This window comes from Microvirga yunnanensis (assembly GCF_025460875.1).
On record NZ_JAMXFI010000018.1, the window covers coordinates 57,672 to 102,297 of the forward strand.

Here is a 44,626-nt window from a genome sequence, read left to right on the forward strand (position 1 = left end):
TGACAGCTTCACCCCGGAGGAACGTGAGCAACTGCACCGTCAGGGGTTCAAGTTCGTTCAGGACGGATCCGGTACGGATACCGATGAGCCGCCTCAAATCTCGGGGCTCAACGGCGACCGCCTTTATGTCGTCCCACAAAAACCCGTGCTCCTCGACCACGGGCGGAATGCCGTTCTGTCCGATGATAGTCCGTTCATGAGGGCGCTGACCATCGAAGTGGTCAACGGATCCAATGCGCTCGACCGGGTGGGACTCGACACCACCGGCAAGGTCACCCGGGAGTCCACCGTCATCACCGTCAGCGGGACGGAGATCGGTTATGTTGCTGCGGATACGGGCTCCCGCCTGACCATCTCCTTCTATACGGAGGCGACGCCCGCGCTGGTTCAGGAGCTCATCCGCTCCCTGACCTATACGAGCACCGGCCCGACCGCCGCCGCCCGCGAGGTCAAGATCACCCTCGAAGACAGCGTCGGCAACACGACGCAGGCCACCGTGACGGTTGTCCCCGACGAGAAGCCGACCCAGGTGAATTTCACGGGAACCGCCGTGAACGAACTCGCCGCGAACGGCGAGCAGGTCGGGATCCTGTCGGCCCTCGATGCCAATCCGGACGACAGGGTGACCTTCACGCTGATCGACGACGCCGGCGGACGCTTCAAGCTCGACGCCTCGGGGACGAAAGTGGTCGTGGCCAATGGAGTCAAGCTCGATTACGAGCAGGCATCGGCGCACAGCATCACCGTCCGCGCCACCGACAAGGCCGGTCAGTTCACGGACCAGACCTTCAGGATCGCCGTTCGGGACATCTCAACCGAGATCACGGACGGCACCGGCGGGGACGACCGGATCGTCGCCGGGGCGGGCAAGGATCGCCTCGGCGGCGGCCTCGGCAACGACACCCTCAACGGCGGGGTCGGGAACGACATCCTCACCGGGGGCGGGGGCCGGGACGTCTTCGTTTTCGATTCGAAGCTCGGCAAGACCAATCCGGCCAACAAGAAGAGCAATCTGGACAAGATCGTCGACTTCTCGTTCACGGACGACACCATCCATCTGGCGAAGTCAATCTTCAGCACGATCAAGAAGGGCGCCCTCGCGAAGGGGGCATTCCATGTGGGAGCGGCCGCCCACGATGCCAGCGACCGGATCATCTACAACAAGAATACCGGCGCGCTGCTCTACGACAAGGACGGCACGGGGGCGAAGCAGGCCGTCCAGTTCGCTACCCTGGCCGGGCACCCGCTCAAGGTGTCGGCGAGCGACTTCTTCGTGTTCTGACCGACCCGTCCGTGCCCCATTCGAGCGCGGACGGGCCTCCGCGGTTGCGTGATCCCGTTGCAGTCCCGAGCGGTGAAGCCCGGGCTGGGGCGGCGCGGCGACCCGGGCTCGGAAGGGCGCGCACTGCCCCTGGTCAACACCTCCTTAACCATGCCGGTGTATGACTCGTCTCCATGGTGATCCGCAGACGCGCACGACGATTCTTGATTCCGCTGGTGCTCTACAGCATCTCGGCCGGGGTGGCGGCGTACTTCGTCCATCACGCCCATAGCGGCGCGCGCGGCATCGAGGCGCAACAAAAGTATGAGGCGCAGGTCGCCGAACTTTCCGCGGAACTCGATGGTTTAAAGACCCAGCGCTCCGAGTGGGAGCGCCGCATCGCGCTGCTCCGGAGCGATCAGATCGACCGCGATCTGCTCGAGGAGCGGGCGCGCGTCATGCTGGGCCGCGTGCACAAGAACGACCTGGTGATCATCACCGGACCGTAATTAACAATAACTTAAAAGTTCTGCTTAACTGAAATCCAGTTGATCGAAAATTTCTTTAGCGAATCAATGGGTTGTGCGTTTCATTGTGCACCGCAAAACACCTTTTGACCTACTCGCTTTCCGATTCCGACTGCGCTACAACTTTCGTCGAGGAAACCCTTCGGAGGACCCGATGGCTGTTGCTGCCCGCAAGGCGGGCCGTGCCGGTGCAGGCGCGGCTAACAAGACTACCCCCAGCAAAGGCTCCAAGAACGGAGCCACCCCCAACTCCCCACAATTCGACAAGAACCAGGATCTGTCAGCTTATAACGATATGCTGCTGATCCGCCGCTTCGAGGAAAAGTCCGGCCAGATGTACGGCATGGGACTGATCGGCGGCTTCTGCCACCTCTATATCGGCCAGGAGGCCGTCGTCATCGGCATGCAGATGGCCACGCGAGAGGGCGACCAGGTGATCACGGGTTACCGCGATCACGGTCACATGCTGGCCTGCGGCATGGACGCGAAGGGCGTCATGGCCGAGCTGACGGGCCGTCGCGGCGGCCTGTCGAAGGGCAAGGGCGGCTCCATGCACATGTTCTCCAAGGAGAAGCATTTCTACGGCGGCCACGGCATCGTGGGCGCGCAGGTGTCGCTCGGGACGGGCATCGCGTTCGCGAACCATTACCGCGAGAACGGCAATGTCTGCCTGACCTATTTCGGCGACGGCGCGGCCAACCAGGGCCAGGTCTACGAGAGCTTCAACATGGCGGCGCTCTGGAAGCTGCCTGTCGTCTACGTGATCGAGAACAACCGATACGCCATGGGCACGGCCGTGACGCGTGCGTCCGCCCAGACGGACTTCTCCAAGCGCGGCCTGTCCTTCGGCATCCCGGGCGAGCAGGTGGACGGGATGGATGTCCGCGCGGTCTACGCCGCCGGCCAGCGCGCCGTCGAGCATGCGCGCACCGGCAAGGGTCCGTACATCCTCGAGATGCAGACCTACCGCTACCGCGGCCACTCCATGTCCGATCCGGCGAAGTACCGCACGAAGGACGAGGTGACCCGCATGCGCGAGGAATACGACCCGATCGAGCAGGTCCGCCGCCGCCTGCTGGAGAGCTGGAAGCTGTCGGAAGACGAGCTCAAGGCCATCGACAGCAAGGTGCGCGAGATCGTCAACGAGGCGGCCGAGTTCGCCACGCACGATCCGGAGCCGGATCCGTCCGAGCTCTACACGGACATCCTCCTCTAAGCGACGCGTTGGCGTCGCTTCCCCCCGAATCTCGCCGCTGCGACAATCAAAACGAGTCTTTTAATGGCGATCGATATTCTCATGCCTGCCCTCTCGCCCACCATGGAGCAGGGCAAACTGGCCAAATGGCTGAAAAAGGAAGGCGATCAGGTCAAGCCCGGCGACGTGCTGGCCGAGATCGAGACCGACAAGGCCACCATGGAGGTCGAGGCGATCGACGAGGGCGTCCTCGCCAAGATCCTCATCTCCGACGGCACGGACAACGTGGCCGTGAACACCCCCATCGCGATTCTGGCCGGCGAGGGTGAGGACGTTTCCTCCGCGGCGGCGTCGGCCAAGGCGCCGGCCGCTCCGGCGCCGGAGTCCCAGCCGGCACCGACGCCCGACATGGAGCGGGAAGGCATGGCCGACCGCCCGTCGCCGGATTCCATCCAGGGTACGGACGTGACTCCGGTGGGCGAGCCTGCGGCCCCCTACGTGATCCAGACCCGCACGGCGCACGATGCCATGGCGGAGATCCCGGAAGGGACCGAGATGGTCTCCATGACGGTCCGCGAGGCGCTTCGCGACGCCATGGCGGAAGAGATGCGCAAGGACGACACGGTGTTCGTCATGGGCGAAGAGGTGGCCGAGTACCAGGGCGCCTACAAGGTCACCCAGGGCCTTCTGCAGGAATTCGGCGCCAAGCGCGTGATCGACACGCCGATCACCGAGCACGGCTTTGCCGGCGTGGGCGTCGGCGCCGCCTTCACGGGCCTGCGCCCGGTTGTCGAGTTCATGACCTTCAACTTCGCCATGCAGGCGATCGACCAGATCATCAATTCGGCCGCCAAGACCCTCTACATGTCCGGCGGCCAGCTCGGCGCCCCCATCGTGTTCCGCGGGCCCAACGGGGCCGCCGCCCGCGTGGCCGCCCAGCACAGCCAGGACTTCGCCGCCTGGTATTCGCAGGTTCCTGGCCTCAAGGTCGTGGCGCCTTACTCGGCCTCGGACGCGAAGGGCCTCCTCAAGAGCGCCATCCGCGATCCGAACCCGGTCGTGTTCCTGGAGAACGAGATTCTCTACGGCCAGTCTTTCCCGGTGCCGAAGCTCGACGACTTCACGGTCCCGATCGGCAAGGCGCGCATCCACCGTCAGGGCAAGGACGTGACCATCGTGTCCTTCTCCATCGGCATGACCTACGCGCTGAAGGCTGCCGAGGAACTGGCCAAGGAAGGCATCGAGGCCGAGGTCATCGACCTGCGCACGATCCGCCCCATGGACACCGACACGATCGTCGCCTCGGTCATGAAGACCGGCCGCTGCGTCACGGTGGAAGAGGGCTATCCGCAATCGGGCGTCGGCGCCGAGATCGCCATGCGCATCATGGAGAATGCGTTCGACTATCTCGACGCCCCCGTGATCCGCGTGACCGGCAAGGACGTGCCCATGCCCTACGCGGCCAACCTCGAGAAGCTCGCGCTCCCGTCGGTGGCGGAAGTGGTGCAGGCGGCGAAGGCCGTTTGCTACAGGTGATGAAATGACTGAACGGAAATTCGAGGCTCTCAACGTTCCGCCCGACGCCCTGGAAAAAGGGGGCGTCGAGATCCTGAGGGCTTCGGTCGTCGACGGGGCGGTGAGCATCGCGCTGCGCCGCGCCTTCGACGATCCGTTTACCTGGGGCGTGCTCCTGGTGGATCTCGCCCGTCATGCCGCGCGCGTCTACGCCATGGAAACCGAGTTCTCCGAAGAGGAGGCTCTCGCCGAGATCACGGCCGGCATCCAGGCCGAGCTCGACGATCCGAGCGATCCGGGCTCGACGCAGGCGATCAATTAAACCTTTCCAGATCAGGATCCATCAACGCCATGCCCATCAATATCCTGATGCCCGCCCTGTCTCCCACCATGGAAAAGGGCAACCTTGCCAAGTGGCTGAAGAAGGAAGGCGACCCGGTGAAATCCGGCGACGTGATCGCCGAGATCGAGACCGACAAGGCCACCATGGAGGTGGAAGCGGTCGACGAAGGCATCCTCGCCAAGATCGTCGTTCCGGAAGGCACGGCCGATGTTCCGGTCAACCAGCTCATCGCCCTGATCGCCGGCGAGGGCGAGGACCCGAAGAGCGTCACGGCTCCCGCCGCGGGCGGCGCCGCTCCGGCTCCGGCGCCCAAGGCGGAAGCCGCCCCGGCTCCGGCCGCTCCCGCGGCGGCGCCTCAGCCGCAGGCCAATGCCATTCCTGGCGATGCCTCGGCTCACATGTCCTATGCCCGGGTCGATCAGGCGCCGGCCGGCCCCGCGCAGGCGGCCAAGCCCAACGGGGCAGGGCAGCAGACCGGCAACCGGGTCTTCGCCTCTCCGCTCGCCAAGCGCATCGCGAAGGAAGCCGGCGTCGACCTCGGGTCGGTCCGGGGTTCGGGACCGCATGGCCGGATCGTCGAGAAGGACGTCCGCGCCGCGCTCCAGGGCGGAGGCGCCAAGCCCGCCGCCGCTCCGGCGGCGGCTGCGGCTGCGCCGGCACCGGTGGCCAAGCCGGCGGCCCCGCAGCTCGCGCCGAGCATGGGCGCCGACCAGGTCAAGGCGATGTTCGAGGCCGGCTCCTACGAGGAGGTGCCGCTCGACGGCATGCGCAAGACGATCGCCAAGCGCCTCGTCGAGTCGAAGCAGACGGTGCCGCACTTCTACCTGGCGCTCGACTGCGAGCTCGACGCCCTGATGGCGCTGCGCGAGCAGATCAACAACGCGGCCGGGAAGGACAAGGACGGCAAGCCCGCCTACAAGCTCTCGGTCAACGACTTCGTCATCAAGGCGCTCGCCATCGCGCTCCAGCGCGTGCCGGCCGCAAACGCGGTCTGGGCCGAGGACCGCATCCTGAAGATGAAGCACTCCGACGTGGGCGTGGCGGTCGCCATCGAGGGCGGCCTGTTCACCCCGGTCGTGCGCAGGGCCGAGCAGAAGACCCTCACGGCCATCTCGGCCGAGGTGAAGGACATGGCGGGCCGGGCCCGCAACCGCCGCCTCAAGCCGGAGGAATACACCGGCGGCTCGACCGCGGTGTCGAATCTCGGCATGTACGGCATCAAGGACTTCCAGGCCGTCATCAACCCGCCCCACGGCACGATCCTTGCGGTCGGCGCCGGCGAGCAGCGGGTGGTGGTGAAGAACGGCGCACCGGCGGTCGTGCAGGCCATGACCGTGACGCTCTCCTGCGACCACCGGGTGGTCGACGGGGCGCTCGGGGCGGAACTCCTGGCGGCCTTCAAGCAGCTCATCGAGAGCCCGATGGGCATGCTGGTCTGAAAGACGTCATGGCCGGGCTTGTCCCGGCCATTCTCTGTCGGCGATAGGGAGGCTCCATGCCGCTCATCCGCATCTCGCTTCGCAACGGCAAGACGCCCGCCTATCGGAAGGCGCTGGCGGACGGGGTCTATCTCGCCCTGCGCGAAACGTTCAACGTTCCCGAGGACGATCTCTTCGTCACCGTCAGCGAGCACGAGGGCGACAACTTCTTCTACGGGGCGAACTATCTCGACATCCCGCGGAGCGACGATCTCGTCATCATCCAGCTCACCGTCAGCAACACACGGACCATCGACCAGAAGAAGGCCCTCTTCAGACGGATCGTCGAGAAGCTCGAGGCGGATCCCGGCCTTCGTCCCGAGGACGTGTTCATCAACCTGATCGAAGTCGAAAAGGAAAACTGGTCCTTCGGTCACGGCATCGCGCAGTACGCGCAGGGGAACTAGCACTATGGCAAACCAGTACGACATCATCGTCATCGGCGGCGGGCCGGGGGGCTATGTGGCGGCGATCCGCGCGGCCCAGCTCGGGTTCAAGACCGCCGTGGTGGAGCGCGAGCATCTGGGCGGCATCTGCCTCAACTGGGGCTGCATCCCGACCAAGGCGCTCCTGCGTTCGGCCGAGATCTACCACTACATGGAGCACGCCAAGGATTACGGCCTGTCGGCCCAGGGCATCGGCTTCGACGCGGCCGCCATCGTCAACCGCTCGCGCGGAGTCTCGGGACGCCTCAACGGCGGCGTCGGCATGCTGCTGAAGAAGAACAAGGTCGACGTGATCTGGGGCGAGGCGACGATCTCGAAGGTCGGCGAGGTGGTCGTGACCGCCCCGAAGAAGCCCGCCATGCAGCCGCAGAACCCCGTTCCGAAAGGCGTGCTGGAGCCCGGGACCTACCAGGCCAAGAACATCATCGTGGCGACCGGCGCGCGCCCCAGGGCGCTGCCGGGCATCGAGCCGGACGGCAAGCTGATCTGGACCTATTTCGAGGCCATGGTGCCGCCTTCCATGCCGAAGTCGCTCATCGTCATGGGCTCGGGCGCCATCGGGATCGAGTTCGCCTCCTTCTACCGCACCATGGGCGTGGACGTGACCGTGGTCGAGGTCATGCCGCAGATCCTGCCGGTGGAGGACGCGGAAATCGCCGCGCTCGCCCGCAAGCGCTTCGAGAAGCAGGGCATGAAGATCTTCTCGGGCGCCAAGGTCACCAAGGTCGAGAAGGGCGCGAACTCCATCACGGCCACCATCGACGACGGCAAGGGCGGCACGCAGACGATCACCGCCGAGCGGATGATCTCGGCGGTCGGGGTCGTCGGCAACATCGAGAATCTGGGCCTGGAGAAGCTCGGGGTGAAGATCGAACGGGGCGTGGTCGTCACGGACGGCCTCGGACGGACCAATGTGCCCGGCATCTACGCCATCGGCGACGTGGCCGGCCCCCCGATGCTGGCGCACAAGGCGGAGCACGAGGGCGTCATCTGCGTCGAGACCATCAAGGGCCTGCATGCCCACGCCATGGACAAGGCCAAGATCCCGGGCTGCACCTATTGCAACCCGCAGATCGCCTCCGTGGGCCTCACCGAGGCCAAGGCGAAGGAGCAGGGCTACGACATCCGGGTCGGCCGCTTCCCGTTCATCGGCAACGGCAAGGCCATCGCGCTCGGCGAGCCCGACGGCCTGGTGAAGACGATCTTCGACAAGAAGACCGGCCAGCTGCTCGGCGCCCACATGGTCGGCGCCGAGGTGACGGAGCTGATCCAGGGCTTCGTGATCGCGATGAATCTCGAGACAACGGAAGAAGACCTGATCCACGCCGTCTTCCCGCACCCGACCCTCTCTGAGACCATGCACGAGAGCGTCATGGATGCCTACGACCGGGTGATCCACATCTGAGGCGCTCCGGTCCCCAACTTTGCGTGGACCCAAGGCGAGTTCCAGGAATTAACCAGCCAGGACCGGTGAAACGGCCCTGGCTGCGCCGTCTGACGACGGGGACAGCCGCCCAGACCGTCGGCACGGGAGGAGGCGGCGATGACAAGCGTCGCAATGAGGGACGAGGTGCGGACCTCGCAGTCCCGCAGGAAGCCCTGGTACAAGGTTCTCTACATCCAGGTTCTGATCGCCATCTTTCTCGGCATTCTCGTCGGCTGGCTCTTCCCGGACCTGGCCAAGAGCGACTGGATCAAGGCCCTCGGGGACGGCTTCATCAAGCTCATCAAGATGGTCATCGCGCCGATCATCTTCTGCACGGTGGTGTCCGGCATCGCCCACATCCAGGACGCCAAGAAGGTGGGACGGGTCGGCATCAAGGCCCTCGTCTATTTCGAGGTGGTGTCGACCTTCGCGCTCGTCATCGGCCTTCTCGTCGGCAATATCGTGAAGCCGGGCGCAGGGTTCGCCGGGACGCCGGACCCGGCCGCAGTCGCCGGCTACGCCAAGCAGGCCGCCGAGCAGAAGCCGGTCGATTTCCTTCTGCACATCATTCCCGACAGCGTGGTCGGGGCCTTCGCCCAGGGCGACATCCTCCAGGTCCTGCTGTTCGCGATCCTGTTCGGCTTCGCCCTCCTGGTTCTCGGCGAGCGGGGCGAGACGGTCCGCAATATCATCGACGACGTGGCGCATGGCATGTTCGGCGTCATCGCCATCGTCATGAAGGCGGCCCCGATCGGGGCTTTCGGGGCCATGGCCTTCACGATCGGGCGCTACGGCCCCTCGGCGCTGGGAAACCTCTTCGGCCTGATCGTGACCTTCTATGCCACGGCGGCGCTGTTCATCTTCGTCGTGCTGGGCGTGATCGCGCGGATCGTGGGCTTCAGCATCTTCAAGTTCATCGGCTACATCAAGGACGAGCTGCTGATCGTGCTCGGCACCAGCTCGTCCGAGAGCGCCCTGCCGCAGCTCATGGAGAAGCTCGAACGGCTCGGCTGCTCGAAATCCGTCGTGGGCCTCGTGGTCCCGACCGGCTATTCGTTCAACCTCGACGGCACCAACATCTACATGACCCTGGCGACCCTGTTCATCGCGCAGGCGCTGGGCTACGACCTCACCCTCAGCCAGCAGCTCACCATCCTGCTCGTGGCGCTGCTCACCTCGAAGGGCGCCAGCGGCGTCACCGGGGCGGGCTTCATCACGCTGGCCGCGACCCTGGCGGTGGTGAACCCGGCCCTCGTGCCCGGAATGGCGATCATCCTCGGCATCGACAAGTTCATGAGCGAGGTGCGCGCGCTCACCAACATCACCGGCAACGGCGTGGCCGCCGTGGTCGTGGCCTGGTGGGAGGGCGAGCTCGACCGCGACAAGCTCAATGCGGGCCTCAACCGGCAGGTCGACCCGTCCGACGTCGAGACCGCCGTGACCACGGATTGATCGCCGGATGTTAGGAGCGGGTGCCCGCCCGGACCTTCGGCAGAAGCGTGACGCCCGCCCTCTCGGGCCTGGCGAATCTCTTCGCGCCGGCCACGCAGCCGATCACCGCGAGCGTGGCGGCGATCATCGACCACCCGACCGTCTCGTGCAGAAGGGCGGCCGCCCAGAGGAGGCCGAGGAACGGCTGCAGGAGCTGCAGCTGCCCCACGCCGGCGATGCCTCCCAGGGCGAGGCCCCGGTACCAGAACACGAAGCCGATCAGCATGGAGAACAGGGACACATAGGCGAGCCCGAGCCATGCCGGGAGGCCGATTCCACCCAGGGAGTCGGGCCATGTGAGAAGCGTCAGCGGCCCCGTGACGGGCAGCGACAGGGCCAGGGCCCAGGAAATGACCTGCCATCCGCCGAGCCGCCGCGCCAGCGTCGCGCCTTCGGCGTAGCCGAGCCCGCAGAGAAGAACCGCCCCGACCATCAGCAGATCGCCGGCCGGTGAGGCCGAGAATCCCTGGAGCAGCGAGAACCCGGCCACCATCGCGCCGCCGAGCCCCGAGAAGACCCAGAAGGCCGGCTGCGGCCGCTCGCCCCCCCGCAGCACCCCGAAGACCGCTGTCGCCAGGGGCAGGAGGCCGATGAACACGATCGAATGGGCCGACGTGACATGCCGGAGCGCCAAGGCGGTCAGGAGCGGGAAGCCGATGACGACGCCCAGCGACACGATCCCGAGGGCGGCAAGGTCGGACCGGGCCGGGCGCTTCTGGCGCAGGATCATCAGCAGGGCGGCGCCGAGGAGCCCGGCGATGCAGGCCCGCGCCACTGTCAGGAACAGGGGATCCAAATCCGCCACGGCCACGCGCGTGGCCGGCAGCGAGCCGCTGAAGATCAGCACGCCGACGAAGCCGCTGATCCATCCTGTCTTCGTCCGGTCCATGTCCGTGCCTCCGCGGGATGATCTTCTCGGCTCGATCACATGGTTTTTCCAGGTACGGTCCAGTACAGTTCATCCGAACTGTCATGGTCATGGAGGCAGTACAGTGGATGAGCTCGGAACCAATCGCCCGCCCGGAACCCGGGTGGAGCATGTCATGCAGGCGGTCCGCGCGCGGATCGCAAGCCGGTCCCTGAACCCGGGCGCGAAGCTGCCGTCGATCCGCGCCCTTGCCACGACGATGGGCGTGTCCAAGTCCACAATCGTCGAGGCCTATGACCGGCTGGCGGCGGAAGGCGTCATCCGGTCGAGGCCGGGCTCCGGCTTCTTCAGCGCGGCGGCGCCGCCGCCCCTGTCTCTCGCGGAGCTCGGGCCGCGCCTCGACCGGGCCGTCGACCCGTTCTGGGTGTCGCGACAGTCCCTGGAGGCGGGGCCGGCGATGCTCAAGCCCGGCTGCGGCTGGCTTCCGGCCGAATGGATGCCCGATGAAGACATCCGCCGCGCCCTCCGCCAGCTCGCCCGGACCAGGGAAACCGCGAAGCTGACCGATTACGGCACGCCGGGAGGACTGGCGCCTTTGCGTCAGCTCCTGTCGCGCCGCATGGCCGAGCAGGGCTTTCATGCCGGTCCGGACCAGATCCTGCTGACCGAATCCGGCACCCAGGCGATCGATCTCGTATGCCGGCTCCTGCTGCAACCGGGCGATGCGGTCCTGGTGGACGATCCCTGCTATTTCAACTTCCTGGCCGTTCTGCGTGCCCATCACGCGAAGATCGTCGGCGTCCCCTATACCCCGGAGGGGCCCGACCTCGTGGCATACGAGGCGGCGCTCGCCGAGCACCGGCCCCGCCTCTACATCACCACCTCCGGCCTCCATAACCCGACCGGCGCCACATTGAGAGCCGCGACGGCCCACAAGGTGCTCAAGCTCGCCGAAACCCATGGGGCCCTCATCGTCGAGGACGACATCTTCGCCGATTTCGAAAGGGAGCCGGCGCCGCGACTCGCCGCTCTCGACGGCCTCGACCGCGTGGTGCGGATCGGGAGCTTCTCCAAAACGCTTTCAGCCTCCTTCCGGTGCGGTTACATCGCGGCCAGGACGGACTGGATCGACAGGCTGGTCGATCTCAGGATCGCCACCGGCTTTGCCAGCAGTCCCTTGTCGCAGGATCTCGTCTTCAGCGTCCTCGGCAGCGGCACCTACCGCAAATACCTGGACGGGCTGCGGGTCCGCCTTGCGAAGGCGAGGACGGACACTCTGCGGCGTCTGCGCGCCCTCGGCATCGAACCGTGGCTGGAACCCGAGGCCGGCATGCTGCTCTGGTGCCGTCTGCCGGATCGCCTGAACGCCGCCGACGTGGCGCGGCACGCGCTTCGGGGCGGCGTGGTGCTCGCGCCCGGCAATGTCTTCAGCCCGGCGCAGACCGCCGCCGATTTCATGCGTTTCAACGTGGCCCAGTGCGGGGACGAGCGCGTGTTCAGGATTCTCGACGGAGCCATGCGGTCCGGGCTCTGAACGCATCCCGGGCGGACGCCGCGGCGCAGCGATCAGCGTTCAGGTCCAGTGGCGTTGACGCCCGCCAGCGATCCGCAGCAATCTTGCCCTCCAGCTCTGAAGAGGAGGGGGACATGGCGGGTTCGGATAATCGGCACGAGGGCCGGTGCCGGTGCGGTCGGGTCAGGTTTCGTGTCGATGGGCATCCCATCATCGCCATGGCCTGTCATTGCGAGGGTTGCCAACGCATGACCGCGAGCGCCTTCTCGCTGAGCGTCCTTTATCCGAGCGACCGGTTTGCCGTGCTGCAGGGCGAGCCCGTGATCGGCGGACTGCACGGTGCCACGCGGCACTTCTTCTGCCCGCACTGCATGAGCTGGCTCTTCACCCGGCCCGAGGGCATGGACGAGTTCGTCAACGTCCGCACCGCGATGCTCGAAGACCCGGGCCGGTTCCCGCCGTTCATCGAGACCTATACGAGCGAGAAGCTCCCATGGGCCACCACACCGGCCCTGCACAGCTTCGAGAGCCTGCCGCCGATGGAGCGCTATCCCGAGCTGGCGGCCGAGTTCGCGTCGCGTCGCTGACGCCCCTCACGTCCTGACGCCCTCCGCACGTCATGGCCGGCCATCCCGATCCGAGAAACGCCGCCGCCACGGAAGGGAGATCACCGGCGTGATGACGTGGAGCTGATCATGTCCGAAGAGCTCGATCCGGAACGGCACGGAGCGGCGCAGCGGCGGCATCCCCGCGAGCCCGTCGATGGCGGGAAACCCCGGTCACGATGCAACGATAGGGCAGGCCTGCCATCTGAGCATTTGCGAATGTCCGCCGGACGTCTTAAATCAGCGGCAGATCAGGAAGGGCAGGGTTCCCTCGCCCAGGGATTGTAGCTTCATGGCCGTCGTTCTCGACCTCCTCAACAAGGACCAACGCCCCCGCCATCCGGAAAAGGCGCATCGGCCGGACCAGCCCGTTCAGCAGCGCAAGCCCGAATGGATTCGCGTGAAGGCTCCCGGTTCGCCGAAATGGGCCGAGACCAACCGGATCGTGCGCGAGAACAAGCTCGTCACCGTCTGCGAGGAGGCCGGCTGCCCCAATATCGGCGAATGCTGGGAGAAGAAGCACGCCACCTTCATGATCATGGGCGACACCTGCACCCGGGCCTGCGCGTTCTGCAACGTGAAGACCGGCCTGCCGCAGGCCCTCGATCGGAACGAGCCCGAGAGCGTCGCCAAGGCCGTGGAGAAGCTCGGCCTGGAGCATGTGGTCATCACGTCCGTGGACCGTGACGACCTGGCGGACGGCGGCGCGCAGCATTTCGCCGACGTGATCCGGGCCATCCGGGCCCGTTCGCCGAAGACCACCATCGAGATCCTGACGCCCGACTTCCTCCGCAAGCCCGGCGCACTCGAGATCGTGGTGGCGGCCAAGCCCGACGTGTTCAACCACAACCTCGAGACCGTGCCGTCCAAGTACCTGAAGGTCCGGCCCGGGGCCCGCTACTTCCACTCCATCCGCCTGCTGCAGCAGGTGAAGGAGCTCGATCCGACGATCTTCACCAAATCCGGCATCATGGTCGGCCTGGGCGAGGAGCGGAACGAGGTTCTCCAGCTCATGGACGATCTTCGCTCTGCCGATGTGGACTTCATGACCATCGGCCAATACCTCCAGCCCACCAAGAAGCACCATCCGGTGATTCGCTTCGTGACGCCCGACGAATTCAAGGCCTTTGAAACCACGGCCTATGCCAAGGGTTTCCTCCTCGTCTCCTCGACCCCGCTGACGCGCTCGTCGCACCACGCGGGAGAGGATTTTGCCAAGCTGAAGGCGGCTCGTCTGGCGAAGCTCGGCTGAAACCTGACGGACACGGTTCGGACTTGGCATGCAGCGCATCTTGGTGATCGGCAGCCCGGGCGCGGGCAAGAGCACCCTGGCGAGCCGTCTCGCAGGGCGCCTCGATCTGCCGCTGATCCACCTCGACCGGGAGTATTTCGGCCCCGGCTGGACCGTGCCCGACAGGGCCGAATGGCGTGAGCGGGTGAAGACCCTCGCGGCCCGGCCGGCCTGGGTCATGGACGGCAACTACGCCAGCACCTTCGATATTCGTGTTCCCCGGGCGACCGCCATCGTCTGGCTCGACCTGCCGCGCTGGCGATGCGCGTCGAGCGTTCTCTGGCGCGTGGCGAGGAACTACGGTCGCCCCCGGGCCGATCTGGGCGACGCCGGGCCGGAACGGTTCGACTGGTCCTTCATGCGCTGGATCTGGTCCTACCCGCGACGGATGCGGCCGAAAACAGCCCGGATGCTGGAGCGTCTGCGCCCCGATCAGCAGGTTTACGTGCTGCGCTCCCGCTCCGAGATCCCGGCCCTCGAGGCCACGCTTGCAACCGTCAAAGAGGCCGCCTGAGCATGCCGACCTTTCGCACCACGCGCACCGTCCAGCATACGCCGGCTCAGATGTTCGCCCTGGTGGCCGATGTGGAGCGCTATCCGGAATTCGTGCCGCTCTGCGAAGAATTGCGGGTCATGCGCCGGGTCCAGAGCGGGGAGGGCATCGAGTCGCTCGTCGCCACGATGTCGGTGGGCTACAAGGCCATCCGGGAAACCTTCACCACCCGGGTGACCCTCGACGATCCACGTCGGAAGATCACGGTCGAGTACGTGGACGGGCCCTTCAAGTATCTCGAGAACCGCTGGACATTCCGCGAGGCGCCGGGCGGCTGCGAGGTGGATTTCTACATCAACTACGAGTTCAAGAGCTTCGCGCTGGGGCTTCTGATGGGCAGCGTCTTCGACAAGGCCTTCCGCAAGTTCACCGAAGCCTTCGAGGAGCGGGCGGACGAGATCTACGGCGCGCCGCCCGCGTCCCGGGCCGGGGCCAAGACCGCCTGATCAGCGTAGAACCTGCTCGAGCAGGGACAGGGCGTCCTCGACGGCCCGACGACGCACAATCTCCCGGCCGAGGTCGCCGTAGCGGCGCTCGAGGTGCACCGTCCCGGCCCCCTTTCGGGCGAGGCCGAAATGCACCAGACCGACCGGCTTCGCGGCCGTCCCGCCGGTCGGGCCGGCAACCCCCGTGATGCCCAAAGCCACGTCGGCGCGCGAACGGGCGAGGGCGCCCTCCGCCATGGACCGGGCGACCTTTTCGCTGACGGCGCCCTCGGAGACGATCAGTTCGGCCGGGACCCCGATCAGCTCCGTCTTCGCCTCGTTGGAATAGGTCACGAAGCCACGCTCCACCACAGCGGAAGAGCCCGAGATCTCCGTCAGCAACGCCGCCACGAGGCCTCCGGTGCAGGATTCCGCCGTGGCGATCTTCAGGCCCCGCCCGCGATAGGCCTCGAGGAGCGCTGCGGCGCGGTTCACCAATTCAGGGGTCATGGACTTGTCTCCGGCAGGCGGATCGTGGCGGCCGCCTGCGCGGCAATGCCCTCGCGGCGGCCCGTAAAGCCTAGTTTCTCGGTGGTCGTCGCCTTGAGCGAGACCTGGTCGACGCGCAGGCCGGCGATTTCCGCGATCCTCTGCCGCATCTCCTCCCGATGGGGGCCGAGCCGCGGTAGCTCGCAGAGCAGGGTCGCGTCGAGATGATCGACCATCCCGCCCCGACGGCGGACGAGCTCCACCGCATGGGAGAGGAACCGGTCGGAGGAGGCGCCGCGCCATTGCGGATCGCTCGGCGGGAAGTGGGTGCCGATGTCCCCGTCGGCCAGGGCCCCGAGGATAGCGTCCGTCAGGGCATGAAGGATCACGTCGCCGTCCGAATGAGCGACCACCCCGCGGTCGTGAGGAACCTTGACTCCGCCGAGCCAGACATGGTCGCCGTCGCCGAAAGCATGCACGTCGAAGCCGGTTCCAAGGCGGGTCAGGTATGTGGTGTCTCGGCTTGTCATGCGCCGCTCGGCCTCTTGGAAATCCCCAGGATGGGTCAGTTTGACATTGCCCGCTTCGCCCTCGAAAACGTGAACCGTCAGCCCGGCCCATTCCGCCAGGGCGCCATCGTCGGTGAAACCATGAAGGCCCGAGGCCGCCGCGTTGCGGTGTGCGTCGAGGAGGAGCGGAAACTTGAAGGATTGCGGGGTCTGCACCGCCCTGAGCGCCGACCGATCCGGGGTGGAGACCACCTCGGACCGATCCCCGACGATCTTGATCGTATCCGTGACCGGAATCCCCGGGACGGCCGCATCCCAGAGGAGGCCAGCCTCGATGGCTCTGTCGATCAGGTCAGGGCTCGCGAAGGGGCGGGCCGCATCGTGCACGAGGACGATCTCGGGGTCCGAAGCCGCCAGCGCGTCCAATCCGCTGCGAACCGAATCCTGCCGCGTCGCACCGCCATGGACGCATGGCAGGAGTGCCGGTGTGACGGATGGCAAACCCCGGACCGCTGCCTCATAAAGCGCCCGGTCGTCAGGGTGGATCACGACGACGGCCCGGGTGATCCGCGGGTGGGAAGCAAAGGCGAGGAGCGTTCCTGCGAGGACGGATTGCCCGTGCACCAGGCGGTACTGCTTCGGGATTCCTTCCCCGGCTCTCGATCCACGGCCTGCGGCAACGATGAGGGCGGCAACTGACATCCGGGCGAGATCTCCGCGACGAACGTTCTCCTAAGCGCGAGGGGTCGGGAAAGCAAATCCCCGTGAGAGGGGCTTGCACCGGCGGGCGAAATGGCTATTGATTAGGCACAATGAGTTTTGATCAAAAATTAGGCGCAAGCGGCTTTCACATCGGTCCGGTCCGGGTCGAGAGGGCGGCCATTCTCGCACCCTTGTCCGGAGTGACCGATGTCGCATTCAGGCGCATCGCCAGGCGTCTGGGGGCCGGGCTCGTCGTATCCGAGATGGTGGCGTCGGACGAGCTGGTGCAAGGCTCCGAGGAGGCGCAGCTCCGGGCGGAAGGCGCCGGGATCGAGCCTCACGTCGTGCAGCTGGCCGGCTGCGAGCCGCGCTGGATGGCGGAGGCCGCCCGGGTGGCCGAGGCCGCGGGGGCGCGGATCATCGACATCAACATGGGCTGCCCGGCCAAGCGCGTGATCGGTGGCTTCGCGGGATCGGCGCTCATGCGGGATCTCGATCACGCTGCCCGGCTCATCGACGCGACCGTCACGGCCGCGAGCGTTCCCGTGACCGTCAAGATGCGGCTCGGCTGGGATCAGGGCGCGATCAACGCTCCCGACCTCGCCCGCAGGGCCGAGGCCTTGGGCGTCAAAGCCGTGACCGTGCACGGCCGGACGCGCCAGCAGTTCTACAAAGGGCAGGCCGACTGGACGGCCATCGCGGACGTCGTCGATGCGGTGAGCATTCCTGTCATCGCCAACGGCGATGTCGGGTCGCTCGACGATGCCCGGCGCTGCCTGTCGGCCTCGGGTGCGGCGGCCGTGATGGTAGGGCGCTCCGCGGTTGGAAGGCCCTGGCTCGTGGGCCAGATCGGCGGCGCCCTCCAGGGCGTGACCGTACCCGATCCGTCCCCGGAGGACATGACCGAAATCGCCCTCGAACATTATGCGGGGCTGCTGTCGCTCTATGGCGAGAAGGTCGGCGTGCGGCATGCCCGCAAGCACCTGGCCGCCTATGCCGACGCGGCCGCCGCCGCTGGCTTTCCCGTCGCGCCGGGGCTTCGTGCGGCTCTGGTGACCTCCGAGGAGCCCAGGACCGTGCTCGCGCTGCTGAGCTCGCTTTACGGGCAGCGGGGCCGGGAGGCGGCATGACGGTGGCGGCCATCAACGACCTGATCATGAACGCGCTTCCGATTCCGGTTCTGACCGTCGGGCCGGAGCAACGGATCGTCCATGCCAATGCGGCGGCCGAGTCGTTCTTCGAGATGAGCCTGCGCATGATGCTGCGCCAGAAGCTCGGCGACCTGCTGCCCTTCGGCTCGCCCGTGATGGCGCTGGTGGAGGATGTCCGCCAGCGGGGCTCCAGCGTCAGCGAGCACCGGGTCGACATCGGCAGCCCGCGCCTGGGTGCGGAACGCATCGTGGACGTTTCGGCCAGCCCGCTCGGCGATGAGGCCGACAGCGTGATCCTCATGCTCCAGGAGCGGACGATCGCTGACAAGATGAACCGCCAGCTGACCCACCGTGGAGCCGCCCGGTCGATCACCGCGCTCGGGGCCTTGCTGGCGCACGAGATCAAGAATCCGCTCTCCGGCATTCGCGGCGCGGCACAGCTCCTCGAGCAATCCGCCAGCGAGGACGACCGCCTGCTGACGCGCCTCATCTGCGACGAGACCGACCGGATCGTGAAGCTCGTGGAGCGCATGGAGCTGTTCGGCGAAGAGAGGCCGGTGGAGCGGGGGCCGGTGAATATCCATGGGGTGCTCGACCACGTGAAGCGCCTCGCCCAGTCCGGCTTTGCCCGGCACATCCGTTTCGTCGAAAACTACGACCCGTCCCTTCCACCCGTGCTCGGCAACAGGGATCAGCTGATCCAAGTCATCCTGAACCTGGTGAAGAATGCCGCCGAGGCCGTCGGCATCGATGCCCCGGACGGGGAGATCGTGTTGTCGACGGCCTTCCGGACCGGCGTGCGGCTCCAGGTCCCGGGCTCCCAGGAGCGGGTCAGCCTGCCCATCGAGCTCGGCGTCATCGACAATGGTCCCGGCATTCCCCCGGAACTGATGAGCGATCTGTTCGATCCTTTCGTCACGACGAAGGTCCAGGGCAGCGGCCTCGGTCTCGCGCTGGTGGCGAAAATCGTCGGGGATCATGGCGGCATTGTCGAATGCGAACCCGCGCCGAGACGAACCACATTCAGAATCCTCCTGCCCATGCACCGCGCCGACGACGGGCGCGGATCCGATTTGTGAGACATATGCGATGCCGAGCGGACAGATCCTTCTCGCCGATGACGATGCAGCCATTCGGACCGTCCTGAACCAGGCCCTCTCGCGGGCCGGGTACGAGGTTCGCTCCACCAGCAACGCCGCAACCCTCTGGCGGTGGGTGTCCCAGGGGGAGGGCGACCTCGTCATCACGGACGTGATGATGCCCGACGAGAACGCCTTCGACCTTCTGCCCCGCATCAAGAAGATGCGGCCGGACCTGCCGATCATCGTCATGAGCGCTCAGAACACCTTCATGACGGCCATCAAGGCCTCGGAGCGCGGAGCGTACGAGTACCTTCCGAAGCCCTTCGACCTCAAGGAACTCGTGGCGGTCGTCGGCCGGGCGCTGTCCCGGCCCCGGAACGTCCCGACCGGGGCCGGCCCGTCGCCCGAGAACGAGGACATCCCGCTCGTGGGCCGTTCGCACGCGATGCAGGAGATCTACCGGGCGCTCGCCCGTCTCATGCCCACGGACCTGACCGTCATGATCACGGGCGAGTCCGGCACCGGCAAGGAACTCGTCGCGAAGGCGCTGCACGACTACGGCAAGCGCCGGCAGGGCCCGTTCGTGGCCGTGAACATGGCGGCGATTCCCCGCGAGCTGATCGAATCCGAGCTTTTCGGTCACGAGAAGGGCGCCTTCACCGGCGCGACCGCCCGCAGCACCGGGCGATTCGAGCAGGCCGAGGGCGGCACCCTGTTCCTCGACGAGATCGGCGACATGCCCATGGAGGCCCAGACGCGCCTCCTGCGGGTCCTTCAGCAGGGCGAATACACGACGGTCGGCGGCAGGGTTCCGATCAAGACCAACGTCCGGATCGTGGCCGCCACGAACAAGGACCTGCGCGTGCTGATCCAGCAGGGCCTGTTCCGGGAGGATCTCTATTTCCGCCTCAACGTGGTTCCCCTGCGCCTCCCGCCCCTGCGCGAGCGCGTCGAGGACATTCCGGACCTGGCGCGTCACTTCTTCATGCTGGTGGAGAAGGAGGGGCTCGCCCGCAAGCAGCTCGACGCGGAGGCCATGGACCGGCTGAAACGGTACCGCTGGCCGGGCAACGTGCGCGAGCTCGAGAATCTCGTGCGGCGCTTGGCCGCCCTTTATCCGCAGGATACGATCACCGGCGCGATCATCGACGCGGAACTCGACTCGCAGCCGCTGCTGACGCCCCAGCCTGTCGGGAAGGTCTCCCAGGCATCCCAGCAGGGTTCGGAGGGGCTGTCGGAAGCCGTGGAACGGCACCTGAACGAGTATTTCTCCGGCTTCCGAGACACGCTTCCGCCTCCGGGCCTCTATCACCGCATCCTGCGCGAAATCGAAGGTCCCCTGATCGGAGCGGCCCTGGCGGCCACGCGCGGGAACCAGATCCGGGCGGCCGAGCTTCTCGGGGTCAACCGCAATACCCTGCGCAAGAAGGTGAGGGATCTCGAGCTCATGGTGGTCCGGTCCAACCGCGGCTGAGCCTTCCCGGCTGTAATAATTTGACCACAGTGTTGTGTTGGTGCATCACCCAATGACAGGGTGCTGAACCGAAAGCACCCCTTGGGGGCCTCGGATCTTGACCGACCAGAGCACGATGGAACAACACCGTTCGTCCGAGACGGGCCACAACTGGCTGATCTGGGTCGGTTACGTCGCCGTGCCGACGGCGCTCGCTTCGGCGCTGGTCACGTTCCTGATCCTGGCGGGTGCGACGCCGATCCCTCCGACGAACAGCATCGTGCAATGGGTCTTCATCCTCAACGGCGTCCTCATTGCCCTGCTGCTCGGGATCGTTGCCTGGCAGTCCCAGAAGCTCATCCGGGCAAGGATCCAGGGAGCGGCCGCCGCGGGCCTTCATGTTCGGATCGTGGGACTTTTCACCCTCGTGGCCGGAGTGCCGGCCATTCTCATCGCCGGCGCGGCCTCGGTCTCGTTCGAACGTGGCCTCGACTCGCGATTGACGAGCAACATCAAGGATTTGATGACGAACACGGTCGCGATTGCCTATTCGTACCGTGAGATTCAATGCCGGACCCTTGCCCGCGAAACGCAACTCCTGGCCGCGGACCTGAGTCGCGCGATTGCGTTCTACAACACCGATCGCAACTTTTTCCGCGACTTCATGAGCTCGCGCGCCCGCTTTCTCGGCCTGCCTGTCGCAATGGTCGTGGAGCCTAACGGCACGGTTCTGGAGAGAGCCCTCGGCAAGCCGCTTCCGGATCTTCCCGAGCCCACGCCGGCAGATATCGAGGATGCCAACACGCAAGAAGCTCTCTGCCTACTCCCCGGCACGGGCAACATCCTGCGATCTGTCCTCAAGCTCAACGACGGAAGCAATCGAACTCTTTATGTGGCCCGCGAGGTCGACCGCCAGGCGATCGAATTCCCGGCAGTGGCCGAAAACGGCGTGGCCTTTTACGCGGCGCTCGACCAGCGAAAGGCCGGGCTGCAATTCGCCTTCGCGTCCATGTTCACGCTGATCGCCCTGATCGTGCTGCTGTCTGCGGTCTGGTTCGGGCTCAACTTCGCCAACCGCCTCGTCGCTCCCATCCGGCGCCTCATCCATGCGACCGACCAGGTGGCGACCGGCAACTTCTACGTCCAGGTTCCGGTTCGCCGGGGGGAGGGCGATCTCGGACATCTGGGCGAGACCTTCAACAAGATGACCTCCGAACTGCGCCGCCAGCATGATGGCCTGACGGCCGCCAGCGACCTCATGGATCGGCGGCGGCGATTCACCGAGGCGGTTCTGGCCGGCGTGTCGGCTGGCGTCATCGGCGTCAACGCCCGGGGCCAGATCACCATCGTCAATCCCTCGACCGAGGCCCTGCTCGGCACGTCCCACAAGGAATTGCTCGGCCAGCCGATCACAACCGTTCTGCCGGAGGTCGCCTCCCTGGTCGAGGAGATGAACCAGGGGCGCCAGCGCCTGATGCAGCAGCAGATTCACATCTCCCGGAAGGGCAGGGAGCGCACCATCGATGTTCGCGTGACCAGCGAACAGGCGCGCGGAGGCCTGCGGGATCTCGTCATCACCCTCGACGACATCACGGATCTCGTGGTCGCGCAGCGCACCTCGGCCTGGGCCGACGTGGCGCGGCGCATCGCCCATGAGATCAAAAATCCCCTGACGCCGATCCAGCTCTCGGCAGAGCGCATCCGCCGCAAGTACGGCAAGGTGATCACGACCGACCGGGAAGTGTTCGACCAGTGCACGGATACCATCGTGCGGCAGGTCGACGACATCAAGCGGATGGTCGACGAGTTCTCATCCTTCGCCCGCATGCCCAAGCCCACCATCGGCGACGAGGACCTGACGGAGACGATCCGGCAGGTGATCTTCATGATGAAGATCGCCCATCCGGAGATCGCGTTCATCGATCAGGTTCCGGCCGGCTCCCTGATCGCGCCCTTCGATCGAAGGCTCGTGTCGCAGGCGGTGACGAACATCGTCAAGAATGCAACGGAAGCGATCGCCGCGGTGCCGGAAGACGAGCGGGGCCAAGGGCAGATTTCGGTGCTGCTCGACGACACCCACCCGGATTATCTGATCCTGGCGATCACGGACAACGGCAAGGGGTTTCCCGTGGAAGGCCGCCAGCGCCTCCTCGAGCCCTATATGACGACGCGCGAGGGCGGAACCGGACTGGGCCTGCCGATCGTTGCCAAGATTCTGGAAGACCATGGAGGTGGCATGGAACTCGCCGACAACCCCGCAGGCAGGGGCGGGCAGGTTCGCATGTGGATCCCCAAGACGAAGCACGTTGCATCGGAAGAGGCATCGGCCGCTTCCAGCCGAAATGACTCTCGCAGGGCAAGCCTATGAGCGCTGATATTCTCGTCGTCGACGACGAAGTCGACATTCGTGAGCTGGTGGCCGGCATTCTCGAGGATGAAGGACACCGGACCCGGACGGCCGGCACGTCCGACGACGCCCTGGCGGCCATCGAAACGCGGCGCCCCCACCTGGTCTTCCTCGACATCTGGCTTCAGGGAAGCCGGCTCGACGGGTTGCAGGTCCTGGAGATCATCAAGTCCCAGCACCCGGATCTGCCCGTTGTGATGATCTCCGGCCACGGCAACATCGAGACGGCGGTTTCGGCCATCAAGGCCGGGGCCTACGACTTCATCGAGAAGCCCTTCAAGGCCGACCGGCTCGTCCTCGTGGCCGAGCGGGCCCTGGAGGCCTCGCGCCTGAAGCGCGAAGTCCGCGACCTGCGCTCGCGTTCGGTTCAGGCGAGCCGAATCGCCGGCCGGTCGATCGTCATCAACCAGCTCCGCCAGGCGGTGGAGCGGGCCGCGCCGACCAATGCGCGCATTCTGATCACCGGAGCGCCCGGCTCGGGCAAGGAGCTGACCGCCAGGACGGTTCACGGCCTGTCCACCCGCGCCAACGGCCCGTTCGTCGTTCTCTCCGCCGCCACGATCACGCCCGATACCATGGAAGCGGAGCTTTTCGGTACGGAAGGCGGCGAGGGCGGAGGACGCCGTGTCGGAGCCCTGGAGGAGGCCCATGGGGGTACCCTCTACATCGACGAGATCGCCGACATGCCGCGCGAGACGCAGAACCGCATCCTGCGTGTCCTGGTCGACCAGAACTTCCAGCGCGTCGGCGGAACGACCCGGGTTCATGTGGACGTGCGCATCGTGTCCTCGTCCAGCCGCGACCTGCCTGGAGCCATCGCGGCAGGCCAGTTCCGCGAGGATCTCTTCCACCGGCTCGGCGTGATCCCGATTCGCGTGCCGTCCCTGGCGGAGCGGCGCGAGGACGTGCCCGAGCTGATCGAGTTCTTCATGGAGCAGATCTCGTCCACGACCGGCCTCCCGAAACGGCGCATCGCCGAGGACGCCATGGCGGTCCTCCAGTCGCACGACTGGCCCGGCAACGTGCGACAGCTCCGCAACAATGTCGAGCGGCTGATGATTCTCACCTCCGGCGATCCCGACGCCGAGATCACGGCCGACATGCTGCCATCCGAGATCGGCGCCCTCGTGCCGAGCACTCCGGGCGGGGCAGGGGGAGAGAAGCTCATGAGCCTGCCCCTCCGGGAGGCGCGCGAGATCTTCGAACGCGAGTATCTCCTGGCGCAGATCGCGCGCTTCAGCGGCAACATCTCGAGAACGGCGGAGTTCATCGGCATGGAGCGCTCGGCGCTGCACCGGAAGCTGAAATCCCTCGGAATCGGAGGATAGGGGTTCTCCGGTACCGGGCGGGACAGGGTTCTGCAGGTCGGAAAAGAACGAAAACCTACAATCCACGGGAAAATATGCTCCGAGGGGGTAGAACTGTTGCGCCCCCCTTGCCGAACGCTGCCGTTCGCCCTGTAATAGATCTGCCGGTCACCGACCGCACGAAAGCGGACAACCATATTCAGGCGGCCCCATAGCCAAGACCGGCGGCGATGGGCTGGCGAGGCAACTTCAATGGCGGGCGATCGCGCGCAGAATCTTCAGGACACATTTCTGAACTATGTTCGGAAGCAGAAAATCCCCCTGACGATCTTTCTCGTGAACGGGGTGAAGCTTCAGGGCGTCGTGACCTGGTTCGATAATTTCTGCGTCCTTCTGCGCAGGGATGGTCATTCGCAGCTGGTTTACAAACACGCCATTTCCACCATCATGCCAGGACAGCCCGTGCAGTTGTTCGACCAGATCGACGAGGCTGGCGAGAAGGCTTGAGGTGACCGAACCACGCAGCCCTGGGGAAGAACGTCTCGCCCAGCTTGCCGAACCTGAAAAAGAGGTTGCAGCCGGCACAAGAGCCCTTGTGATCGGCCCCTATCTGACCCGCAGGCGGCGCGCATCGGTGGAATCGGACGGTGAGGGCGGCAACCCACGCCCTCCCGAAGCGCGCCTCGACGAGATCACCGGCCTCGCCCTCGCCATCGACCTGACCATCGTGCGTTCGCTGATTGCGCCTCTTGCGTCGCCGCGTCCCGCCACGTTCATCGGCAGCGGCAAGGTCGAGGAGCTGGCCGGTCTGATCCGGGCCGAAGAGGTCGGGCTCGTGGTGATGGACTGCGCCCTCAGTCCGGTGCAGCAGAGAAACCTCGAGAAGGCCTGGGGTGCCAAGGTCATCGACCGGACCGGGCTGATTCTCGAAATCTTCGGGCGCCGGGCCCGCACGAAAGAGGGCACACTCCAGGTCGAGCTGGCCCATCTGTCCTACCAGAAGGGCCGTCTCGTCCGCTCCTGGACTCACCTCGAGCGCCAGCGCGGCGGCTTCGGCTTCCTGGGGGGGCCGGGCGAGACCCAGATCGAGGCCGACCGGCGCCTGATCCAGGAGCGCATGACCCGGATCGAGCGTGATCTGGAGAGCGTCGTGAAGACACGCTCCCTGCACCGGACCAGCCGGCGGCGGGTCCCCTATCCGATCATCGCCCTGGTCGGCTACACCAATGCGGGCAAGTCGACCCTGTTCAACCGGATGACCCAGGCCGATGTCCTGGCCGAGAACATGCTGTTCGCGACCCTGGATCCGACCTCGCGAGCCATTGAGCTGCCGCATGGGGAGAAAGCCATTCTGTCGGACACCGTCGGGTTCATCTCCGATCTGCCGACGATGCTCGTGGCTGCCTTTCGGGCGACCCTGGAGGATGTGGTCGAAGCGGATGTCCTGCTTCATGTCCGGGACGTATCCCACGGAGAGACCGAGGCTCAGGCCGGCGACGTCGCCGTCGTCCTGCGGGAGCTCGGGATCGATCCGGATGACACGAAGCGGGTCGTCGAGGTCTGGAACAAGGCGGATCTCCTGTCGCCCGAGGACCGTGAGCGGCTGTCCGCCACATCCCACCGGACGGACGAGGAGCGGCGGCCGATCCTCATCTCGGCCCTGACCGGCGACGGCATCCCCGAACTGCTCGCCACGATCGAGCAGCACCTGGCTCTGGGACGACCGACCTACGAGGTCGACGTGGCTCCGGAAGACGGGCAGGGGCTCGCCTGGCTGCACGAGAACACGGAGATCCTGGAGCGCCGGACGAAGGAGAATGGGCACACCATCCTTCAGGTCCGGCTTGTTTCCGGCAAGGAACCCCGGTTCCTGAACAGGTTTCCCGAGGCGCGCGTCCTATAGGGCCGAGCCGGATTTCCGCTCGGCGAGCTTCGCCGCCACCCAGAGCCGCTCCATCTCGTCGAGCGACGCTTCATCAAGGCTCCTGTCCTGCGCCCCAAGAGCCGTCTCGATCGCCTTGAAGCGCCGTTCGAACTTGGCGTTGGTCCGCCGGAGGGCGCGCTCGGAATCGATCGAATAATGCCGGGCGAGATTGGTCACCGAAAACAGCAGGTCGCCGATCTCGTCTTCGATCCTGTCTCGATCACCGGATGAAGATGCGTCCTTAACCTCTTCCAGTTCCTCGTGAATTTTATCGATGACCTGTGTTGCCTCGGGCCAGTCGAACCCGACCTTGGCGGCCTTCGATGTCAGCTTCTGGGCCCTGGTCAAAGCGGGCAGGGCAGTCGGAATTCCGCCGAGGAATCCGGCCTCGTGCGCTTCGGGCGACTGCCCGAGTGCCTCGCGGTCGGCGCGCCGCTCGGCCTTCTCTTCCGACTTGATCCTGTCCCAGAGGCTTTTCACGTCCTCGGGCGACAGGTCCCTGATGTCTCCGAAAACGTGGGGATGACGCCTGATGAGCTTGCGCGTGATGGCGTCGACCACGTCGGGAAAGGCGAACGCGCCCTGCTCTTCCGCCATGCGGGCGTGGAAGACGACCTGAAGCAGCAAATCGCCGAGTTCCTCCCGGAGATCGGCCAGATCGCCGCGCTCGATGGCGTCGACCACCTCGTAGGCTTCCTCCAGCGTGTAGGGGGCGATCGATGCGAAGTCCTGCTCGAGATCCCAGGGACAGCCGGTCTCGGGCGTGCGCAGGGCCGCCATGATCTCGATCAGCCGCGTGATGTCCGTGGAAGGCTTCATGATGGAATTCCTGGTCGCTTCGGCCGTGTCATAGCCTGAGGACAGAACGACCGGCTAGCTGGAATTGCCTCATCGCCCTGGTTTAGCGGTATAAGGTGAGCAGGACACCTCAAGCACAGCAAGGACGAAACCCCAATGAGAGCGCGGGTCAAACTGGTCGACGGCATGATGTTCGTGGGCGAGTCCGGGAGCGGCCATGCCGTCGTCATGGACGGGGCGCCCGAATATGGCGGACGCAACGTCGGCATCCGCCCCATGGAGATGCTTCTGATCGGGCTCGGCGGCTGCACGGCGTTCGATGTGGTTCAGATCCTCAGGAAGGGCCGCGAGCAGGTCACGGATTGCGACGTCGAGGTCACGGCCGAGCGCGCCGAGACGGATCCCAAGGTCTTCACGGCCATTCATATCGACTACCGGGTCAAGGGGAGGGACCTCGCGCCGGCCAAAGTCGAGCGGGCGATCGAGCTCTCCAAGGAGAAGTACTGCTCCGCCTCGATCATGCTGGGAGCGGTCGCCAAGATCACCCATTCCTGGACGGCCATCGAGGAAGCCGGGACCATGGAGGCCGCCTCCTCCTGAAATCTTCCCTGACCCGAGGCCATCATCATGAAGCTGTTCTTCTCGGACGCCCAACTGGCTCATCGGCCCAGGCAATACATGGTGCATGGCCGGATCGTTGCGCCCTTCGAAAACCCCGACCGGGCGACGACGCTTCTCGCGGTTCTGGAGGCACAGGGGCTGATCGCGACCGATCCTGGCGACCGCGGTCCGGATCCGATCCTGGCCGTTCATGCCGACCATTACGTGGATTTCCTTCAGGGGGCCTACGATCGCTTCCTGGAACTGCCGCATCATGGTCCGGAGGTGCTGCCGAACGTGCATCCCTATCGAGGCTCGAGCGGCGATCTGGAGGAACGCGGCAGGCCGCGCCCGACCGGGATTCTCGGCCAGGCCGGCTGGTATGTGGGCGACATGTCCTGCGCCATCATGGCCGGCACCTTCCAGGCCGCCTACGCGTCCGCCCAGGCGGCCATTGCCGCCGCCGAGGCGGTGCTGGCCGGCGAGCGCGCGTCCTTCGCGCTCTGCCGTCCGCCCGGACACCACGCCTATGCGGACCGAGCCTCGGGCTTCTGCTTCTTCAACAATGCCGCCATCGCGGCCACCTTGCTGCGCGGCCACTTCGCCAAGGTCGCCATCGTGGATTTCGATACGCACCACGGCGATGGGACGCAGGCGATCTTCTATACCCGCCCGGATGTCCTCTACGGCTCCGTGCATACCGATCCCACGGCGTATTATCCGCATTACGCGGGTTATGCGGACGAAACCGGGGCCGGGCTCGGCGAAGGCGCCAATCACAATCTGCCGCTCGCCCCGGGGGCCGACGACGAGGCGTTCATCGACGCCAATCAGAGGCTGGCGCTGGCCGTTCAGGCCCATGGAGCGGAAGCGCTGGTGCTGTCGGCCGGCTGGGACGCCCATCGGGACGACCCGTTGTCGAAGCTCGACGTCACGACCGACGCCTATGCCCGCATCGGAGAGATCTGGGGCAAGATCGACCTTCCGACCCTGATCGTCCAGGAGGGCGGATATTCGCTGGCGGCGGTCGCGGAGGCCGCGCCGGCTTTCATCGCCGCATTCCGGGCCAGTGGCGCCGGATAGGCCTGGCGGCGCCGGCGATCACGCGCTCTCCGGGTTTGACCGGTCGGAAGCAGCCCGGCGATCGGGGCCGAGGGAAGGGTGCGCCGACGAGCGCAGCCAAGCCCGCACACATGTCAGAACTCATTAGACAAGTCTCTGATTGTCCTCGTTAGAGATGTCACCAGTAAATCACCGGTCATCACGCTCCGTCGTGTTGGATTGGTCCAGCACGGCTGGTCAGGGTTGCAGGGCTGGGCCAATCCAACATCCAGATCGACTTTCAGCCGACCTTGAAGATGCTCTTGCCTTGCCCTTGCCGGCGTGGAGCCTTCTGGCTGCGCGTCATGCCGAGCTCTTTCTGACGCTCGGCGGCATAAGCCAGAGCCGCACCCAATCGCTTGTTCTCGACGATCGCCGCCTGGTCGACCTGGCGCAGCTTGTCGTAGATGCGGTAGGGCAGAGAAAGGCCGTTGTGCTTGATGGCAAAGCGGCCATCCGGATAGTCGTAGACCGTCACCCGCTGGCGGGCGAGCGGCCGCGTGAACTCGTTCGGCTCGAGGATGAACAGCACCTTGTCGTACTGGAGCGTCAAGTTGCAGGTCACCGTACGCTCTTCTTTCCAGGCAAACGCATCGTCCAGATCATCATGCTCCGCCAGCGGACGGTGCAGGTCCTTGTCGCTGTAGGGCGCCTTGGCAAAGCGGCGGTTGAAGTCGTCCATGAAGGCTGGCAGGAAGGCGTTGCCTGCCTCAAGGGTCGAGATCCCGGCCAGACGCATCTCCTTGACCAGACGGTCCTGCAGGGTGCCGTTGGCGCGCTCCACACGGCCTTTGGCCTGCGGAGCATTGGCGCAGATGATGTCGATGTTGAGCTGATGCAGCGCACGGCCGAACTGCGTCATGCCATCGCCCTGGGTGGCGCCGACCTTGTTGACCCGGAACGTGGCATGCTTGTCCGAGTAGAACGCCACCGGCTTGCCGTACTGCTCCAGATAGGTGCGGGCGGCATGGAAATAGTCGAAGGTCGACTCCGTCTCGACGAAGCGCAGGTACATCAGCCGGCTCGTGGCATCGTCGATGAAGACGATCAGGGTGCATTGCGGACCGCGGTCCTCGAACCACCAGTGCTCGGAGCCGTCGATCTGAACGAGCTCACCCACGCATTCCCGGCGGTAGCGCGGCTGGTGCACGGGCTTGAGCCGCTGGCGCCGATCCTTCCAGATGCCATCGGTGATCATCCAGCGCCGCACCGTCTCGACGCCCAGAGACAGCCCGTGCCGCTCAGCGAGCTTCTCGGCCGCCAGCGTCGGACCGAAATCGGCATAGTTCGCTTTGATCAGTCCCAGAACCTCGCTGCGCAGGATCGGTGGGTAGGAGCGGTTGCTGGGCTTGCCGCGCTTCTTTGACACGAGAGCGGCCGGACCCTGGGCTCGGTAAGCCTTCAGCAGCCGAAACACCTGCCGGCGCGTGACCCGCAGCAGTTGGGCAGCTTCGCGCACCGAAATCCGGTCTGCCGCCACATCTCGTAGAACGTGAACCCGATCGATCTCCGCCCGGCTCATCGCGATCACCGTCATCAGACCCAATCTCCCCAGGACCATCACCCAGGGAGAGTGACATTTGTAACGGGGAGAGGGGTGACCTTTCTATCGGCGTTCTACACACGAAATTCGCATAAGATATATTATGGAACTAACACTATCGCCGCGGCGGCTCTTCGCTAGCCCCCAGACCGGCGTCCGTGCCGAGCGCGGAATACCATTCCGCATATGGCGTATCCCGGACCAGCTGCCGGTTGTAGTCAGGCGCGCCGTCGCTCCACCACACGGGACCACGTTCGCCGAGTGCTCGCTTCGCGTCATCGACCCGGGCACGAACTCTGGCCAGTGCCTCCGGATCGTCCCTGACGCTGCGGACGGCCCGGCGCGCCGTCATCAGCTCGTGCACAAGGCGCTCGCGCTCCTGAGGCTCGAGTTCCGGATTGCTCAAGCGCCACAGCCGACCGCGGACCACGAAATACCGGCCATCGGGCGTTCGCGGATACGGGGTGCCTGTTCGCGCACGGCTCACCGGTCGCCCCGATCACCGGCTTGGGAAAGCAGCCTGGCCGGAATCGGCCGGTCCTGTCCGAAGGGACTGGGTGTCCGTCCTTCCCGTCCTTCCATCACGCCGTCTCGACCTGAAGTCCGTCGTAGGCCGGCTCGATATGCGGTGGCAGCTCGCGGCGAAGCGTCTCGTAGTCCAGATCCGTGTGCAGGTTCGTCAGAATGGCTCGCCTCGGCCGGACCCTGGCGATGAGCTCCAGAGCTTCCGAAAGCGAGAAATGGGTCGGATGAGGCGTGTAGCGCAAGGCGTCCAGGATCAGGACCTCCAGCCCCTCCAAGGCCGGCAGGCTCTCATCCGGCATGTGGCTCACGTCCGGAGCGTAAGCGATGCCGCCGAACCGGAAGCCGAGAGCATCGATATCGCCGTGAACCATCCGGAAAGGCAGCGCGTCGACCGGGCCGCCGGCGCCCGAAACCGCCACCGGAACGCCGGGCTTCAGGCAGCGCATTTTCAGGATCGGCGGATAGCTGCTGCCGGCCGGCGTCTCGAAGCAATAGCCGAACCGCATCTGGAGCAGCTCGCTGGTCATCCGGTCGGCGTAGACCGGGATGCGCTGATGCTGAACGATCGCGAGCGGCCGCAGATCGTCAATCCCGTGGATGTGGTCCGCATGCTCGTGGGTGACCAGAACGCCGTCGAGGTGCCGCACGTCGGCCCCGAGGAGCTGGTCGCGCAGATCCGGACCTGTATCGACCAGGACGGTGGTGACGCCACCGGGCCCGGTTCGCTCCACGAGAACGGAACAGCGCCTGCGCCGGTTCCTCGGATTGTTCGGGTCGCAGGCTCCCCAGCCGACGCCCACCCGCGGCACGCCCGCGGAGGATCCGCAGCCGAGGATCGTCAGTCTCGTCGTCATGACGCGAGCGCCCGCCCGGAAGCCGCATCGGCGGAGGCCGCCTTGGAGAACAGGCGATAGAAGTTACCTGTCGTCAACGTGGCGATGTCCGGCTCGCCCACGCCGACCACCTCGGCAAGAACGCGGGCCGTGTGGGCCACGAAGGCCGGTTCGTTGGTCTTGCCGCGATGCGGCACGGGAGCGAGATAGGGGGCATCGGTCTCCACGAGCAGGCGATCGTGCGGAACGGCAGCGGCGATCCGGCGGATCTCCTCCGAGTTCCGGAAGGTCAGGATGCCGGAGAAGGACACGTAGAGCCCAAGTTCGACCCCGACCCGGGCGAGTTGTTCGCCGGACGAGAAGCAGTGAAGAACCGCATTGAAGCGCCCTCGCCCCATCTCGTCGGTCAGGATCCGGATCATGTCCTCGTCGGCGTTCCGGGCATGGATCACCAGAGGCAAACCGGTTTCCCGCGCGGCCGCGATATGGGTGCGGAAAACCCGCTGCTGCACGTCGTGCGGGCTTTTGTCGTAATGGTAATCGAGGCCGGCTTCGCCGATGGCGACGCAGCGCGGATGCCCGGACAGCTCGATCAGCCGCTCGGCCGGCACGTCCGGTTCGGCGGCCGCGTTGTGGGGGTGGGTCCCGACGGTGCAGAAGATGCCGTCATGGGATTCGGCCAGGGACCGGTAGGTCTGGAAGCGCTCCACATGGGTCGAGATGGTCACCATGCGGCCGACCCCGGCGGCCGCGGCCGACGCCAGAACATCGGGGAGGCGGCTCTGAAAGTCCGGGAAATCCAGGTGGCAATGGCTGTCGACCAACATCGGTGAAGGCGCCCTCCTCTATGGTGGTTTGCTGCGCATAAAGCGGTTCAAAGCCTGCGTCTAGCGACGCACCCCCTGGGCGGTCGCCTCCGGCTCGTCATCCTCTTTGGTTTCCTTGTGGCGCATCCGGCGAAGCCGCTCCTGCTGCCGGGATACGGGAGCTTCGTCGTGTTCCTGCGGCCGAACCACGGGGACCGCCAGGCACACGCTCTGGGCCGGAAGGACATCGCACCAGTCGTGCATCAGCTGCTTGTAGCAGCGTCCGACCGGTCGTATGTTGCGATCCAGGTCGTACAACCCCACCGGCGTGACACGGTTGTTCTCCTGGCGCAGGGCCGTGTCCCAGTCCATCTGGTCCGTGAGCGAGTACCAGGTGAACCCGACGATCGGCACGCCGGTGTTGCGCACCCGCAGGACGTTGGCCCATTGCTTCCAGAGCCAGTTCACGGCTTCGTCGCCGTTCGGCCCCTGCATCAGATTCGTCTCCGTATGCATGACCGGCAGCCGATACCGGTCGTAATATTGACGGGTGATCTCGTCGTAGCCGAAGACATCGCCGGCCGAGCGCGTCGAGCCGTCGGCGCAGACCCGGTGCTCGTTGGTCACGTAGTAGTCGTTCCCCATGATGCAGTGGTGGCGGAGCGAGGAACGGCTGAGGAAGAAGTGGTACTCGTCGCGGCTCATGCCGCTATCCATCAGGAACTCGTACATCTCCGAGTCGATTCTGCGGCCATAATTCAGGTCGAGGGACAGGAAGCGCCGGGCGTTCATGATCTCGGCCGGCTTGATCGCCGCCGGGTTCTCGGCGTGGAAATACTCGGACGACTCGCTCTGGATGAACAGGGCGTCCGGCCGGACCTTGAGGATCCGCTCCATGGCGAGGACGTTGGCCTTCACGATATGCTTGAGGGCGGTCACGAAACTCTGGTCGCTGGTCATCTGCTCGTTCCACCAGCCGTAGGCGGCGGAGAACTGGGCGCAGATGAACATCTCGTTGATCGGCGTGTAGAGCTGCACCCAGTGGTAGCGGCGCGCGAAGTCTTCGGCATAGGACGCGAAAAGATCCGGGAAATCCGGGTTCTGGAAGTTGCCGATCCAGTCCGGGACGCCGAAGTGGCAGAGATCCACGATGGGAATGATGTTGCGGCGGAAAATCTCGCCGAACGTCATATCGGCGAAGGACCAGTCGTAACGGCCCGGCCCGATGAACGTCGTATGCAGGGGCGGACCGTAGCGCAGGACCTGGATGTCCAGGTCGTTCAGAAGGTCGAAATCCGTCTTCCAATGGGTGTAATGGCCGCATTTCTCCATCTGGTCGATGCGGGTGCGGCCATTGTTGATGGTCGGGATGCTGTTCTCGATCCCGGTCGCGAACATGAAGCTGGTGTACATCGCGCGCTTCCGCTGACGGCCCGGCCGGGCCTTTCGAAGCGGACGCGTCAGGACGCCTCCGCCTCGATATAACGCGGGAAAATCGGCCCAGGTTGCGGAAGCGCCGTGCCGGCCGCCAGACGGTGCTCCGGTCCGATCGCCGCGATTGCCCTGCCCTCCGGCGCAACAGCCAGCAGGTCCAGCAGCTTGGCGGCGGCCTTCGGAACGAACGGCTGAGCCAGAATGCCGACGGCGCGCAGAATCTCGGCCGTCACATAGAGGACGGTGTTCATGCGGGCAGGATCGCTCTTGCGCAGCACCCAGGGCTCCTGGGAGGCGAAGTACCGATTGGCCTCCGCCACGACGGCCCAGATCTCGGCCAGGGCCGTATGGACGGCGAAATCCTTCATGGCCGCCCTCGCCTTCCCGGGCAAGGCGTCGGCCAGCCAGAGGACGTCCTGGTCCGCCTGGGTGAACGCGCCTGGCTGCGGCACGGCGGCGTCGCAGTTCTTGGCGATCATCGAGAGCGACCGCTGCGCCAGGTTCCCGAGATCGTTCGCCAGATCCGCATTGATGCGGTTGACGATGGCCTCATGGGAATAGTTCCCGTCCTGGCCGAACGGGACCTCGCGCATGAAGAAGTAGCGGATCTGGTCGACCCCGTAGGTGTCGGCAAGGTCGAAGGGATCGACCACGTTGCCGACCGACTTCGACATCTTCTCGCCCTTGTTGAGCAGGAAGCCATGCCCGAAGACGCGCTTCGGCAACGGCAGCTCGGCCGACATCAGGAAGGCCGGCCAGTAGACCGTATGGAAGCGCACGATGTCCTTGCCGATGATGTGAACGTCGGCCGGCCAGTAATGCCAGCGCGGATCGTTCTCATCGGGGAATCCGCAGCCCGTGACGTAGTTGTTGAGGGCATCGATCCACACGTACATGACGTGCTTCGGGTCGCCCGGCACCGGCAGGCCCCAGGCGAAGGTCGTCCGGCTGATCGAGAGATCCTGCAGCCCGGACCGCACGAAGCTCGTGATCTCGTTGCGGCGGGTCTCCGGGCTGATGAAGTCCGGGCTGGCCTCGTAGAGGGCGAGGAGCCTGTCCTGATAGGCGGAGAGCCGGAAAAAGTAGCTCTCCTCCTCGATCCACTCGACCGGCGTGCCGGTCGGCGCGCGCCAGCTGCCGTCCGGCTGTTTCGTCAGCTCGCTCTCGTCGTAATAGGCCTCGTCCCGCACCGAGTACCAGCCGGAATACTTCGACAGGTAGATGTCGCCCTTCTCCTGCATCCGGCGCCAGAGTTCCTGCGTCGAGGGCAGATGATCCGAATCCGTGGTGCGGATGAAGCGGTCGTAGGAGCAGTCCAGCCGGTCGGCCATGGCCTTGAACTTGGCCGCCATCTCGTCGACGAAGGCCTTCGGGGTGGTGCCGTTCCTGTCGGCCGTCTGCTGGATCTTCAGGCCGTGCTCGTCCGTGCCGGTCATGAAGAACACGTCATAGCCGTCGATGCGCTTGAACCGGGCGATCGCGTCGGAGGCCACGACCTCGTAGGCATGGCCGATATGGGGAGCACCATTCGGGTACGAGATAGCCGTGGTGATGTAGAATTTCTGCTTGTCGGCCATGTCGGATCCTAAGTCCTGAAATCAAAAACCTTCGAGAAACGAAGCTTCAAGCCGCCCGCCGAACCGCATCGGCGAGATCGTCGAACATCGTCAGGATGAAGGGCCGGCGGTCGAGGTTGAACACGTCGATCTCCCGCGCCGAACGGCCGATCTTCTCACATACCTCCACCAAAGGTGCAAGGCGCGACGCGCCGAGGCCCGCCTGCTCGTGGAGGCGCTCGGAGACCCAGCGCTCCACCGTTTCGAGGGCCAGCGCGTAGGTGTCGTCCGCATCCCGGCGAGAGAGGGCTTCCGCAAGCGCGAGGACCTGTCTGGCATCGGTCGCCGGCAACCCGTTCAGGAGACGGGTGATCTGGTCGATGAAGGCGACCTTCTCCGCGTCGAGCAACTCCAAGGTGCGTCGGACGGAGCCCTCGCCGTAAGGCAGAGCCTGCTCCACCAGATCTCGGGGAATATCGCTCCAGGGCGAGCCGAGGGACGCGATCGCCGCCTGGATGTCCCGATCCTCCAGAGGGCGCAGGAGAAGCCGGCGGCAACGGGACCGAATGGTGGGAAGCACCCTCTGCGGGGCATGACTGACGATGAGGAAGAGCGAACGCGGCGGCGGCTCCTCGATCACCTTGAGCAGCGCGTTGGCGCTCGAGATCGTCAGATCCTCGGCGCTGTCGACGATGCAGACCCGGTATCCTCCGTCGGCAGCGGTCGAGCCGAACATGGCGAGCGCCCGACGGACCGCGTCGACCGGGATGGTCGCGGACGGCCCCTTCTTGTCCGTGGCCGGAGCCCTTCTCAGAACCGAAAGGTTGGGGTGGGACAGGGCCGCCACCTGGCGCGCCGCACTCGAATCGGGGGACAGGTCCAGGCTCGAAATGGCTTGATCGCGGCTCCTTCGCGGGTCGAGAACGGTGCGGGCGACCCGGTAGGCCAGAGTGGCCTTGCCGATCCCCTGAGCGCCGCCGATCAGCCAGGCGTGGTGAAGGCGGCCGCTGCGCAACCCTTCCAGGAAGGCCTCCTCGCCTTCCCTGTGGCCGAAGAACGCGAACTGCTCCCGGGGATGCGGGGCTCCCTCCAGCTGATCCGGCTCGGCGACATCTTCAGCGTCACGCGACATCGAGCGACCTCGCGGCGGGTTCCGTCACCTGGGGAAGGCGCTCGCGCAGGGCCGCCCAGATCGCGGCCGCGACTTCGTCCGGATCCTGATCCGCATTGATCACGGCGCATCGTTCCGGCGCGGCCCGGGCGATGGAGAGATAGGCCTGACGGAGAGACTGGTGGAAGGAGAGGTCCTCTCTCTCGAAACGGTCAGCGCCCTCGCCCTTCCCGGCCTGCCGCGCTCCCGCCCGGGCGAGTCCCGTCTCCGCCGGGAGATCGAGGATGAACGTGAGGTCGGGCTTCACGCCCCGGAGAGTGATGGCCTCGAGCCGGTCGATCAGTCCCTTGTCGATGTTGCCCAGGGAGCCCTGATACGCCCGGGTGGAATCGGCGAAGCGGTCGCACAGAACGTGGGTCCCGTTCGTGAGCGCCGGCACGATCGTCCTGTCCAGGTGGTCGATCCGGGCGGCGGCGAACAGGAGAGCTTCCGCGAACGCCCCGAGATGCTTGGCGTGGCCTTCGAGGATGAAGGCGCGGACCTCCTCGGCATGGGGCGATCCGCCGGGCTCGCGGGTCACGAGAACGGGCTGGCCCATCTGCGACAGACGGGCCCTGAGCCTCTCGATCTGTGTCGACTTGCCGGCGCCCTCCCCGCCTTCGAAGGTGATGAAGCAGCCTTTCATCAAATGCCTTCGATCACGCTCGTGAAGGCGCGGCGCACCCAGCCGGTGCTGAATTCCAGCAACCCATCCAGGGCGCGCTGGCTCAGTGTCCCTTCCTGGACGTCCTCATTGGCATAGAGCGGCATGTCGAGAGCCTGCATGTCCCCGCGGTTGACCTGGAGCCGGGCCACCTCGGCCCCTTTCTGGACAGGGGCTTTCAGGGGGCCGGTATAGATGATGCGCGCGGTCACCCGTTCGCCTTCTCCGCGAGGCACAAGTACACGAACCGGCTTCTGCGACACAAGCGGCAGGGACCGCCGGCTCCCGCCGAAAACCTGAGCCTCCCCAACGACCTGCCCCTCGGCGAACAGTTGCTGGGTTTCGAAGGCCCGGAAGCCCCAGTCCAGGAGCTTGCGCGACTCGGCCGCGCGGTCCTTGGCCGTCTTGAGACCGTTCACGACCACGATGAGCCGCTGGTCGTTCTGGACGGCCGAGCCGATGAGACCGAAGCCGGATTCATCGATATTGCCCGTCTTTAGCCCGTCGGCCCCGATATCGAGGAACAGCAGCGGATTGCGGTTCTGCTGGCGGATCTTGTTCCAGGTGAAATCGCGCTCCCCGAAGATCTTGTAGAGATCGGGATAGGTCTCGATGATGTAGAGGGCGAGCTTCGCCAGGTCCCGGACGGTGGTCTTCTGCTCGGGGTGCCCGTAGCCGGTTGCGTTGCGGAAAGTCGTCTTGGTCAGGCCGATCTGCTTGGCCCGCTCGTTCATCATGCGGGCGAAGTTGTCTTCCGTACCGGCCACGCCCTCGGCGATCGTGATGGCGGCGTCGTTGCCCGACTGAATGATGAGACCCCGCAGCAGATCTTCGAGCCGGATCGAGGTGTTCACCCGGGCGAACATGGCCGAGCCGCCGGATCCCCCTCCCCCTTTGCGCCAGGCATTCTCCGAGACGGTGAACTCGCTGTCGAAATTCAGGCGGCCATTCTTGATCTCGTTGAACACCACCTCGGCCGTCATGGTCTTGGCCATGCTGGCCGGCACCGTCGGCTCGTCGGCATTCTTCTCGAACAGAACCGCATGGCTCCCGGCGTCCATGAGGATGGCCGTGGGCGCCATGGTCTGAAAATTCTGGGCCTTCGCGGCCTGCGGCCAGGCGACCGAGAGGGAGATGGCGCTCCATACCAAACCAATCGCCGCCAGGCAGCAGGCGACCTTAACGTGACGCATCGTCAAATTCTCCAGGATCCTCCCTTAGGAGACCCCGAATCTGTGGCGCGTCAACAACAAATCAACGTCCGGCTACGCTGGCCTGTGCGGCATGTTACGCGGGTTCAGGTCGGTCAAAGGCGTCCACTAGCGCAGAACGAACTTCTCCGGGCTGGCGGGCGCATAAGCCCCTGCCCTCTGGAAGCCGGATTGCGCGTTCCCGGCCGGCGCCTCGTAGAGGCTCGCAACCACTGGACGCGACGCAGGAACGGTCCCGGGAGCGGCCGAGCTGATCCGCACGACCGGGCTCGCCGCGCTCGGGATCGTCCCGAGGTCGAATGGACGCTCGGGCGGAAGCGGGACATTGCTGGCCATCGCGGCACCGGCGGGCTGGGCCGCGCGAGCCGGGGCCGAATAGGCCTCGTCGTCGGGCTCGTAGGTGCGCAGAGCGATGGCCTGCCGGGGAGTGTTGGGCTGCGGCGCCGCCCGGGCGATCATGGTCGGAGCCGCTCCGGTCAGAGAGGCCGGCGTGCCGTCCGTCCTGAGGCTCGCCAGGAGGATGCGGTCGTCGCTGCCGTTGGTGGAGGCGCGGCCGACATATTCGACCCGGACGCGAGCCGTTCCCGACTGCCGGAAGCCCAGAGCGGCGGCGGCCTTCTCGGAGACGTCGATGACCCGGTTCCCGTGGAAAGGGCCGCGATCGTTGACCCGGACGATCATCGAATGACCGTTCTGAAGATTCGTCACGCGGGCGTAGCTCGGCAGCGGCATGGTCGTGTGCGCGGCCGCGATGGAATCGCGGTCGAAGACCTCGCCGTTGGCCGTCATGCGGCCATGGAAATTGGACCCGTACCAGGAGGCGAGCCCCTCGCTGGCGCGGGGGGTCTCGTTCGGAACATAGGTGCGGCCGGCGACCATATAGGGCTTGCCGACCATCTCGCGGCCGCCGCCCTTCGGGATCGGCTGGCCGTCGGCGACGACCTTCGGACTCGGGGCTACGCCGTATTTGGGATCGATGCCGCCACGCACATTCGAGGAGCAATTGGCTGCCGTCAGGGCGATCGCGGTCGCGCCTGCGATGCGGATGAGCGTCCACTGATTGAAGGACGAGGCCTGTCCCTTCATTCCGGTCTTCGCAGCGCGCTCACAAGCCATCTCGTCTCGCATCCTATCGTCTGTTCGGCGCATGGCGTCTCCTCCACTGCGCGGACATCAAGCCAAAGTGCTGATCCACTCCTTAAAAGGAAGTTAAACCGCCGCGCTTGTCAATGGCAAAGCTGCCATAACTGAAACAATAATACATATATCGAAACGGCGTTATGATTCAGGAGGTTGGGGCAACTTCCTGAGATGCAGGTTTCGCGAGATCTCTGACGCCTGGGCTGAACTGGAGGCCCGGCAGAGGCCGCTCCATCAGCGGGCATCGCCGCCGGCGAAATCGATTTCGGTCCTATTCGGAGAAGCTTAGCCGAAGATGCTCATGCGCGACGTCCTCGGGGCCGGAGTTCTAAACGGAATCAGTTTCAGATTTGCGAGGAATTGGTTAACAAATCCCTTCGCTTCCCGTGAGGCCGCGCGGAAAGAAAGACGGAGGATGGCGGAGGGGGTGGGGCCCTCCGAGTTGAATCACTAAGCCATTGTTCTGTTAGATTTCAATGGGTTGACTAACGATACCTGTGTGGAGAAACCGGGTGGATTAGCTGTATGGAGCCTTCCCCCAGGTAACTCGTTGAGTGTCATCGCAAATGGTACGCGATCCGCGATGTCCCTCCAAAGTTGAAGCCGGTCATGGGCTTTGGCAGGTTCTCCAAGTGCCTTGAGACAGAGGACCAGAATGTCGCCAAGCAGAGAGCGGACATGCTCTGGCTCCATGATTGGCCAAAGCAGATCGAGCAGGCAAGCGGGGAGCATCCCCCAAGGAGGAAAGCGATGCGGTAACGCGAGCCCTGAGGATCCTCCGCTCAGAGATGGAGTCCGCTGGTTGGGCCCGCCGGGCAGCAGGATGGGAGTGCGCGTCCCCAGGGCCCGCTTGCGGCCGCCCCGGCGTTTGACCTGCAGTCTCTCCTCGCGATGGAGGCGCCGGAACTTCTTGTGGTTCATGACCAATCCCTCTCGGGCCAGCATGATCTGCAGGCGTCGATCGCCGAAGCGCCGGCGCGGGGCCGCCACAGCTCGCATGCGTTCGTGCACCGCGGCATCGTCAGGTCGGGTGGAGCGATAGCGGACCGACGAGCGGTCGATCGCCAGAATGGAGCATGCCCGCCGCTCGCTCACGCCGTGGGCTTGCATGGCATGAGCCACGGCCCGGCGCCTGGCAGCGGGCGTTACCATGTTTTTGACGCGAGATCCTTCAGGACGGCATTGTCCAGCATCTGCTCAGCCAGAAGCCTCTCGAGCTTGGCGTTCTCTTCCTTCAGGGCCTTCAGCCGCCGGGCGTCAGAGACCTCCAGGCCGCCGTACTTGGCGTTATAGGTGGAGAAGGGTGCCTCCGAGATCCCGTGCTTGCGCCAGATCTCCGCTGTTTTCGTCCCGGCCTCCTGCTCCTTGAGCATGCCGATGATCTGCTCTTGCGTGAACCGTGAGCGCTTCATTCGTCCGTCTCCACGTTGGACGGACTCTCACCTCAGCTGGAGGAGTTCGCAGGGCTCACGTCACCAGTCTTGTCGACATCACGCAGTCGCTGGTGAGCCGCTACGCGAAGCTTCAGGGGAAGCAGAGGGATCATGTGAGGAACCCGTTACGGAGCCACCATGGCTGCTGCCACAATGGTTGCAGCATATCCTGAGACGGTGACGAGTGGGCCGAGCACAACAGCTGCTGCAAGGAGGCCGAGAGAGGTCTTAAGGGTACGCATAACGAGGCTCCTCAAATGTTGGACCTCAAGCCTGACCCCATAAGGCTAACCGATGGTTAACCTTGGCAATAGCGATTGCTGCCCTTCTGGTCACCTGATCTTAATCCCTCCCCTGCTCTAAGCCCGCTCTTTCGATCCCCAGAACAAGCTCTTTCACTAACAAGCCCATCGAGAAATTCATGAACAATCAAGCCATTATCTTCACAGACGGAGCTTGCCTCGGTAACCCTGGACCAGGAGGCTATGCCGCTGTGGTCACTATTGCAGGCCATGAGCAGATCATCGTCGGACGCGACCGCTCGACGACGAACAACAAGATGGAGATGACAGCAGCCATCAAGGCGCTTGAAGCTGTCCCTCAGGATCTTCCCATCGTGATCCACAGCGACAGCCAGTACGTAATCAAAGGCGCGACCGAGTGGCTCCGTGGGTGGAAGGCCAAAGGGTGGCGCAAGGCTGACGGCAAGCCTGTCATGAACCAGGATCTGTGGATGAAGATGGACGCTGTCATGGTGGGCCGGAAAATCACTTGGAAGTGGGTCAAGGGCCACGCTGGTCACCCTGAGAATGAACGAGTGGATCAACTGGCGAACTGGGAAGCCGTGAGGGCTTCAGCGGGGTCGAGTGATTCATGAGGAACTGCTGAGCAAAGGACGCTACCACGAGAGCTATGGCCAATCTTCAACTAACACCCTCAGATACTCAGTAAGTGTTAGTTGGAGATTTCAGGATTGCGAACGCTTCAGCAGCATGGCCTTATGCCGCCCCAATCGATTTTCACTGACCGCACAAGCTTCAAATTGCAAGGGAATGGCATGGAATTCAAATCGAAATCGGAAACAGAGGCCGTTGCGGACGCTTATCCTTCTGTGCTTGCCTCAACGGCCGAAGAGAAGCTTCACTATCTTCTAAACGCGGTTGAGAGCATGGACCGGCGAACCGCACAAGAGTTGGAGCGGCTCGACAACAGCGGCGCTGAAGAGGAACTTAAGGCGTTCATCAGGCAGGACATTCTGGCTCGCCACCAAGTAAGGCGATCGCCTCTTCAGGAGTCAGTGGAGGAGCTACGTGCGCTCTACCGTGCTTCGACCCCAGAAAGCCAAAACTGAGCGTTAGCTTAGGCTGACCACAAGGTCCTCACTGGCCACGTTTTGCAGTCCGAGACGGTGCCCTCAGGCACCCAATCGCCCCAGCCGAGGAATAGCCCCTCCCCAGCTGGGGCGTTTCATGTCGATCAATGACCCTAGCCGACGAATGAGCCCTGCTGGATTTCTGGCAGGGACACCCTCCGGCAGCGTTTAAGCGGAGCGTCCCCTAACAGGAGAAGCTCGATGCTGCCCTAGATTCTTCACCTGAAGAAAATAAGCGCTCTGATTTGCACCAGAGCGCCTTAACACTATCATTTGCTTCGATGATCAAACGACGAAGAAGTCATTGAATTTCAGAGCAAGACCCTTCTTCAACTGGGCGAACTCCACCGCTTCCTTCGCGCCTGAGCCATCTGAGTCATAGGACAGAACGCCCGTCTTCTTGTTATAGACGATGTAGTCGTTCGCGTCCTTGGCCTTATCTTCGACCGTGAAGTACTTCTTGTTCAGCAATGCGGGAGCAGCCTCTGAGCCGTTCCTCCCGAGCTTGGTGAAGACCTTGTTGTCGAGCCAGATCGTGTCATCAGCCACTTTGAAGTCGCTTATGGTATCGAAGTTCACCTTCCGGTCGGTCTTGGAAGTTCCGAGCTTCGAGTCGAAGACGAAAGTATCCCAACCGTCTCCTCCGTACAGCTTATCGTTACCCAAGCCGCCGAACAGCAAATCGTCACCGGCTTCACCCTTGATGGTGTCCTTGCCGGACAGGGCAGACAGACGGTTGGAGAGTGCATCGCCGACAACAGTATCGTTGCCGTAGCCTGCAATGACGTGCTCCACACCGGTGATGAGATCAGAGTCGGTTTCTGAACCGTACGCCGTTCCAGCGGAGAGATTGACCGTCACGCCACGGCTGGTGCTCGTGAACGTGATGGTATCGATATCGGCGCCGCCATCGTAGGTGTCATTACCCTGCCCGTGTCCGGCAACGAGCGTATCGTCTCCAGAGCCGCCGAGAACACGGTCATTGCCTGCGCCTGCTTCAATGCGGTCATTACCGGAACGACCGTCAATGAAGTTGTCGCTATCGTCGCCGAACAAGCTGTCGCCACGTTCAGAGCCGATGCCTCTCACCTCGCCGCTGCGGACCTCGAATTCCCAAACACCCGGGTTATTCATGCTACCGGGTGAAGACGTCAGGCCGAGCATTCCCGACTCAGAGCCAGATTGCGGCAGTTCAAAATAATGTTCGCCGTCTCCCGAGGAAAACCCGGCACGAGCGACATACCCGCCAAGGCCGTTGGAGCCATAGGAGGCATCGCCCGTCGTCCAGGTAAGTCCCCCATAGCGGAAGATGATGTTGAAATTGCCGCCACCTTGGTCGGTCAACTCAAGCTGGAAGGAGTTGAACTTCGATGTGTGACCGTATGCGACCGCATTGTAATAATCGACGTTGCTCCACGTAACGATGAAGGAATCACGTTCGTGGTTCAGGCCATAGGTGACCTGAGATCCTGCTCCTCTTGTGTCCACGTCAGCCCAGAAAGGCGCGATGATGGCCAAGCTACTAGGGCGTGTCATCGCTTGATCCAATCGAGTGTCGCGGCGAGGCAGAGAATGCCCATGAACGATGAGGCCGTCTTTTCGTAGCGCGTCGCAACGGCTCGCCACTCCTTCAATCTGGCCCAGAGCCGCTCGACGACATTGCGGTTGGTGTAGATCCACTCGGGGCATGCCACCGGCGCCTCATGGCGCTGCGGCGGGATCGCAGGGCGTGCGCCGATGCTCCAGACATGCTCGCGAAAGGCATGGCTGGTGTAGCCGCGGTCTCCGACCACCCATGTTGGCACACCCGGCAGTTGCTCCAGCAGCGGAATGGCATGGGGCAGCTCATGCGCTTGACCGGGTGCAATCCGAAACGCGATGGCGTGGCCAGAGGCGTCAGCGATCACGCAAGCCTTGGTGCCATAGCCGCCACGAGACCGGCCAAGTGCTTCACGATCGTCTCGTTGAGCTTGAGAGCCCCCTTTCGGCGTGCCCCGGCGGCCTTCTGGTGCGCCCGCACGCTCGTGCCATCGAGAAACACCATCCCGAGCTTGATCCCAGATTGCTGAACAAGGTTCAGCAAGCGGTCCCAGACGCCAGCTCGTGCCCAGCGGATGAAGATCTGGGCTGCCCGCCACCAGGGTCCCAGCTCCTCAGGGACGGCCCGCCACTTGGCTCCGTTCTGATGCCGCCACAGGATGGCAGAAAGAGTGCGCCGCAAGTCCTGTGGTGGGGTCTTGCCTTTCGGCCGGCATGCTTCAATCAGAGGCTCCAGAAGAGCCCATTGTCCGTCGCTGAGCATTGCTCCTCCTGGGCGCGGAGGAGCAAAACGCAAGCCGATCCAATCAGTTCAAGCGACAACACGCCCTAGCTGTCTGGATGCGAGACCTCCTTGGCGTGAGCGACAACCTGGAGGGCTGGTGGCAAAGCGTCTGAATCGGGTGGCTTGTAGCGTCGGTTGGCCAGCTTCGGCTCGGCGGCCAGGCGGCTGTGCACGAC

The 44,626-nt window shown here is 64.9% G+C and carries 41 protein-coding genes and 2 pseudogenes (1 of these 43 running past the window's edge); 25 read left to right on the forward strand and 18 right to left on the reverse strand.

The genetic code is table 11. From position 1 onward, the window contains the following. From NF876_RS11620 to NF876_RS11660, 9 genes are all read left to right on the forward strand, one after another. Positions 1 to 1,282, forward strand: partial view of a cadherin domain-containing protein gene (locus NF876_RS11620; protein WP_262268957.1) — the 3' portion only. The gene continues 950 nt to the left of window position 1, outside the view; the window shows 1,282 of its 2,232 coding nt (coding positions 951-2,232); its start codon lies off the left edge, out of view; the stop codon is at positions 1,280 to 1,282. Positions 1,283 to 1,455: 173 nt separating this feature from the next. Continuing rightward, positions 1,456 to 1,770: an FtsB family cell division protein gene (locus NF876_RS11625; protein ID WP_173950535.1), complete on the forward strand. Its 315-nt coding sequence runs from the start codon at positions 1,456 to 1,458 to the stop codon at positions 1,768 to 1,770. A gap of 172 nt (positions 1,771 to 1,942) precedes the next feature. Continuing rightward, on the forward strand, positions 1,943 to 3,004 hold the full coding sequence (gene pdhA / locus NF876_RS11630) for a pyruvate dehydrogenase (acetyl-transferring) E1 component subunit alpha (RefSeq protein WP_262268958.1): 1,062 nt from the start codon (positions 1,943 to 1,945) through the stop codon (positions 3,002 to 3,004). A 63-nt stretch (positions 3,005 to 3,067) separates the two neighbouring features. After that, positions 3,068 to 4,519 carry a pyruvate dehydrogenase complex E1 component subunit beta gene (locus tag NF876_RS11635; protein WP_262268959.1) on the forward strand — a complete coding sequence of 484 codons (1,452 nt, stop codon included), beginning with the start codon at positions 3,068 to 3,070 and terminating at the stop codon, positions 4,517 to 4,519. A 4-nt stretch (positions 4,520 to 4,523) separates the two neighbouring features. Further along, positions 4,524 to 4,820, forward strand: coding sequence for a DUF5076 domain-containing protein (locus NF876_RS11640; RefSeq protein ID WP_009491179.1), 297 nt, complete (start codon positions 4,524 to 4,526; stop codon positions 4,818 to 4,820). A 29-nt stretch (positions 4,821 to 4,849) separates the two neighbouring features. Then, on the forward strand, positions 4,850 to 6,280 hold the full coding sequence (locus NF876_RS11645; RefSeq protein ID WP_262268960.1) for a pyruvate dehydrogenase complex dihydrolipoamide acetyltransferase: 1,431 nt from the start codon (positions 4,850 to 4,852) through the stop codon (positions 6,278 to 6,280). A 56-nt stretch (positions 6,281 to 6,336) separates the two neighbouring features. Further along, the gene (locus NF876_RS11650) at positions 6,337 to 6,726 is read left to right on the forward strand and encodes a tautomerase family protein (RefSeq protein WP_262268961.1); all 390 of its coding nucleotides are present in this window, start codon (positions 6,337 to 6,339) and stop codon (positions 6,724 to 6,726) included. Positions 6,727 to 6,730: 4 nt separating this feature from the next. Next, on the forward strand, positions 6,731 to 8,170 hold the full coding sequence (lpdA, locus tag NF876_RS11655; RefSeq protein WP_262268962.1) for a dihydrolipoyl dehydrogenase: 1,440 nt from the start codon (positions 6,731 to 6,733) through the stop codon (positions 8,168 to 8,170). 138 nt (positions 8,171 to 8,308) lie between these two features. Then, the gene (locus NF876_RS11660; RefSeq protein ID WP_262268963.1) at positions 8,309 to 9,643 is read left to right on the forward strand and encodes a dicarboxylate/amino acid:cation symporter; all 1,335 of its coding nucleotides are present in this window, start codon (positions 8,309 to 8,311) and stop codon (positions 9,641 to 9,643) included. 10 nt (positions 9,644 to 9,653) lie between these two features. Here NF876_RS11660 and NF876_RS11665 read toward each other — a convergent pair whose 3' ends face one another. Further along, positions 9,654 to 10,571 (reverse strand): DMT family transporter, encoded by a 918-nt coding sequence (locus NF876_RS11665; RefSeq protein ID WP_262268964.1) that lies wholly within the window; start codon positions 10,569 to 10,571, stop codon positions 9,654 to 9,656. Between the two features lie 103 nt (positions 10,572 to 10,674). Here NF876_RS11665 and NF876_RS11670 point away from each other — a divergent pair, with 103 nt between their 5' ends. The 5 genes from NF876_RS11670 to NF876_RS11690 all read left to right on the forward strand — a co-directional run bounded on the left by NF876_RS11670 (position 10,675) and on the right by NF876_RS11690 (position 14,958). Continuing rightward, complete coding sequence (locus NF876_RS11670) at positions 10,675 to 12,084, forward strand: aminotransferase-like domain-containing protein (RefSeq protein ID WP_373696645.1); 1,410 nt, start codon at positions 10,675 to 10,677, stop codon at positions 12,082 to 12,084. 113 nt (positions 12,085 to 12,197) lie between these two features. After that, positions 12,198 to 12,650 carry a GFA family protein gene (locus tag NF876_RS11675; protein ID WP_262268965.1) on the forward strand — a complete coding sequence of 151 codons (453 nt, stop codon included), beginning with the start codon at positions 12,198 to 12,200 and terminating at the stop codon, positions 12,648 to 12,650. A 310-nt stretch (positions 12,651 to 12,960) separates the two neighbouring features. Beyond that, the gene (gene lipA / locus NF876_RS11680) at positions 12,961 to 13,920 is read left to right on the forward strand and encodes a lipoyl synthase (protein WP_262268966.1); all 960 of its coding nucleotides are present in this window, start codon (positions 12,961 to 12,963) and stop codon (positions 13,918 to 13,920) included. A 28-nt stretch (positions 13,921 to 13,948) separates the two neighbouring features. Continuing rightward, positions 13,949 to 14,473: a P-loop NTPase family protein gene (locus NF876_RS11685; RefSeq protein ID WP_262268967.1), complete on the forward strand. Its 525-nt coding sequence runs from the start codon at positions 13,949 to 13,951 to the stop codon at positions 14,471 to 14,473. Positions 14,474 to 14,475: 2 nt separating this feature from the next. Next, the gene (locus NF876_RS11690; RefSeq protein WP_262268968.1) at positions 14,476 to 14,958 is read left to right on the forward strand and encodes a type II toxin-antitoxin system RatA family toxin; all 483 of its coding nucleotides are present in this window, start codon (positions 14,476 to 14,478) and stop codon (positions 14,956 to 14,958) included. On the opposite strand, the gene NF876_RS11695 is transcribed toward NF876_RS11690, so the two are convergent. Beyond that, a complete protein-coding gene (locus NF876_RS11695; RefSeq protein WP_262268969.1) occupies positions 14,959 to 15,447 on the reverse strand; it encodes a CinA family protein in 489 nt (162 codons plus the stop codon). It lies immediately after the preceding gene. Further along, on the reverse strand, positions 15,444 to 16,637 hold the full coding sequence (locus NF876_RS11700; RefSeq protein WP_262268970.1) for a bifunctional 2-C-methyl-D-erythritol 4-phosphate cytidylyltransferase/2-C-methyl-D-erythritol 2,4-cyclodiphosphate synthase: 1,194 nt from the start codon (positions 16,635 to 16,637) through the stop codon (positions 15,444 to 15,446). Before NF876_RS11700 ends, NF876_RS11695 begins: the two co-directional genes overlap by 4 nt. A gap of 110 nt (positions 16,638 to 16,747) precedes the next feature. Between NF876_RS11700 and dusB the strand changes: the two genes are divergently transcribed. From dusB to hflX, 7 genes are all read left to right on the forward strand, one after another. Beyond that, positions 16,748 to 17,767 (forward strand): tRNA dihydrouridine synthase DusB, encoded by a 1,020-nt coding sequence (dusB, locus tag NF876_RS11705; RefSeq protein ID WP_262268971.1) that lies wholly within the window; start codon positions 16,748 to 16,750, stop codon positions 17,765 to 17,767. Next, the gene (locus tag NF876_RS11710) at positions 17,764 to 18,867 is read left to right on the forward strand and encodes a two-component system sensor histidine kinase NtrB (RefSeq protein ID WP_262268972.1); all 1,104 of its coding nucleotides are present in this window, start codon (positions 17,764 to 17,766) and stop codon (positions 18,865 to 18,867) included. The genes dusB and NF876_RS11710 overlap by 4 nt, the downstream gene beginning before the upstream one ends. 10 nt (positions 18,868 to 18,877) lie before the next feature. After that, complete coding sequence (gene ntrC, locus NF876_RS11715; protein ID WP_262268973.1) at positions 18,878 to 20,344, forward strand: nitrogen regulation protein NR(I); 1,467 nt, start codon at positions 18,878 to 18,880, stop codon at positions 20,342 to 20,344. Positions 20,345 to 20,459: 115 nt separating this feature from the next. Next, positions 20,460 to 22,691: a sensor histidine kinase NtrY-like gene (locus NF876_RS11720; protein WP_262268974.1), complete on the forward strand. Its 2,232-nt coding sequence runs from the start codon at positions 20,460 to 20,462 to the stop codon at positions 22,689 to 22,691. Further along, the gene (ntrX, locus tag NF876_RS11725; RefSeq protein WP_262268975.1) at positions 22,688 to 24,058 is read left to right on the forward strand and encodes a nitrogen assimilation response regulator NtrX; all 1,371 of its coding nucleotides are present in this window, start codon (positions 22,688 to 22,690) and stop codon (positions 24,056 to 24,058) included. Before NF876_RS11720 ends, ntrX begins: the two co-directional genes overlap by 4 nt. Before the next feature lie 231 nt (positions 24,059 to 24,289). Next, positions 24,290 to 24,544 carry an RNA chaperone Hfq gene (hfq, locus tag NF876_RS11730; protein ID WP_009491222.1) on the forward strand — a complete coding sequence of 85 codons (255 nt, stop codon included), beginning with the start codon at positions 24,290 to 24,292 and terminating at the stop codon, positions 24,542 to 24,544. Position 24,545: 1 nt separating this feature from the next. Continuing rightward, the gene (hflX, locus tag NF876_RS11735) at positions 24,546 to 25,940 is read left to right on the forward strand and encodes a GTPase HflX (RefSeq protein WP_262268976.1); all 1,395 of its coding nucleotides are present in this window, start codon (positions 24,546 to 24,548) and stop codon (positions 25,938 to 25,940) included. On the opposite strand, the gene mazG is transcribed toward hflX, so the two are convergent. After that, positions 25,935 to 26,780: a nucleoside triphosphate pyrophosphohydrolase gene (mazG, locus tag NF876_RS11740; protein WP_262268977.1), complete on the reverse strand. Its 846-nt coding sequence runs from the start codon at positions 26,778 to 26,780 to the stop codon at positions 25,935 to 25,937. The two genes, hflX and mazG, sit on opposite strands and share 6 nt — an antisense overlap. A 135-nt stretch (positions 26,781 to 26,915) precedes the next feature. Here mazG and NF876_RS11745 point away from each other — a divergent pair, with 135 nt between their 5' ends. Both NF876_RS11745 and NF876_RS11750 read left to right on the forward strand, forming a co-directional pair. Then, positions 26,916 to 27,359 carry an OsmC family protein gene (locus tag NF876_RS11745; RefSeq protein WP_262268978.1) on the forward strand — a complete coding sequence of 148 codons (444 nt, stop codon included), beginning with the start codon at positions 26,916 to 26,918 and terminating at the stop codon, positions 27,357 to 27,359. A gap of 27 nt (positions 27,360 to 27,386) precedes the next feature. Continuing rightward, complete coding sequence (locus tag NF876_RS11750; RefSeq protein WP_262268979.1) at positions 27,387 to 28,442, forward strand: histone deacetylase family protein; 1,056 nt, start codon at positions 27,387 to 27,389, stop codon at positions 28,440 to 28,442. Between the two features lie 259 nt (positions 28,443 to 28,701). Here the strand turns inward: NF876_RS11750 and NF876_RS11755 are convergent, their stop codons facing one another. The 11 genes and pseudogenes from NF876_RS11755 to NF876_RS11805 form a co-directional block, all read right to left on the reverse strand. Then, positions 28,702 to 29,997, reverse strand: coding sequence for an ISNCY family transposase (locus NF876_RS11755; protein WP_262268980.1), 1,296 nt, complete (start codon positions 29,995 to 29,997; stop codon positions 28,702 to 28,704). A 121-nt stretch (positions 29,998 to 30,118) separates the two neighbouring features. After that, entirely contained in the window at positions 30,119 to 30,490 is a 372-nt protein-coding gene (locus NF876_RS11760) for a hypothetical protein (protein ID WP_262268981.1), read from the reverse strand. Between the two features lie 94 nt (positions 30,491 to 30,584). Next, a complete protein-coding gene (locus NF876_RS11765) occupies positions 30,585 to 31,382 on the reverse strand; it encodes an MBL fold metallo-hydrolase (RefSeq protein ID WP_262268982.1) in 798 nt (265 codons plus the stop codon). Further along, positions 31,379 to 32,188 (reverse strand): TatD family hydrolase, encoded by an 810-nt coding sequence (locus NF876_RS11770; protein ID WP_262268983.1) that lies wholly within the window; start codon positions 32,186 to 32,188, stop codon positions 31,379 to 31,381. The genes NF876_RS11765 and NF876_RS11770 overlap by 4 nt, the downstream gene beginning before the upstream one ends. A 60-nt stretch (positions 32,189 to 32,248) precedes the next feature. Further along, entirely contained in the window at positions 32,249 to 33,580 is a 1,332-nt protein-coding gene (locus NF876_RS11775; protein ID WP_262268984.1) for a family 1 glycosylhydrolase, read from the reverse strand. A gap of 47 nt (positions 33,581 to 33,627) precedes the next feature. Further along, positions 33,628 to 35,178, reverse strand: a complete 1,551-nt coding sequence (metG, locus tag NF876_RS11780; protein WP_262268985.1) for a methionine--tRNA ligase — start codon at positions 35,176 to 35,178, stop codon at positions 33,628 to 33,630. A gap of 46 nt (positions 35,179 to 35,224) precedes the next feature. After that, entirely contained in the window at positions 35,225 to 36,289 is a 1,065-nt protein-coding gene (locus NF876_RS11785) for a DNA polymerase III subunit delta' (protein ID WP_262268986.1), read from the reverse strand. Continuing rightward, the gene (tmk, locus tag NF876_RS11790; protein ID WP_262268987.1) at positions 36,279 to 36,953 is read right to left on the reverse strand and encodes a dTMP kinase; all 675 of its coding nucleotides are present in this window, start codon (positions 36,951 to 36,953) and stop codon (positions 36,279 to 36,281) included. Before tmk ends, NF876_RS11785 begins: the two co-directional genes overlap by 11 nt. Continuing rightward, entirely contained in the window at positions 36,953 to 38,164 is a 1,212-nt protein-coding gene (locus NF876_RS11795) for a D-alanyl-D-alanine carboxypeptidase family protein (RefSeq protein ID WP_262268988.1), read from the reverse strand. Before NF876_RS11795 ends, tmk begins: the two co-directional genes overlap by 1 nt. Positions 38,165 to 38,290: 126 nt before the next feature. Next, positions 38,291 to 39,331, reverse strand: a complete 1,041-nt coding sequence (locus NF876_RS11800) for a septal ring lytic transglycosylase RlpA family protein (protein WP_262268989.1) — start codon at positions 39,329 to 39,331, stop codon at positions 38,291 to 38,293. A 786-nt stretch (positions 39,332 to 40,117) separates the two neighbouring features. Beyond that, positions 40,118 to 40,734, reverse strand: a pseudogene (locus NF876_RS11805) (transposase); the annotation flags it as partial. Positions 40,735 to 41,176: 442 nt separating this feature from the next. Between NF876_RS11805 and rnhA the strand changes: the two are divergent. Both rnhA and NF876_RS11815 read left to right on the forward strand, forming a co-directional pair. Then, positions 41,177 to 41,632 (forward strand): ribonuclease HI, encoded by a 456-nt coding sequence (gene rnhA, locus NF876_RS11810; RefSeq protein ID WP_262268990.1) that lies wholly within the window; start codon positions 41,177 to 41,179, stop codon positions 41,630 to 41,632. Between the two features lie 96 nt (positions 41,633 to 41,728). Then, entirely contained in the window at positions 41,729 to 42,106 is a 378-nt protein-coding gene (locus NF876_RS11815) for a hypothetical protein (RefSeq protein ID WP_262268991.1), read from the forward strand. 306 nt (positions 42,107 to 42,412) lie between these two features. On the opposite strand, the gene NF876_RS11820 is transcribed toward NF876_RS11815, so the two are convergent. From NF876_RS11820 to NF876_RS43835, 3 genes and pseudogenes are all read right to left on the reverse strand, one after another. After that, positions 42,413 to 43,645, reverse strand: a complete 1,233-nt coding sequence (locus tag NF876_RS11820) for a nidogen-like domain-containing protein (protein ID WP_262268992.1) — start codon at positions 43,643 to 43,645, stop codon at positions 42,413 to 42,415. A gap of 14 nt (positions 43,646 to 43,659) precedes the next feature. Next, positions 43,660 to 44,429, reverse strand: a protein-coding gene (locus NF876_RS11825; RefSeq protein ID WP_262268993.1) for an IS5 family transposase whose coding sequence is annotated in 2 segments (ribosomal slippage) — positions 43,660 to 44,117 and positions 44,117 to 44,429 — 771 coding nt in all. Because the reading frame shifts where the segments join, the coding sequence is not laid out codon by codon here. Positions 44,430 to 44,494: 65 nt separating this feature from the next. Beyond that, positions 44,495 to 44,626: pseudogene (locus NF876_RS43835) on the reverse strand (IS481 family transposase); the annotation flags it as partial.

What these genes read in the sequence shown, in the direction of transcription:
- NF876_RS11625 (WP_173950535.1), top strand. Translation starts at nt 1,456, where the DNA reads ATGGTGATCCGCAGACGCGCACGACGATTCTTGATTCCGCTGGTGCTC.
- pdhA (WP_262268958.1), top strand. Translation starts at nt 1,943, where the DNA reads ATGGCTGTTGCTGCCCGCAAGGCGGGCCGTGCCGGTGCAGGCGCGGCT.
- NF876_RS11635 (WP_262268959.1), top strand. Translation starts at nt 3,068, where the DNA reads ATGGCGATCGATATTCTCATGCCTGCCCTCTCGCCCACCATGGAGCAG.
- NF876_RS11640 (WP_009491179.1), top strand. Translation starts at nt 4,524, where the DNA reads ATGACTGAACGGAAATTCGAGGCTCTCAACGTTCCGCCCGACGCCCTG.
- NF876_RS11645 (WP_262268960.1), top strand. Translation starts at nt 4,850, where the DNA reads ATGCCCATCAATATCCTGATGCCCGCCCTGTCTCCCACCATGGAAAAG.
- NF876_RS11650 (WP_262268961.1), top strand. Translation starts at nt 6,337, where the DNA reads ATGCCGCTCATCCGCATCTCGCTTCGCAACGGCAAGACGCCCGCCTAT.
- lpdA (WP_262268962.1), top strand. Translation starts at nt 6,731, where the DNA reads ATGGCAAACCAGTACGACATCATCGTCATCGGCGGCGGGCCGGGGGGC.
- NF876_RS11660 (WP_262268963.1), top strand. Translation starts at nt 8,309, where the DNA reads ATGACAAGCGTCGCAATGAGGGACGAGGTGCGGACCTCGCAGTCCCGC.
- NF876_RS11665 (WP_262268964.1), bottom strand. Translation starts at nt 10,571, where the DNA reads ATGGACCGGACGAAGACAGGATGGATCAGCGGCTTCGTCGGCGTGCTG.
- NF876_RS11675 (WP_262268965.1), top strand. Translation starts at nt 12,198, where the DNA reads ATGGCGGGTTCGGATAATCGGCACGAGGGCCGGTGCCGGTGCGGTCGG.
- lipA (WP_262268966.1), top strand. Translation starts at nt 12,961, where the DNA reads ATGGCCGTCGTTCTCGACCTCCTCAACAAGGACCAACGCCCCCGCCAT.
- NF876_RS11685 (WP_262268967.1), top strand. Translation starts at nt 13,949, where the DNA reads ATGCAGCGCATCTTGGTGATCGGCAGCCCGGGCGCGGGCAAGAGCACC.
- NF876_RS11690 (WP_262268968.1), top strand. Translation starts at nt 14,476, where the DNA reads ATGCCGACCTTTCGCACCACGCGCACCGTCCAGCATACGCCGGCTCAG.
- NF876_RS11695 (WP_262268969.1), bottom strand. Translation starts at nt 15,447, where the DNA reads ATGACCCCTGAATTGGTGAACCGCGCCGCAGCGCTCCTCGAGGCCTAT.
- NF876_RS11700 (WP_262268970.1), bottom strand. Translation starts at nt 16,637, where the DNA reads ATGTCAGTTGCCGCCCTCATCGTTGCCGCAGGCCGTGGATCGAGAGCC.
- dusB (WP_262268971.1), top strand. Translation starts at nt 16,748, where the DNA reads ATGAGTTTTGATCAAAAATTAGGCGCAAGCGGCTTTCACATCGGTCCG.
- NF876_RS11710 (WP_262268972.1), top strand. Translation starts at nt 17,764, where the DNA reads ATGACGGTGGCGGCCATCAACGACCTGATCATGAACGCGCTTCCGATT.
- ntrC (WP_262268973.1), top strand. Translation starts at nt 18,878, where the DNA reads ATGCCGAGCGGACAGATCCTTCTCGCCGATGACGATGCAGCCATTCGG.
- NF876_RS11720 (WP_262268974.1), top strand. Translation starts at nt 20,460, where the DNA reads ATGGAACAACACCGTTCGTCCGAGACGGGCCACAACTGGCTGATCTGG.
- ntrX (WP_262268975.1), top strand. Translation starts at nt 22,688, where the DNA reads ATGAGCGCTGATATTCTCGTCGTCGACGACGAAGTCGACATTCGTGAG.
- hfq (WP_009491222.1), top strand. Translation starts at nt 24,290, where the DNA reads ATGGCGGGCGATCGCGCGCAGAATCTTCAGGACACATTTCTGAACTAT.
- mazG (WP_262268977.1), bottom strand. Translation starts at nt 26,780, where the DNA reads ATGAAGCCTTCCACGGACATCACGCGGCTGATCGAGATCATGGCGGCC.
- NF876_RS11745 (WP_262268978.1), top strand. Translation starts at nt 26,916, where the DNA reads ATGAGAGCGCGGGTCAAACTGGTCGACGGCATGATGTTCGTGGGCGAG.
- NF876_RS11750 (WP_262268979.1), top strand. Translation starts at nt 27,387, where the DNA reads ATGAAGCTGTTCTTCTCGGACGCCCAACTGGCTCATCGGCCCAGGCAA.
- NF876_RS11755 (WP_262268980.1), bottom strand. Translation starts at nt 29,997, where the DNA reads ATGACGGTGATCGCGATGAGCCGGGCGGAGATCGATCGGGTTCACGTT.
- NF876_RS11765 (WP_262268982.1), bottom strand. Translation starts at nt 31,382, where the DNA reads ATGACGACGAGACTGACGATCCTCGGCTGCGGATCCTCCGCGGGCGTG.
- NF876_RS11770 (WP_262268983.1), bottom strand. Translation starts at nt 32,188, where the DNA reads ATGTTGGTCGACAGCCATTGCCACCTGGATTTCCCGGACTTTCAGAGC.
- NF876_RS11775 (WP_262268984.1), bottom strand. Translation starts at nt 33,580, where the DNA reads ATGTACACCAGCTTCATGTTCGCGACCGGGATCGAGAACAGCATCCCG.
- metG (WP_262268985.1), bottom strand. Translation starts at nt 35,178, where the DNA reads ATGGCCGACAAGCAGAAATTCTACATCACCACGGCTATCTCGTACCCG.
- NF876_RS11785 (WP_262268986.1), bottom strand. Translation starts at nt 36,289, where the DNA reads ATGTCGCGTGACGCTGAAGATGTCGCCGAGCCGGATCAGCTGGAGGGA.
- tmk (WP_262268987.1), bottom strand. Translation starts at nt 36,953, where the DNA reads ATGAAAGGCTGCTTCATCACCTTCGAAGGCGGGGAGGGCGCCGGCAAG.
- NF876_RS11795 (WP_262268988.1), bottom strand. Translation starts at nt 38,164, where the DNA reads ATGCGTCACGTTAAGGTCGCCTGCTGCCTGGCGGCGATTGGTTTGGTA.
- NF876_RS11800 (WP_262268989.1), bottom strand. Translation starts at nt 39,331, where the DNA reads ATGCGCCGAACAGACGATAGGATGCGAGACGAGATGGCTTGTGAGCGC.
- rnhA (WP_262268990.1), top strand. Translation starts at nt 41,177, where the DNA reads ATGAACAATCAAGCCATTATCTTCACAGACGGAGCTTGCCTCGGTAAC.